Origin of the sequence: Stenotrophomonas maltophilia, assembly GCF_013464915.1 — a bacterium.
Lineage (GTDB): Bacteria > Pseudomonadota > Gammaproteobacteria > Xanthomonadales > Xanthomonadaceae > Stenotrophomonas > Stenotrophomonas maltophilia_AT.
Genome location: NZ_RAVT01000021.1, coordinates 57,672 through 110,778 on the forward strand (window position 1 = coordinate 57,672; position 53,107 = coordinate 110,778).

Annotated in this window: 53 protein-coding genes (1 of these 53 running past the window's edge); 44 read left to right on the top strand and 9 right to left on the bottom strand. The window is 67.3% G+C overall.

Features of this window, described 5'->3' with window-relative positions; all coding sequences use genetic code 11:
* The 9 genes from D7T59_RS07175 to D7T59_RS07215 form a co-directional block, all read left to right on the top strand.
* Positions 1-563: the 3' portion of a LysR family transcriptional regulator gene (locus D7T59_RS07175; protein ID WP_180851664.1), read on the top strand. The gene continues 331 nt to the left of window position 1, outside the view; the window shows 563 of its 894 coding nt (coding positions 332-894); its start codon lies off the left edge, out of view; it ends in the stop codon at positions 561-563.
* 55 nt (positions 564-618) lie between these two features.
* Positions 619-1,128, top strand: a complete 510-nt coding sequence (gene dnaQ / locus D7T59_RS07180; RefSeq protein WP_180851662.1) for a DNA polymerase III subunit epsilon — start codon at positions 619-621, stop codon at positions 1,126-1,128.
* Between the two features lie 325 nt (positions 1,129-1,453).
* Positions 1,454-1,690, top strand: coding sequence for a 50S ribosomal protein L28 (gene rpmB, locus D7T59_RS07185; protein WP_005411638.1), 237 nt, complete (start codon positions 1,454-1,456; stop codon positions 1,688-1,690).
* 10 nt (positions 1,691-1,700) lie between these two features.
* Positions 1,701-1,868, top strand: coding sequence for a 50S ribosomal protein L33 (gene rpmG, locus D7T59_RS07190; protein ID WP_169411268.1), 168 nt, complete (start codon positions 1,701-1,703; stop codon positions 1,866-1,868).
* Positions 1,869-2,098: 230 nt separating this feature from the next.
* Positions 2,099-3,517 carry a cardiolipin synthase gene (cls, locus tag D7T59_RS07195; RefSeq protein ID WP_164136928.1) on the top strand — a complete coding sequence of 473 codons (1,419 nt, stop codon included), beginning with the start codon at positions 2,099-2,101 and terminating at the stop codon, positions 3,515-3,517.
* A gap of 281 nt (positions 3,518-3,798) precedes the next feature.
* Positions 3,799-5,220: an FAD/NAD(P)-binding protein gene (locus D7T59_RS07200; RefSeq protein ID WP_180851660.1), complete on the top strand. Its 1,422-nt coding sequence runs from the start codon at positions 3,799-3,801 to the stop codon at positions 5,218-5,220.
* Between the two features lie 9 nt (positions 5,221-5,229).
* Complete coding sequence (gene uvrD / locus D7T59_RS07205; protein ID WP_180851658.1) at positions 5,230-7,422, top strand: DNA helicase II; 2,193 nt, start codon at positions 5,230-5,232, stop codon at positions 7,420-7,422.
* Positions 7,423-7,545: 123 nt separating this feature from the next.
* On the top strand, positions 7,546-7,872 hold the full coding sequence (locus D7T59_RS07210) for a low molecular weight protein tyrosine phosphatase family protein (RefSeq protein ID WP_049398648.1): 327 nt from the start codon (positions 7,546-7,548) through the stop codon (positions 7,870-7,872).
* Between the two features lie 219 nt (positions 7,873-8,091).
* The gene (locus D7T59_RS07215) at positions 8,092-8,646 is read left to right on the top strand and encodes a hypothetical protein (RefSeq protein ID WP_180851656.1); all 555 of its coding nucleotides are present in this window, start codon (positions 8,092-8,094) and stop codon (positions 8,644-8,646) included.
* A 79-nt stretch (positions 8,647-8,725) separates the two neighbouring features.
* On the opposite strand, the gene D7T59_RS07220 is transcribed toward D7T59_RS07215, so the two are convergent.
* The gene (locus D7T59_RS07220) at positions 8,726-8,872 is read right to left on the bottom strand and encodes a hypothetical protein (protein WP_180851654.1); all 147 of its coding nucleotides are present in this window, start codon (positions 8,870-8,872) and stop codon (positions 8,726-8,728) included.
* 183 nt (positions 8,873-9,055) lie between these two features.
* On the opposite strand from D7T59_RS07220, the gene D7T59_RS07225 reads away from it, so the two are divergent.
* Positions 9,056-9,502, top strand: a complete 447-nt coding sequence (locus D7T59_RS07225) for a universal stress protein (protein ID WP_005411629.1) — start codon at positions 9,056-9,058, stop codon at positions 9,500-9,502.
* Positions 9,503-9,636: 134 nt separating this feature from the next.
* On the opposite strand, the gene D7T59_RS07230 is transcribed toward D7T59_RS07225, so the two are convergent.
* Entirely contained in the window at positions 9,637-9,921 is a 285-nt protein-coding gene (locus D7T59_RS07230) for a DUF2782 domain-containing protein (RefSeq protein ID WP_005411628.1), read from the bottom strand.
* Positions 9,922-10,019: 98 nt separating this feature from the next.
* Here D7T59_RS07230 and polA point away from each other — a divergent pair, with 98 nt between their 5' ends.
* Together polA and D7T59_RS07240 are read left to right on the top strand one after the other, a co-directional pair.
* The gene (gene polA, locus D7T59_RS07235; RefSeq protein WP_180851653.1) at positions 10,020-12,794 is read left to right on the top strand and encodes a DNA polymerase I; all 2,775 of its coding nucleotides are present in this window, start codon (positions 10,020-10,022) and stop codon (positions 12,792-12,794) included.
* A 371-nt stretch (positions 12,795-13,165) separates the two neighbouring features.
* Positions 13,166-13,645: a DUF421 domain-containing protein gene (locus D7T59_RS07240; protein WP_164136915.1), complete on the top strand. Its 480-nt coding sequence runs from the start codon at positions 13,166-13,168 to the stop codon at positions 13,643-13,645.
* Between the two features lie 109 nt (positions 13,646-13,754).
* Here the strand turns inward: D7T59_RS07240 and D7T59_RS07245 are convergent, their stop codons facing one another.
* The 7 genes from D7T59_RS07245 to D7T59_RS07275 form a co-directional block, all read right to left on the bottom strand.
* Positions 13,755-15,275, bottom strand: coding sequence for a hypothetical protein (locus tag D7T59_RS07245; protein ID WP_180851651.1), 1,521 nt, complete (start codon positions 15,273-15,275; stop codon positions 13,755-13,757).
* Positions 15,276-15,371: 96 nt separating this feature from the next.
* Entirely contained in the window at positions 15,372-16,268 is an 897-nt protein-coding gene (gene hemF / locus D7T59_RS07250) for an oxygen-dependent coproporphyrinogen oxidase (protein ID WP_180851649.1), read from the bottom strand.
* A gap of 54 nt (positions 16,269-16,322) precedes the next feature.
* Entirely contained in the window at positions 16,323-17,939 is a 1,617-nt protein-coding gene (locus tag D7T59_RS07255; RefSeq protein ID WP_180851647.1) for a hypothetical protein, read from the bottom strand.
* A gap of 37 nt (positions 17,940-17,976) precedes the next feature.
* Positions 17,977-19,098: a hypothetical protein gene (locus D7T59_RS07260; protein WP_180851646.1), complete on the bottom strand. Its 1,122-nt coding sequence runs from the start codon at positions 19,096-19,098 to the stop codon at positions 17,977-17,979.
* 32 nt (positions 19,099-19,130) lie between these two features.
* Complete coding sequence (locus tag D7T59_RS07265) at positions 19,131-19,688, bottom strand: hypothetical protein (protein WP_180851644.1); 558 nt, start codon at positions 19,686-19,688, stop codon at positions 19,131-19,133.
* 30 nt (positions 19,689-19,718) lie between these two features.
* Positions 19,719-20,138, bottom strand: a complete 420-nt coding sequence (locus D7T59_RS07270; RefSeq protein WP_180851642.1) for an NUDIX domain-containing protein — start codon at positions 20,136-20,138, stop codon at positions 19,719-19,721.
* Positions 20,135-22,504 (bottom strand): S9 family peptidase, encoded by a 2,370-nt coding sequence (locus D7T59_RS07275; RefSeq protein ID WP_180851641.1) that lies wholly within the window; start codon positions 22,502-22,504, stop codon positions 20,135-20,137. Before D7T59_RS07275 ends, D7T59_RS07270 begins: the two co-directional genes overlap by 4 nt.
* Before the next feature lie 149 nt (positions 22,505-22,653).
* Here D7T59_RS07275 and D7T59_RS07280 point away from each other — a divergent pair, with 149 nt between their 5' ends.
* The 32 genes from D7T59_RS07280 (at position 22,654) to D7T59_RS07435 (ending at position 53,000) form a co-directional block, all read left to right on the top strand.
* Entirely contained in the window at positions 22,654-23,097 is a 444-nt protein-coding gene (locus D7T59_RS07280) for a hypothetical protein (RefSeq protein ID WP_180851639.1), read from the top strand.
* A gap of 79 nt (positions 23,098-23,176) precedes the next feature.
* Entirely contained in the window at positions 23,177-23,506 is a 330-nt protein-coding gene (locus tag D7T59_RS07285) for a hypothetical protein (RefSeq protein WP_180851637.1), read from the top strand.
* A 36-nt stretch (positions 23,507-23,542) separates the two neighbouring features.
* Positions 23,543-24,187, top strand: coding sequence for an RNA polymerase sigma factor (locus D7T59_RS07290; protein WP_180851635.1), 645 nt, complete (start codon positions 23,543-23,545; stop codon positions 24,185-24,187).
* Complete coding sequence (locus tag D7T59_RS07295) at positions 24,184-24,399, top strand: hypothetical protein (RefSeq protein ID WP_164136905.1); 216 nt, start codon at positions 24,184-24,186, stop codon at positions 24,397-24,399. Before D7T59_RS07290 ends, D7T59_RS07295 begins: the two co-directional genes overlap by 4 nt.
* Positions 24,400-24,677: 278 nt before the next feature.
* Positions 24,678-24,989 carry a hypothetical protein gene (locus D7T59_RS07300; RefSeq protein WP_180851633.1) on the top strand — a complete coding sequence of 104 codons (312 nt, stop codon included), beginning with the start codon at positions 24,678-24,680 and terminating at the stop codon, positions 24,987-24,989.
* A 51-nt stretch (positions 24,990-25,040) separates the two neighbouring features.
* Entirely contained in the window at positions 25,041-26,252 is a 1,212-nt protein-coding gene (locus D7T59_RS07305) for a hypothetical protein (protein ID WP_180851631.1), read from the top strand.
* Positions 26,249-27,067, top strand: coding sequence for a hypothetical protein (locus D7T59_RS07310; RefSeq protein ID WP_180851629.1), 819 nt, complete (start codon positions 26,249-26,251; stop codon positions 27,065-27,067). The genes D7T59_RS07305 and D7T59_RS07310 overlap by 4 nt, the downstream gene beginning before the upstream one ends.
* A 33-nt stretch (positions 27,068-27,100) precedes the next feature.
* Positions 27,101-28,399 (top strand): ABC transporter permease, encoded by a 1,299-nt coding sequence (locus tag D7T59_RS07315; protein ID WP_180851627.1) that lies wholly within the window; start codon positions 27,101-27,103, stop codon positions 28,397-28,399.
* Position 28,400: 1 nt separating this feature from the next.
* Positions 28,401-29,600, top strand: coding sequence for an ABC transporter permease (locus D7T59_RS07320; protein ID WP_180851625.1), 1,200 nt, complete (start codon positions 28,401-28,403; stop codon positions 29,598-29,600).
* Between the two features lie 129 nt (positions 29,601-29,729).
* Positions 29,730-31,127: a cytochrome ubiquinol oxidase subunit I gene (locus D7T59_RS07325; RefSeq protein WP_164136904.1), complete on the top strand. Its 1,398-nt coding sequence runs from the start codon at positions 29,730-29,732 to the stop codon at positions 31,125-31,127.
* Position 31,128: 1 nt separating this feature from the next.
* Positions 31,129-32,142: a cytochrome d ubiquinol oxidase subunit II gene (gene cydB, locus D7T59_RS07330; protein ID WP_005414876.1), complete on the top strand. Its 1,014-nt coding sequence runs from the start codon at positions 31,129-31,131 to the stop codon at positions 32,140-32,142.
* A gap of 216 nt (positions 32,143-32,358) precedes the next feature.
* The gene (locus tag D7T59_RS07335; protein WP_180851623.1) at positions 32,359-33,102 is read left to right on the top strand and encodes a beta-ketoacyl synthase chain length factor; all 744 of its coding nucleotides are present in this window, start codon (positions 32,359-32,361) and stop codon (positions 33,100-33,102) included.
* Positions 33,095-33,892: a 1-acyl-sn-glycerol-3-phosphate acyltransferase gene (locus tag D7T59_RS07340; RefSeq protein WP_180851621.1), complete on the top strand. Its 798-nt coding sequence runs from the start codon at positions 33,095-33,097 to the stop codon at positions 33,890-33,892. The genes D7T59_RS07335 and D7T59_RS07340 overlap by 8 nt, the downstream gene beginning before the upstream one ends.
* Entirely contained in the window at positions 33,879-34,136 is a 258-nt protein-coding gene (locus D7T59_RS07345; RefSeq protein ID WP_005411610.1) for a phosphopantetheine-binding protein, read from the top strand. Before D7T59_RS07340 ends, D7T59_RS07345 begins: the two co-directional genes overlap by 14 nt.
* A 17-nt stretch (positions 34,137-34,153) precedes the next feature.
* Positions 34,154-34,411: an acyl carrier protein gene (locus D7T59_RS07350; RefSeq protein ID WP_005411609.1), complete on the top strand. Its 258-nt coding sequence runs from the start codon at positions 34,154-34,156 to the stop codon at positions 34,409-34,411.
* A gap of 22 nt (positions 34,412-34,433) precedes the next feature.
* Entirely contained in the window at positions 34,434-34,985 is a 552-nt protein-coding gene (locus tag D7T59_RS07355) for a COG4648 family protein (RefSeq protein WP_049431675.1), read from the top strand.
* Positions 34,978-36,663 carry an ApeI family dehydratase gene (locus tag D7T59_RS07360; RefSeq protein WP_180851619.1) on the top strand — a complete coding sequence of 562 codons (1,686 nt, stop codon included), beginning with the start codon at positions 34,978-34,980 and terminating at the stop codon, positions 36,661-36,663. Before D7T59_RS07355 ends, D7T59_RS07360 begins: the two co-directional genes overlap by 8 nt.
* The gene (locus D7T59_RS07365; protein ID WP_180851617.1) at positions 36,653-37,423 is read left to right on the top strand and encodes a glycosyltransferase family 2 protein; all 771 of its coding nucleotides are present in this window, start codon (positions 36,653-36,655) and stop codon (positions 37,421-37,423) included. The genes D7T59_RS07360 and D7T59_RS07365 overlap by 11 nt, the downstream gene beginning before the upstream one ends.
* A gap of 1 nt (position 37,424) precedes the next feature.
* Positions 37,425-38,366: an LpxL/LpxP family acyltransferase gene (locus D7T59_RS07370; RefSeq protein ID WP_006402023.1), complete on the top strand. Its 942-nt coding sequence runs from the start codon at positions 37,425-37,427 to the stop codon at positions 38,364-38,366.
* Positions 38,356-39,906 carry an HAL/PAL/TAL family ammonia-lyase gene (locus tag D7T59_RS07375; protein ID WP_164136897.1) on the top strand — a complete coding sequence of 517 codons (1,551 nt, stop codon included), beginning with the start codon at positions 38,356-38,358 and terminating at the stop codon, positions 39,904-39,906. The genes D7T59_RS07370 and D7T59_RS07375 overlap by 11 nt, the downstream gene beginning before the upstream one ends.
* On the top strand, positions 39,893-40,324 hold the full coding sequence (locus tag D7T59_RS07380) for an acyl-CoA thioesterase (protein WP_005411603.1): 432 nt from the start codon (positions 39,893-39,895) through the stop codon (positions 40,322-40,324). The genes D7T59_RS07375 and D7T59_RS07380 overlap by 14 nt, the downstream gene beginning before the upstream one ends.
* 2 nt (positions 40,325-40,326) lie before the next feature.
* The gene (locus tag D7T59_RS07385; protein ID WP_180851710.1) at positions 40,327-40,950 is read left to right on the top strand and encodes an outer membrane lipoprotein carrier protein LolA; all 624 of its coding nucleotides are present in this window, start codon (positions 40,327-40,329) and stop codon (positions 40,948-40,950) included.
* Positions 40,943-43,297 (top strand): MMPL family transporter, encoded by a 2,355-nt coding sequence (locus tag D7T59_RS07390; RefSeq protein WP_180851616.1) that lies wholly within the window; start codon positions 40,943-40,945, stop codon positions 43,295-43,297. Before D7T59_RS07385 ends, D7T59_RS07390 begins: the two co-directional genes overlap by 8 nt.
* Positions 43,298-43,350: 53 nt before the next feature.
* Positions 43,351-44,601 carry an NAD(P)/FAD-dependent oxidoreductase gene (locus D7T59_RS07395; RefSeq protein WP_180851614.1) on the top strand — a complete coding sequence of 417 codons (1,251 nt, stop codon included), beginning with the start codon at positions 43,351-43,353 and terminating at the stop codon, positions 44,599-44,601.
* Positions 44,589-45,146: a DUF3261 domain-containing protein gene (locus D7T59_RS07400; protein WP_164136892.1), complete on the top strand. Its 558-nt coding sequence runs from the start codon at positions 44,589-44,591 to the stop codon at positions 45,144-45,146. The genes D7T59_RS07395 and D7T59_RS07400 overlap by 13 nt, the downstream gene beginning before the upstream one ends.
* On the top strand, positions 45,143-46,327 hold the full coding sequence (locus tag D7T59_RS07405; protein ID WP_180851612.1) for a beta-ketoacyl-[acyl-carrier-protein] synthase family protein: 1,185 nt from the start codon (positions 45,143-45,145) through the stop codon (positions 46,325-46,327). The genes D7T59_RS07400 and D7T59_RS07405 overlap by 4 nt, the downstream gene beginning before the upstream one ends.
* Positions 46,324-46,779, top strand: a complete 456-nt coding sequence (locus D7T59_RS07410) for a hotdog family protein (protein WP_164136890.1) — start codon at positions 46,324-46,326, stop codon at positions 46,777-46,779. The genes D7T59_RS07405 and D7T59_RS07410 overlap by 4 nt, the downstream gene beginning before the upstream one ends.
* Entirely contained in the window at positions 46,776-47,507 is a 732-nt protein-coding gene (locus D7T59_RS07415; RefSeq protein WP_180851611.1) for a 3-ketoacyl-ACP reductase FabG2, read from the top strand. Before D7T59_RS07410 ends, D7T59_RS07415 begins: the two co-directional genes overlap by 4 nt.
* Complete coding sequence (locus tag D7T59_RS07420) at positions 47,507-48,745, top strand: beta-ketoacyl-ACP synthase (protein ID WP_180851609.1); 1,239 nt, start codon at positions 47,507-47,509, stop codon at positions 48,743-48,745. The genes D7T59_RS07415 and D7T59_RS07420 overlap by 1 nt, the downstream gene beginning before the upstream one ends.
* Positions 48,746-48,807: 62 nt before the next feature.
* Positions 48,808-49,248: an excinuclease ATPase subunit gene (locus tag D7T59_RS07425; protein WP_164136887.1), complete on the top strand. Its 441-nt coding sequence runs from the start codon at positions 48,808-48,810 to the stop codon at positions 49,246-49,248.
* 160 nt (positions 49,249-49,408) lie between these two features.
* On the top strand, positions 49,409-49,669 hold the full coding sequence (locus D7T59_RS07430; RefSeq protein ID WP_049431711.1) for a YcgL domain-containing protein: 261 nt from the start codon (positions 49,409-49,411) through the stop codon (positions 49,667-49,669).
* Positions 49,662-53,000 (top strand): ankyrin repeat domain-containing protein, encoded by a 3,339-nt coding sequence (locus D7T59_RS07435; protein WP_180851607.1) that lies wholly within the window; start codon positions 49,662-49,664, stop codon positions 52,998-53,000. Before D7T59_RS07430 ends, D7T59_RS07435 begins: the two co-directional genes overlap by 8 nt.
* Positions 53,001-53,107: the final 107 nt, after the last annotated feature.

Here is a 53,107-nt window from a genome sequence, read left to right on the forward strand (position 1 = left end):
TGCCGGATTTCCAGGCGCGCTACCCGGAGATCCAGCTGGATATCGGCGTGAGTGACCGCGAGGTCGATGTCATCGCTGACAACGTGGATTGCGTGATCCGTGGCGGCACGCCGGCCGACCCGGCACTGGTGGCGCGGCCGTTGGCTGCGCTGTCGATCGGCTTCCACGCCAGCCCGGGCTATGTGCAGCGCTTTGGCCTGCCGGCCGACCCGCGCGCGCTGGACGGGCCCGACCACCACATGGTCGGTTTCCTCAGCCCGCGCAGCGGCCGTGCCCGAGTGTTCAGTGCGCAGCGAGGCGATGAGCGCGTCGAGGTACAGGGCCGCTACACGGTCGGCTTCGACGACGGCAACGCCTATCTGGCGGCTGCGTTGGCGGGGCTCGGCGTGGTGGCGCTGCCCAGCTACATGGCCGAACCGCACGTGGCGCGTGGTGAGCTGCTGCCGCTGCTGCAGGACTGGCAGCTGCCGCCAATGCCGATGCATGTGATGTTCCCGCCGAACCGGCACATGAGCCAGCGGCTGCGGGTGTTCATTGATTGGGTGGTGGAAGCGTTGGGGTGAGTGCATCGGTGGCGTGCGAAAATCCCGATGCACGTACCGGAGAACGCACACCCTGATGAGCCGCATCGTCGCACTGGATACCGAAACCACCGGCATCTCCCATCGCCTGGGGCACCGGGTGATCGAGATCGGTGCCGTCGAACTGATCGATGGCCAGCTCAGCGGCCGCCAGTTCCACACCTACCTGCAGCCGCAGCGCAGGGTCGACTGGGGCGCACAGCGCGTGCATGGCATCAGCGATGCGATGCTGGTGGGCAAGCCACTGTTCTCCAGCAAGGCCGCCGAACTGCTGGACTTCCTGCGTGGCAGCGAGATGGTCGCGCACAACGCCACCTTCGATGTGGGCTTTCTCGACAACGAGCTGCGCCTGGCCGGCATTCCCGCCACGCTGGCCCAGCATTGCCGCATCACCTGCAGCCTGAAGCTGGCGCGCGGGCGCTGGCCGGGCCAGGGCAACAAGCTGGACGATGTGCTGCAGCGCCTGCGCATTCCCGGTACGCGTGGCCTGCATGGCGCGTTGAAGGACGCCCATCTGCTGGCCCAGGTCATCCCGCACCTGCGTTGAGCCGGCCTGGCCGTTGTTGTAGAGCCGAGCCCACGCTCGGCTCAGGCGTTCCGGGACACAGCAGCCGAGCGAGGGCTCGGCTCTACAAGGGCTCCCCCCCATCGCGTTCAGCCCCAGCCTGTGGGTAACTTGCGCAAGTGCTTGAACCCGTGCATAATGCGCGGCTCGCTGTGTCCGGTTTTCTACCGGGCGGCGCCCCCGGGAGCACGTCCCCGGCCGCCCAACGCCAGCGTAACCCTTTGATTCTCTTGACGTGTGGTGGGCAACCATCGAGGCCGCCGTCTCCCGGGCTACGGGCTGACAACTACTACTATCGAGGTGCGCAATGTCCCGCGTATGCCAGGTTTCCGGCAAGCGAGTGCAGACGGGTAACAACGTCTCGCACGCCAACAACAAGACCCGTCGTCGTTTCCTGCCGAATCTGCACGAGCGCCGTTTCTGGGTGGCCAGCGAGAACCGCTGGGTCAAGCTTCGTGTTTCCGCGCATGCACTGCGCACCATCGACAAGAACGGCATCGATTCCGTTCTGGCTGAGCTGCGTGCGCGCGGCGAAAAGGTCTGAGGAGTAAAGCATCATGGCAGGCAAGCGCGATAAGGTCCGTATGATTTCCTCGGCCGGTACCGGCCACTTCTACACGACCGACAAGAACAAGAAGAACACCCCGGGGAAGATGGAATTCCTGAAGTACGATCCGGTCGTGCGCAAGCACGTCCTGTACAAGGAAGGCAAGATCAAGTAATCCGCAAGGATTGCTGGTCCCCGCGAAGAAACCCGCCCTTGTGGCGGGTTTTTTCATGCCCGGTATCCATGCCCGGCGTTCCCATGGTGGGTGACGACCGTTGGTCGGCACGCTGTCCGCCCGGTAGATGTCGACCATGGTCGACACGCTGGTTCAAGGCAGTCGAGCGCGGCTCGACTCTGCACACCCTGCTGGGCAGAATGGCCCATCACCTCCCGACGGGCGACGCGATGCTGTTCGAGTGGTTGCTGGGTTCCTACCTGCTGCTGATCGACTGGCTGATCCGGCTGGTCGCGCTGTGCTGGATCCCCACCCGCACCACGCCGGGGGCGGCGCGCAGCTGGCTGCTGCTGGTCGGCTTCGTGCCACTGCTGGGCCTGCCGCTGTACCTGCTGTTCGGCCACCCGTGGCTGTCGCGCGAGCGTATCCGCCGCCAGGCCGAGGCTTCGCAGGTGATCCGCGAAGAACAGGCGCTGCAGCATCGCCTGCGCTGGACCCCGCAGCCGGACACCGCCAGTGCCGAAATCGTGCCGCTGGTGCAGCGCCAGGGCGACTTCATGCCGGTGCACGGCAACGCGGTCGACCTGCTGACCGACTACGACGAATCACTGCATACGCTGATCGCCGACATCGACCAGGCCGAGGACCGCGTCCACCTGCTGTACTACCTGATGTTCGACGACGCGGTGGGCGAGGCCATCGTCGAAGCGCTGCAGCGTGCCGCCGCGCGTGGCGTGCAATGCCGCGTGCTGCTCGACGCGGTGGGCGCCAAGCGCGGCCTGCGCGCCTATCGCAAGCGCCTGGAAGCACGCGACATCGAAGTGCGCGCAATGCTGCCCGGTGGCCTGCGCTGGCGCCGCAGCGGGCGCATGGACCTGCGCAACCACCGCAAGATCGCGGTGATCGACAACGAAGTGGCCTATGTCGGTTCGCAGAACCTGGCGGGCCCGCAGTTCGTGCCCGGCCACCCGAACCGCGAGCTGGTGGCGCGCGTGCGTGGCCCGGCGGTGGCGCATCTGGAAGCGGTGTTCGCCAGCGACTGGTACATGGAAACCGGCCAGCGCCTGGACGTGATCGCCGACGTGCCCGAGTGCAGCGACGACATCGCCACCCAGCTGCTGCCCAGCGGCCCGGCCTACCCGTACAGCAACGCACGCGATGCGGTGGCGGCGCTGATCCACCTCGCACGGCGCCGGCTGGTGATGGTCACCCCGTACTTCGTGCCCGATGAAGCCACGCTCAGCGCGCTGCGCATTGCGGCGTTGTCCGGTGTGCAGGTGCAGCTGATCCTGTCGGCCAGCAACAACCAGCGGCTGACCTCGTGGGCGCAGGAGGCGTACTACGACGAGCTGCTGCGCTGTGGCGTGCGCATCGCCCTGTACGAGCCGCAGTTCCTGCACGCCAAGCACATGAGTGTGGACGAGGACATTGCCGTGCTCGGCTCGATCAACATGGATATCCGCTCGTTCGCGCTGAATGCCGAAATCGGCCTGATCTGCTACGACCGCGCACTGGTGCAGCAGCTGTGCGCGATCGAGGACGGCTACCTGCGTGAGTCGCGGCAGCTGGACCTGCAGCAGTGGCGCAGCCGTCCCACGTGGCGGCGCAGCCGCGAAGGTATTGCACGGCTGGCCGATGCGTTGATGTGAGCGGAGCGCGCAACCGGCGGGGTGGATGCAACCGGCAGGGGATCCAACCGATGGGGTGGATGCAACCGGCGGGGGGATCCAACCGATGGGGTGGATGCAACCGGCGGGGTAGAGTCGACTGTTAGTCGACTGCTCTTGCGACAAAAAATCCCGCGCTGCGCGCGATAGTCGACTAACAGTCGACTCTGCCCTGTCGTTTCCGTCGTTTCCGTCGTTTCCGTCGTTTCCGTCATTCCAGCGGTCGTTCCCGCCCGCTTCGGCAATCCGGCCTGTCATCGCCGATGGCCTACAATCGGCACATGACTGATTCACCGCGTAATGGCGAACTGGACCTGGCAATCATCGGTGGTGGTGCGGCCGGCGTGCTGGTGGCGATCCAGGTGTTGCGCCAGGCGAAGGCGCCGCTGGCGCTGGCCATTTTCGAACCGGCCTCGCAGCTGGCCCAGGGCATTGCCTATGCCACGCCGTGGCCGGAGCACCTGCTGAACGTGCCGGCGGCGAAGATGAGTGCGTTTGCCGACCAGCCGGGCGATTTCCTCGATTACCTGATGGCCGCCAACGCCTACCCGGGCGAGGCGCGCGAGGTGCTGGGCGAGCGTTACGTGTGCCGCCACTTCTTTGCTGCCTACCTGCAGCAGCGCCTGCAGGACGCCGCCGCGGCCAGCCCGGCGCAGCTGCAGGTGATCGCGCAGCCGGTGCTGGGCCTGCAGCCGGATGACCACGGCTACCAGCTGCAGCTGGGCAATGGCCACACGCTGCACGCCGCACAGGCGGTGCTGGCTACCGGCAACAGCATGCGCCCGCTGCCGGTGGCCGGTGCTGATGCGCTGCCTGCCGATGACGTGATCGAGGCCTGGGACTACGACGGCGTGCGCACCCTGGCCGGTGAGCAGGCCGTGGCCATTGTCGGTTCCGGCCTGAGCATGGCCGACACTGTGCTGGCGCTGGTCGCCGCCGGCCACAGCGGGCCGCTGCACGTGGTCTCGCGCCATGGCCTGCTGCCGTTGCCGCATGCGCACGGGGGTGTACCCACGTTTGATCCGGCCATGTTGCTGCCGATGAACCTGCGCCAGCGCCTGCGCGCGTTGCGCGGGTTCGCACGCCAGGCCCAGGCCGACGGCCTGCCGTGGCAGGGCGTGATGGACCGGATCCGCCCGCACGGGCAGGCGCTGTGGTGCAGCCTCGATGAGGCCGACCAGCGCCGCTTCCTGCGCCATGTGGTGCGCTACTGGGACGTGCATCGCCACCGCATTGCCGAAGAGGTGGACGCGCAGCTGCAGTCCCTGCAGGACAGCGGCCAGCTGCGCATCCACCGGTCCCGCCTGCAGCGCGTCTGGCGCGAGGCCGATGCGCTGCAGCTGTCCGGCCGCGACGCCTCGGGCAATGAACAGCGGTGGACGATCAGCGCGGTGATCAACGCCACCGGCGTGGAGACCCGTGCCAACGCGCTGCGCAATCCGTTGCTGCAGCAGCTGCAGGCCGATGGGCTGGCCCGCCCCGGCCCGCACGGGCTGGGCCTGGACAGCACGGTGCCGGGCGATCGCCTGTGTGCCGCCGGTGGCCAGCCGCAGGCACGGCTGGGCGTGCTCGGCAGTCTGCGCATCGGCAGCCTGTGGGAAAGCCTGGCGGTGCCTGAACTGCGTCAGCAGGCGCACGCACTGGCCACCCAGGTGGTCGCAGGAGCCGCGACGGCGATGCCGTAAAATGGGGGCATGGATGTCTCCCACCTGCTTGATGGCCTGAACCCGGCCCAGCGCGAAGCCGTCTCCGCTCCCCCCGGCCACCACCTGGTGCTGGCCGGTGCCGGTTCCGGCAAGACCCGCGTACTCACCCACCGCATCGCCTGGCTGCATGAAGTCGATGGCGTGCCGACCCACGGCATTTTCGCGGTGACCTTCACCAACAAGGCGGCCGGCGAAATGCGCCACCGCATCGACGCGCAGCTGCCCAACGGCAGCCGCGGCATGTGGATCGGCACCTTCCACGGCCTGGCCAACCGCCTGCTGCGCCTGCACTGGCAGGACGCGAAGCTGCCCGAAGGCTTCCAGGTGATGGATTCGGACGACCAGCTGCGGCTGGTCAAGCGCGTGGTGCAGGCGCTGGAACTGGACGACGGCAAGTACCCGGCTAAGCAGATCGCGTGGTGGATCAACGCGCAGAAGGACGAGGGCCGTCGCCCGCAGCACATCCAGCCCGAGCCGCACGACGCCTGGCTGGAAACCATGCGCCAGGCCTACATCGAGTACCAGGCACGCTGCGACCGCGCCGGTCTGGTCGACTTCGCCGAGCTGCTGCTGCGCGCGCACGAACTGCTGCGCGACAATCCGGCGCTGCTGGCGCACTACCGCGCCCGCTTCCGCGAAATCCTGGTGGACGAGTTCCAGGACACCAATGCCATCCAGTACGCCTTCGTGCGCGTGCTGGCTGGCGATTCCGGCCACGTGTTCGTGGTCGGCGACGATGACCAGGCCATCTACGGCTGGCGCGGTGCCAAGGTCGAGAACGTGCAGGGCTTCCTGCGCGATTTCCCCGGTGCGCAGACCATCCGCCTGGAACAGAACTACCGCTCCACCGCCAACATCCTCGGCGCCGCCAATGCAGTGATCGCGCACAACCCGGACCGCATCGGCAAGCAGCTGTGGACCGACAGCGGCGACGGTGAGCCGATCGACCTGTACGCCGCGTACAACGAGATGGACGAGGCGCGCTACATCGTCGAGCGCGCGCGCCAGTGGGTGCGTGATGGTGGCAGCTACACCGAAGTGGCCGTGCTCTACCGCAGCAATGCGCAGTCGCGCGCGCTGGAAGAAGCCCTGCTGAGCGAGCAGGTGCCGTACCGCGTGTACGGCGGCATGCGCTTCTTCGAGCGTGCCGAAATCAAGGACGCGCTGGCCTACCTGCGCCTGCTGTCCAACCGTAACGATGACGCGGCGTTCGAGCGCGCGGTCAACACGCCCACCCGTGGCATCGGCGACCGCACGCTGGACGAAGTGCGCCGTGAGGCGCGCGCGCAGGGTATTTCGTTGTGGGAAGCGACCATGCTGGTCACCCAGGGCAGCGCGCTGGCCGCACGCGCGCGCAACGCGCTGGCCGGCTTCCTGGTGCTGGTCAACGAGCTGCAGGCGCAGACCCTGCACATGACCCTGGCCGAGCGCGTGGACCACGTGCTGGCCCGCTCGCAGCTGCGCGAGCACTGGAGCAAGGAAAGCCGCAACGCGCTGGACTCCGAATCGCGCACCGACAACCTCGACGAACTGGTCTCGGTGGCCTCGCGCTTCGTGCGTCGTGCCGACGACGTCGAGGAAGTGGGCGAGGACATGGACGAGCTGGTCGCGTTCCTGGCCTATGCCGCGCTGGAGGCCGGTGAGGGCCAGGCGCAGGCGGGCGAAGACGGCGTGCAGCTGATGACCCTGCACTCGGCCAAGGGCCTGGAGTTCCCGCTGGTGTTCCTGGCCGGCCTGGAAGAAGGCCTGTTCCCCAGCGCACGCTCGCTGGAGGAAAGCGGGCGGCTGGAAGAAGAGCGCCGCCTGGCCTACGTGGGCATCACCCGCGCGCGCCAGAAGCTGGTGCTGAGCTACGCCGAATCGCGCCGCATCCACGGCCAGGACAATTACAGCCTGCCGTCGCGCTTCCTGCGCGAGATCCCGCGCGAACTGCTGCATGAAGTGCGCCCGAAGGTGCAGGTCTCTCGGCCGGCCTCGATGGGCGCCAGCCGGGTGATGGGCCATGCCTCGATCGAGGCGCCGCCGATCAAGCTCGGCGCGCTGGTGAACCACCCCAAGTTCGGCGAAGGCATGGTGACCGACTACGAAGGCAGCGGTGCCCATGCCCGCGTGCAGGTCGAATTCGCCGACGCCGGCAGCAAGTGGCTGGTGATGGCGTATGCCAACCTGACGGTGATCTGATCACCGTCGAGGGGTCGGATCCCTCCCGCAGGGAGGGCTCTGACCCCATCGCGGAATGCACGTGGTTGGGGTCAGAGCCCTTTCCCGTTGGAAAAGGGATCCGACCCCGATTAGGCTGCGGCCATGACCCGCAACGTGCTCTTCCTCTGCAGCCAGAACCGCCTGCGCAGCCCGACGGCCGAGCAGGTATTCGCCGACTGGCCGGGCATCGAAACCGCCTCGGCCGGGCTGCTGGCCGACGCCGAAGAAGTGCTCAGCCCCGAGCTGCTGCAGTGGGCGGACCTGGTGTTCGTGATGGAGCGCGCCCACCGCAATCGGCTGTCCAGCCGCTACAAAGCATGGCTGAAGGGCAAGCGGGTGATCTGCCTGGATATCCCGGACGATTACGACTACATGGACCCGGTGCTGGTGGAGCTGCTCAAGCGCAAGGTGACGCCGTTCCTGCGTTGACGGGCTGTTGTAGAGCCGAGCCCACGCTCGGCTGCTTCTGGCTGGAAGAACAGCCGAGCATGGGCTCGGCTCTACAGGGGGGCGCAAAGGTCCGCCGAGCATGGCTATGCCGGTCGTCCTGACCGGCACCCTTCGGGCCGTCGCAAGCGACGTTGGCAGCGGCTCCTGCCGCTACCTTCGACTCTACAATGGGGCCTGACATCTTCCAGGAACGCCCCCATGACCGAACCCACGCTGCACGTCACCGTGAAGTTGAACGCCCGGCTGCAGCCGGAGCACCGCCATGAACTGTTCGAGGATCCGCTCGACGCCTTGCTGCAGGCGGCGCAGGTGGGCGAGCTGACTGGCGGTGGCACCGCGATGTCCGACCTCGGCGAGGTCGAATACGGCGATATCGAAGTGGCGCTGGTCGATGCAGCCGGCGTGCCGAAGCTGATCGACCTGCTGGAGCAGCTGGGTGCACCAAAGGGTTCGCAGCTGCAGGGTGCGGGTGAAGCCGACCGCAGCTTCGGCGTGACCGAAGGCCTGGGCATCTACCTGGATGGCCTGAACCTGCCCGACGAGGTCTACGAACAGTGCGATTCCAACCACGTGTTCGAGCAGCTGTCGGAGAACATCGACGGCCTGGGCGAGATCTGCAGCTGGTGGCAGGGGCCGACCGAGACCGCGCTGTACATGTACGGCGAATCGTTCGAGGCGATGCGTGATGCGATCGCCGGATTCGTGGCCCGCTACCCGCTGTGCCAGAACGCGCGCGTGGTGCAGATCGCCTGAGCGACGTTGTTGTAGAGCCGAGCCCATGCTCGGCTCATGCACCCGAAGCAGAGCATGGGCTCGGCTCTACAGAAGAGCATTATCGGCCGGCTGACTGCCTGGCGTTGTCGCGCTGGGCAAGATCCTTGCCCAGGTAATAGCCGCCGCAGAACAGCACGAAGGCGGCGATGAGGCTCCAAAGGATGATCCTGAGAGGGCTTCGTGGTGTCGGCTTGCTGTCCTGCATGGGCGTTCTCCCAAGGCGGCGCGGTGCCGCTGGTCCAGCATGCGCTGCGGTCAGGGGGTACGCAAGCGGACGGTGCGCACACGCCGCTGCACGGCGCCGGATTGATCCTGCTCAAGGCGCGCCCTGCACATCCGGTGTGCAATGGTGTTGTTCCCATCTGGCAGACCGCCACGGAGCCCCACCATGTACAAGCGCATCCTGATTGCCACCGACGGATCCGAGCTGGCCGACAAGGGCCTGGCCAAGGGTCTGGAGCTGGCCAAGGACCTCAACGCCGAGGTCGATATCGTGACCGTTTCCGAGCCGTGGGCCGTCGGCATGTACGACGCCATGGGCTGGAGCGTGGGCTACATGAACAGCCCTGAATACAAGGCCGACCGCGAGGAAGGCGCGCAGAAGGTGCTGCAGCCGGCGCTGGCCAAGGCGGCCGAACAGGGCATCACGGCCAACCCCGTGCACGTGCTGGACCGCTACGCGGCCGACGGCATCATCGAGACCGCCGGCGAGCGCAACAGCGACCTGATCGTGATGACCTCGCACGGCCGCCGTGGCGTGACCCGCGTGCTGCTGGGCAGCCAGACCGCGGAAGTACTGGCGCGCAGCACGCTGCCGGTGCTGGTCATCCGCTGATACAAGCGTTCCCGGGGAGGGGACCCGACGCCGGCCGCAGGATGCGCGCCGGCGTCATCTTTTGTAGGGGCCGGCAGGGGCCCATCCACGCATGGCGTGGATCTACTGAATCGCAGGGATCCGACCCTGCCACATCACCAGCTGTACAGCTTCCAGTACACCGGCGACACGCCGTCCTTGTCGTTGTCGAAACGGCCATCGCCGTTCTTGTCGTACATGTAGAACGGGGCACCGCGCGACGGGGTCACCTTGACCATGCGCAGCTGGCCGGACACGCGGTATTCCTCGATGACATCGCCGTTGTCCATGGTGCGCTTGGACACATCCGCGCCCTTGACGTCCACCGGGGGAGCGCCCGCGCCACCCATGCTGGCGCAGCCAGCGAGCAGGAGCAGGGAAGCCAGCATCAGGGTCTTCATCGGCGGGGGCCTTTGCCTGGAAAGAGCCTTGATTATGCCCCATCGCCGGGTGCGTGCCGTGTCGTCGCGGTGCAGGCACGGGCGCGTAGAATCGACCCATGAGCAGATTAGTCCTGATCGACGGGTCCAGTTACCTGTACCGCGCGTTCCACGCGCTGCCGCCCCTGTCCAATGCACAGGGCGAACCCACCGGCGCGCTGTTCGGCGTGGTCAACATGCTGCGCTCGACGCTGAAGGAGCGCCCGGCCTACGTGGCGTTCGTGGTCGATGCGCCGGGCAAGACCTTCCGCGATGACCTGTATGACCAGTACAAGGCCAACCGCCCCCCGATGCCCGACGAGCTGCGCAGCCAGGTCGAGCCGATGTGCCGCATCGTCGAAGCGCTGGGCATCAGCATCCTGCGCATTCCCGGCGTGGAAGCCGACGATGTGATCGGCACGCTGGCCCTGCAGGGCGTGGCGCAGGACCTGAAGGTGACCATCTCTACCGGCGACAAGGACTTTGCCCAGCTGGTGCGCCCGGGCATCGAGCTGGTCAACACCATGACCGGCAGCCGCATGGATTCGGATGCAGCGGTGATGGAGAAGTTCGGCGTGCGCGCCGACCAGATCATCGACCTGCTGGCGCTGATGGGCGACACCGTCGACAACGTGCCGGGCGTGGAGAAGTGCGGGCCGAAGACCGCCGCCAAGTGGCTGGCCGAGTACCAGCACCTGGACGGGGTGATGGCGGCCGCGCCGACCATGAAGGGCAAGATCGGCGAGAACCTGCGCGCCGCGCTGGAGCGCCTGCCGTTGAACCGCGAGCTGGTGACCATCCGCACCGACGTGGAGCTGGACGCCAGCCCGACCACGCTGGCCCTGCGCGAGCAGGACGTGCCGGAGCTGACCGAGTTGTATGCGCGCTACGGCTTCACCCAGGCGCTGAAGGAGCTGGGTGCACCGCTGCCGGCGCCGGCAGCCGCCAGCGAAGCAACGCCGAGCCTGCGTGGCACCGCCGCCGGGTTCGCCCGTGGCAGCGCCGAGGCACCAGCCGCCGGCACGCTGGATCCGGCGCTGTCCGCGCCGGGTGAATACGAGACGGTGTCGACCCCCGAGCAGCTGCAGGCCTGGGTCGAGCGCCTTCAGCAGGCCGATCTGATCAGCTTCGATACCGAAACCGATGCGCTGGACGCGATGCGTGCGCGCCTGGTCGGCATCAGCCTGGCGGTCGAGCCGGGCAAGGCCGCCTATATTCCGGTCGGCCACGATTACCCGGGCGCGCCGGCGCAGCTGCCGATGCAGCAGGTGCTGGATGCACTGCGCCCGGTGCTGCAGGACCCGGCGAAGAAGAAGCTGGGGCAGCACGGCAAGTACGATCTGCACGTGCTGCGTCGCCACGGCGTCGACGTGCAGGGCTACCACGACGACACCATGCTCGAGAGCTTCGTGCTCAATTCCACCGCCACCCGCCACGACATGGATTCACTGGCCCTGCGTTACCTGGGCTACAGCACCATCAAGTTCGAGGATGTGGCCGGCAAGGGCGCCAAGCAGATTCCGTTCTCGCAGGTAGGCATCGACGAAGCCAGCCGCTATGCGGCCGAAGACGCCGACATCACCCTGCGCCTGCACCACGCGCTGCAGCCGCAGCTGCTGGCCGAGCCGGCGCTGGACAGCGTGTACCGCGACATCGAGATGCCGCTGGTGCCGGTGCTGACCACGATTGAAGCCAATGGCGTGCGCATCGACACCGATGAACTGCGCCGGCAGAGCCAGGACCTGTCCTCGCGCATGCTGGCCGCGCAGCAGAAGGCCACCGAGCTGGCCGGCCGCAGCTTCAACCTGGATTCGCCCAAGCAGCTGCAGGCGGTGCTGTTCGACGAACTGAAGCTGCCGGCGGTGGTGAAGACCCCCAAGGGCCAGCCCAGCACCAATGAAGAGGCGCTGGAGGCGATTGCCGACCAGCACGAGCTGCCGCGGGTGATCCTCGAATACCGCGGGCTGGCCAAGCTGCGCAGCACCTACACCGACAAGCTGCCGGAGATGGTCAACCCGGATACCGGCCGGGTGCACACCAGCTACCACCAGTCCGGTGCCGCCACCGGCCGCCTGTCCTCGTCGGACCCGAACCTGCAGAACATCCCGATCCGCACCGAGGATGGCCGCCGCATCCGCCGCGCGTTCATCGCCCCGGAGGGCTTCCAGCTGCTGGCCGCCGACTATTCGCAGATCGAGCTGCGGATCATGGCCCACCTGTCCGAGGACCCGGGCCTGGTGCGTGCCTTCGAGCAGGGCGCCGACGTGCACCGTGCCACCGCCGCCGAGGTGTTCGGGCGCACGCTGGAAGAAGTGACGCCGAACGAGCGCCGTGCCGCCAAGGCGATCAACTTCGGCCTGATGTACGGCATGAGCGCCTTCGGCCTGGCCCGCAACCTGGGCATCGACCGTGGCCAGGCGCAGGACTACGTGGCGCTGTACTTCAGCCGCTACCCGGGCGTGCGTGACTTCATGGAGCGGATGCGCCAGCAGGCCCGCGACCAGGGCTATGTAGAGACCCTGTTCGGCCGCCGCCTGTACCTGAACGACATTCATGCACGTAACCAGGGCCTGCGCGCCGGTGCCGAGCGTGCCGCGATCAACGCGCCGATGCAGGGCACCGCCGCCGACATCATCAAGCGCGCGATGGTGGACGTGGACCAGTGGCTGCGTGACAGCGGCGCACCGGCGCGGATGATCCTGCAGGTGCACGATGAACTGGTGTTCGAAACCGAAAGCAGTTTCGTCGAGGAGTTGCGTTTGCAGGTGGTCGAACGCATGTCGCAAGCGGCCAAACTGCGCGTGCCACTGGTGGTCGATACCGGCGTCGGCAACAACTGGGACGAAGCACACTGAGGGGTGTTTCAGGCCGAAAACGACGTGAATTCGTTCATTCGTCAGAGGTTTCTGACTCGATCATGAATGTTGCCCTGATCGAGGTTCATTAAATTGGGCCCCTTCACGAACCGTTAGTGTTCGGAGTGCTTCTATAACTCCCGACAGGCGCAACGCCTGTTGTGGATCTCTCCCATCCCCTGGAGCAGATCTCGGAACGGGGACTCCTCCCCAAGTGCCCGTTCCCCGGCCCCGTTGACCTCCCCCTGGTCAGCGGGGCTTTTTATTTGTGCCGCCACAACCTCAGATGGGGTCAGATCCCTTTGCCCGATGGGCAAAGGGATCTGACCCCGGGTGCTAGGCTGGGCCACCGATCCGCAGGGGAATCCGCAATGCCCGACCTGTTCGCACTGGCCATGCCGTGGTGGGAGTTCATCCTGCGCGCGGTGGTGGTCTATGTCGTGGTGCTGGGCATGGTCCGGCTCAGCGGCAAACGCCCGCTGGGGCAGATCACCCCGTTCGACGTGCTGCTGGTGGTGCTGCTGGGCAATGCGGTGCAGAACGCGCTGCTGGGCACTGACACTTCGCTGGGCGGCGGCCTGTTGCTGGCGGCCACCCTGATCCTGCTCAACTACGGGGTGGGCTGGGTAAGTACCCGCAGCCGGCGGGTCGAACGCCTGGTGGAAGGAGAACCGGTGGTGATCGCGCGTGATGGGCGCCTGTTTGATGCCGTTCTGCGCCGCGAGCAGGTCACCCGCTCGGATTTCGAGGCCGCCATGCGCCAGCAGGGCTGCCTGGGCGTGGAGGATGTCGAGCTGGCCCTGCTGGAGATCAACGGGCACATCACCATCATCCCCAGGAAGAGCAGCTGACCTTGTAGAGCCGAGCCCATGCCCGGCTGCACTGTTCATCAGCCGAGCGTGGGCTCGGCTCTACAGGAGCTTCAGCCGAGCGTGGGCTCGGCGCTACAGGTGGCGGGCGTCAGAGCGCGGCTTCGGCCTTCAGCGCCGGCCAGTTGCGGGTGGCGTCCACATCGCAGGCCACATGCGTGCCCTTGCCATCCTTCGCGCAGATCGCCGCCATGGCCTGCGGGATTTTCGGGTCGGCGGTGTGCGAATACACCGCTGCCAATGCCAGGCACCCTTCGCGGACACCGGCGCCGCACAGCGTCTCGAAGTAGGGCAGCGACGCGGCCCATTTCTCGGCCTCGAACAGCGCTTCGCCGGCAACCTTGCAGCCCAGCAGCTTGCCCTCGGTGCAGCAGGCCTTGGCGCCGTCCTTGCGTGCCAGGGTGGGGCAATCCAGCGGCAGCGGGATCTCCACGAACGCCACCGGCGGCTTGCAGCTGGCATTGCCTGCGGCGGGCTTGCGCTCGTAATAGGCAAAGCGGTTGCCGCCGTCGACGCTGGCCAGGTTTCCGTTCTTCAGCGGTTGCAGCACGAAGTCGCTGCCGACATCGGGGCGGATGAGGATGCGGCCGTCCTGCAGGTGCGCGCGCAGGCGCTGGTCGCGGCCCTCGGCCTCAACCAGGCCGCCATCGAGGAAGCGCAGCCGCGAGAGCACGCCGTAACCGGCTTCAAAGCTGCCACAGGGCAGTGCGGTGGCCGGCACCGGGGCCAGTGCAGCGGCCGGTGCAGCGGCCAGGCTGGCAAGTGCCTGGGCGCGGCCGCAGGCCACGCCATCGGCGCGCTGCGCGCACGACAGCTGCAGCGCTTCGTGGGCCTGCAACAGGCGCCCGCCACTCCACAGCACCTCGGCAACGTCGGCGCAGAAGGTCTCGCCGTGCTGCTGCCGGCACAGTGCGGCCAGCTCATCGAGCTGCGCGGACGGCAACACGGGATCGACCGGATGCTGCAGCCCGAGCAGGGACTTGCCGATCATCTCCAGGCCGATCACCTCGGCGATCGCCCTGCAACCCTCGGCGTTGAAGGACACGGAATCCTCCTTGCAGATCTCCGGCTTCGGCGGCTCGGTCCGTGCAGGCGCCGGGGCGGCGTCCTTGGCCTGCTGCTGGTAGGTCTCCAGCAGCCGCGTGCAGGCTGCGCCGACACCCTCGGCACACCAGGCGTGCAGCTTCACCGGTGCGGCCTCCGGCAGCGCCTCCAGGCACTCGGAGGTGTTCATCACGCAACCATCTTCGATGGGCTCGGGCATCGCCTTGCAGGCGGCAGCGCGCTCGCGGGTGAACTCGCGATAGGGGGTGCTGATCGTGCGGTCATTGTCCGAGAAGTACCAGTTTTCCAGCTGGCCCGTGGACAGGTTGCCGGTGCCGAGCACGTCTTCCTGGCGGGCGATGCGCAGCTCCTCGGTGGCCTGGTAGGGGCCGGACAGGAAGGCGTGGCCTTCACTCTCGATGGTCAGCGTGGTGTTGCCGCCGCTGTCCTTGTAGGTGCCGCAGGCCATCGACTGCGCGGCGGCCGGCAGGCTGGCCGAGGCCAGTGCGAGCAACAACAGGGAGCGCCAGCCCGCAGCGCGGGGGCGGAGGGAAACAGCAGCAGGCATGGGGTCATCCTTGAAGGAAGTGGGGCAGGGCCTGTCCGGTGCGGGGCGCACCACAGGCAGGAGAGGGCGCCACGCCKCWGGCGKGGCGCCGGAAGATCAGAGCCAGTCGCGCGGCACCAGGTAATCGGCCAGGCGCGCCTCGGCGCTGCCCGCTTCCGGACTGAAGCCGTACTCCCAACGCACCCGCGGCGGCAGGCTCATCAGGATGCTTTCGCTGCGGCCACCGCTCTGCAGGCCGAACAGCGTGCCTCGGTCGTAGACCAGGTTGAATTCCACGTAGCGGCCGCGGCGGTACAGCTGGAACTCGCGCTCGCGCTCGCCGTAGGGGGCGTCCTTGCGCTGCTGCACGATCGGCAGGTAGGCATCCAGGAAGCCATCGCCCACCGCACGCAGGTAGTCGAAGTCGCGCTCGAAGTCACCGTGCAGGTCGTCGAAGAACAGCCCGCCGACGCCGCGCGTTTCGTTGCGGTGGCGCAGGAAGAAGTACTCATCGCACCAGCGCTTGTGCGCGGCATAGCGTTCGTCGCCGAACGGTTCGCACAGGTCGCGCGCAACCCGGTGCCAGTGCTGCACGTCCTCGTCGAACGGATAGAACGGGGTCAGGTCGAAGCCACCGCCGAACCAGCTGGCCACCACTTCGCCGTCGCGCTGCGCCTGGAAGAAGCGCACGTTGGCATGGGTGGTCGGCACGTAGGGGTTGAGCGGGTGGAACACCAGCGACACGCCGGTGGCGCGCCACGAGGCGCCAGCCAGTTCCGGGCGGTTGGCCGAGGCCGACGGCGGCAGGCGGCTGCCGGACACGTCGGAAAAGCCGATACCGGCCTGCTCGAACACCACGCCATCGCGCAGTACGCGGGTGCGCCCACCGCCGCCCTCGGCACGCTGCCACAGGTCTTCCTGGAAGCGGGCCTGGCCATCGGCGGCCTCGATTGCCGCACAGATGCGGTCCTGCAGGTCGGTGAGGTAGGCGCGCACGCGCTCGAATTCGTTCATGGCGCGTACTTTACCGCAGGGCCTGCCCAAAGCTGCGGGCAGGCCCTGGCGGGCTCAGCGCTTGCGGTTGGAGTTGCGCGGCGCCGGAGCGTCGTTCTCGGCTGCCTCGTCAACCGCCTTCTGCAGAGCACCACCCAGCGTGATCAGCTCCCAGTTCTGGGTGTCGAGCACGTCGCAGGCCACATGCAGGCCGCTGCGGTCGGCCTTGCACAGCTGCTCCAGGGTTGCCCGCGCGTCCAGTTCCGCGCCGTTGCCCTGCGCGGTCACCAGGTTCTCGCACCCTTCGCGCACGCCGGCGCGGCAGACCGTGGTGTAGTGCCCGGCGGCCTGCAGCCAGTTCCCGGACAGCGCAAGGCGGTTGCCGAGAATGTTGCAGCCCTGCAGCTTGCCCTGCGCGCAGCAGGCTTCGGCACCGCCCTCGTTGGCCAGCGCCAGCGGGCAATCCTGCGGCAGTGGCAGCACCTTGAACTGCTTCGGTGCACTGCAGCGGGTCGGGCCCTCGCCGGTGGGGACGAACACCTGGAAGCGGGTCCAGTGATCCAGGCCCAGCAACTGGCCGCCGGGCAGCGGGCGCAGCACGAAGTCGCCGTCCCGGTCGTGGCGGATGCGGATGTCACCCGCTTCGACACGCGCACGAAGATGGCTGCTCCAGCCAACGCCGACCAGGCCGTTGTCACCGAAGTCCAGCGTGTCCATCAGGCCGCCGTCGGACCGGTAATTGCCGCAGGGCAATGCAGTCGCGGGCTGCGGTCGCAGCGATGCACCCACTGCCTGCAATGCAGGCAGGCGTTCGCAGGTGGGGGTGTCATTGCCAGCTGTACAGGCCGCAGCCAGGGCCTGCACCGCCTGCTGGGGATCTCCCGCGTCCCAGGACAGCTCAGCCACGCGGGTGCAGAAGCCGCCGTGCGGTACCTCGCGGCACAACCGCAACAACTGTTGCCGCCGCTCAGCCGGAATGATCACCGGCACGGTCGGCGCCGTCATCGTCACCATGGCTTCGGTCATGGCGGCCGTCATCGCGGCCTTGACCAGCTGCTCCTGCACTGCCGGGTCGGCCTCGAGTGCGGCGGCACACGCCGGGGTTCCCTGTTCGAAGCCGCCGTTGTCACAGGCAGCGGGGAGCTTGATGCCGGACAAGGCGGCGTCGAGCGCTGCCTTTGCCAGGGCGGGATCGGCCTCGACCGTGGGTTTGGCCTCCTCGTGCCAACGATCAGCCAGTTGCAGGCACATGCCGGGCACGCCCTCGCGACACCCCGCTTCCAGGGCGGCCGGGGTCGCTTCGCGACGGTTGTCCAGGCACGCGGCCGCATCGGCCAGGCAGCTGCCATCAGCCGGCGTGGCGGCTGCGGCGCACTGTGCGGGGGCCTGCAGGAGGTAGACCGTGCCATCCACCTCGACCGTGCGGCCACGATCGCGCACCTGCAGCGCGCTTGGCAGGCCGTATTCCAGATTCACCAGCTGCAGCTTTCCGTCGATCTGCTGGAAGGCGACCGGCGTCGGTGCACTGCCGAAGTGCTTCTGCTCGCCGCGGTTCGGCGAGCTGATGCGCAGCGTGCCGCTGCCTTCATCGGCCTTGAACAGGCCGCATTGCGGTGATTGTGCGGCGGCCATCGGCGCGGCCAGCAGCAACGACCAGGCCAGCCAGCGGCGGCGCGGTGCGGGTGAATGCATGTCGTCTCCTTGACGATCAAACGGGAAACTCCAGGCGCTACGGCGAACCATGGCCCTCGCGCGGGGGCGTGCAGTGTGCCGTGCCTGGCACGGGCTGGTAACGCTGATAGGCCGTCTGGATGTCCATGCCGAGCAGGTCGCCATTGCCCAGCTGGCGCAGCACGAACGTTTCGCCGTTCTGCTGCAGCTGGACGGCGCCTTCGTGCAGGCGGGCCTGCGTGCCATCGCCGAAGTCGAAACTGTCGAACTGGCCACCGTCGGCCTGGTAGCGGCCACACGGCACCCGCTGCAGCGGCACCAGGCGCAGATCGGCGCCGAGTTCACGCAGCGGCGCGGTACGTTCGCAGGCACTGATGCGGCCGCCATCGCAGGTGACCTGCAGGGCCTGCACCGCCAATGCGGGCTCCAGCGCGATCAGCTGCTGCGCGGCCACTTCGACGCAGAAGCGACCACCCCGGTGCTGCAGGCACAACTGCTGCAGGCGATCGCGTGCAGCGGCCGGAAGCGGCGAATCCAGCGTGTCTTCGTCCTCCTGTGCCAGCCGTTGGCCCACCCGCCGCATGGCGGTGGCCAGTGCATCGTCGGTCATGGCTTCGCAGGCCTGCCGATCGTGCCCGGCGGTGTGTTCGCGGCACGGCGGCGGGCGCTCGAAGACCGTCCGGCCGGCGTCACCGGCTGCATCTGTTGCGCTGCCATCACGCATCAACCGCAGCAGCGTTGAGCAGCCGGAGCCTATGCCCTCGTCGCATGCGCGCCGGGCCTGGCCGGGCGAGGCCGTTGGCAGCTGCACCATGCAGTAGCTGCCGGCCGCGCGGCAGCTGCCAGCCACCGCGGTGGGCTCGGTGGCGCAGGCGCGGGACCGGCGCAGGGTGTAGATCACCGTCACGCCGTCCTCGATGCGTTGCCCATCGGCGCTGATCCGGATCGGCTCGGCCACGCCATCGTCGAGCATGACCAGGCGCGTCTGCGCCGCACTGCGATCGACCCACAGCGGCTCCGGCTCACCGATGCCGTTGTCGCGGTAGCCACTGCTGGGGGTGGTGAACACCAGTGCCATGCCGTCATCGAGGCTGCGATACTCGCCGCATTGCAGCGCATCGGCGGCAACTGGCAGTGCGGCGAACAGCAGTAGTGCGGGGAGAAGGCTCAGCAGGCGCATGCGACGGTCCTTGTCGTGCGGGAAAGGGGGGCTCAGTGGAAACGTGAGCGGATATCCGGCCGCAGCAGGCGCCAGGCCAGCCAGCCCTGCAGGCCGAGGAACAGAACCGACGTGCCGAGCAGGGTGAAGGTCATCATCCAGCGCCGCGGCTGCAGCGATTGCTGCATGCCCGGATCGTCGGCGAGCAGCACGATCACGTCGCGCATGAACACGTCCAGCCACCAGGTGATCGCGAAATTGGCCAGCGCGCTCAACAGCAGCATCACCACGAAGCTCCACAGACCCCAGCGGCGCTCGCGCAGCAGCCCCCAGCTGGCCACGGCCGAGACCAGGCAGAGCAGTGCGGCGATCATCGAGGCACCCACCGGGTGCGCCAGCAGCCAGGTCAGGCTGTGCATCTGCCGATGCTGTGCTTCACCCGCAAGCAGCTGCCAGAGCGGAACGTCGTGCAGCGGCCACACCAGCAGCCCCTGCAGCACGAAATAGCCGGCCAGCAGCGCGGACAGCCAGAAGGAGGCCTGGACCAGTGGCCGGATCCACGCGAGGTAGGGCGAAGGCTGCAACGAGGGCGGCGGGAGCGGCACTGACATCCGGTGTCCTAGCAATCGGTGCCCACGCGATCAGCGGGCCGTCACCCGGGTGGCGACGGCCGGCAGGATATGGTGTTCGCTCAACGGTGCCAAGGGCGGGCCATGCGGCGGCTGCAGCGGTACCCAGGCCAGCTCGGCGATCTCGGCCCTTGCCCGTGGCGTGCCGTCCACCTGTACCCACCACGCCTGTGCCTGTACGCGGTGGCCGGGTTCATTCACCGCCCAGTCCTCGAACGTGCCCAGCGCAGCCGCTGAAGCCGTACGCAACTGCACGCCCAGCTCCTCGTCCAGTTCGCGGGCCAGTGCCTGCAGCGGTGCCTCGCCGGCTTCGGGCTTGCCACCGGGCTGGATGAAGCGGCTGGCGCCATGCTTGCGCACCACCAGCGCCCGGCCGCGGTCATCCAGGATGACCGCAGCCACGATCCGGATCGTGGCTGCGGCGTTGCTCACTTCAGGTTCTGCTCGAACAGCTTGAGGATGCGCTTGTACTGGTCCAGCCAGGAATCGGCGCGAACGTAGCCGTGGCGCTCCAGCGGGTAGGGTGCGATCGACCAGTTGTCCTTGTGCAGCTCGATCAGGCGCTGGGTCAGGTTCACCGAGTCCTGGAAGAACACGTTGTCATCCATCATGCCGTGGGCGATCAGCAGGTTGTCCTGCAGGTTCTGCGCGTACTCGATCGGCGAGGACACGCGGTACGCCTCCGGATCGATGTCCGGGGTGTTGAGGATGTTGCTGGTGTAGCCGTGGTTGTACTGGTGCCAGTCGACCACCGGGCGCAGCGCGGCGCCGGCCTTGAACGTGCCCGGCGAGCGGAACAGCGCCATGAAGGTCATGAAGCCGCCGTAGGAACCACCGTAGATGCCGGCGTGGTCGCGGTCACCCTGCTGGGTGTCGACCAGCCAGTCCAGGCCGTCCTTGTAGTCTTCCAGTTCCGGGTGGCCCATGTTGCGGTAGATCGCCGTACGCCAGTCGCGGCCGTAGCCCTCGCTGCCGCGGTAATCCATGTCCAGCACGATGTAGCCCTTCTGCACCAGCAGGTTGTGGAACATCTGCTCGCGGAAGTAAGCCGGGTAGCGCTGGTGCACGTTCTGCAGGTAGCCGGCGCCGTGCACGAACATCACGATCGGGTACTTCTTGCCGGGTTCCTTGTTTTCCGGTTCGTAGTACTTGGCCCAGACCACGCCAGCACCGTGCTTGGACGGCACCGCCACCAGCTTCGGCTGGATCCACTGGCGGTCCTTGTAGTCGGCAGTGCGGGTATCGGTCAGCACGCGCGCCTGGCCACCGGCACTGGGCAGCACGGCCAGCTGCGGCGGCAGGTAGGCGCCGGAGTAACGCACCAGCAGCTGCTGGCCATCCGGCGACAGCGAGAAGTCTTCCACGCCGTTGAGGCTGGTCAGCTCGCGCACCTGGCGGCTGCCGGTATCGACCGCGCAGACTTCGTAGTCATGCGGTGCCTGCTGGTTGCACAGGAAGTAGAAGCCCTTGCCATCGGCCGACGGCACCGGCGCCGAGGTTTCCCACTTGCCGCTGGTCAGCGCCTGCGGCTTGGCGGTGCCGGCCTGGGTGTAGAGGTGGGAGAAGCCCGATTCCTCGGACAGCAGCCACAGCGTGCGGCCATCGGCCATCCAGCCGAAATCATTGAAGCCCCAGTTGATCCAGGCGTTGTCGGTCAGGCGGTGGCGGTTCTGCACGCGGCCATCGGCGGCGTTGACGCTGATGATCCAGCGGTCCTTGTTGTCGTTTGCACGCAGCATTACCGCAGCCTGCTGGCCATCGGCGCTCCAGCGGATGCCACCGCCCATGAAGTCGCTCATCACCTGCAGGCTGCGCTCGCCCTTCAGTGCGTCCTTGCCGGCCTTGCGGCGCAGTTCGGCCAGCGGGTCGGTGCTGATGCCCGGCAGGCCGGCCAGCGAGAGCTTCTCGGCCTTGCCGGTGCGCACGTCCACGTACCACAGCGTGTGCGGCTCGAAGCCGTTGCGGCCGACGCGGGTGCGGGTGTCCTCGGTTTCCTCGTAACCCGACTCGGTCACGTACAGCGGCATCTTGCCGCCGCGGCCGTCATCGAAGTCCTTCGGCTTGGTCACCACGATCAGGTGGGTCAGGTCGGGCGACAGCACGCTGTCACCGATCTCCACGTCGGCACCCAGGTACACCGGGCCCGGTGCGCGGGTCGGGTCGGCCTGGCGCCAGCGCTGGTCCTGGTCCTTCAGGGCTTCGCGCTGGTCGCGGTCGCGGCGCAGGGTTTCCAGCGTGCGAAGCTGCTGGTCGCGCAGCACGTCGGCCTTCGGCGGCGTGCGCGGGTCCTTCTCGGCCTTCAGGCTGGCCACCTGCTGCACGCCGCCGGCGGCAGTCCAGTGGAACCAGTTCTGGCCGACCCGCCAGATCACGCCGTTGTCGGCGGCGAAGTTCACGTTGCCGGCGCGCTCGTTGCTGCGGGTCAGCTGGGTCAGCGCGCCGCTGCGCAGGTCGCGCACGAACACATCGCCATTGCGCACGAAGGCGCTGCGGCTGCGGCTGCGGTCGTAGACCGGCTCGGCCACGTCCAGGGTGCCGCGCTGGTCATCGGCCACCTGTGCGGCCACGCCACCGGCCACCGGCTGGCGGAAGGTATCGCGCACCGGGCTGCCGCTGCGCTTGAGCTGGTATTCCACCTGCTGGCTGTTCCACGACCACCAGGCCTTCTCGACCGGCGGACCGATCCAGTCCGGGTCGGCCATGGCCTGTTCGATGGTGATCGGCGTGGGCGCAGCATGCGCGGCCGGTGCGGCCAGCACGGCCGACAGCAGGAGGGACAGGGGCAGCACTCGGGACATGGGCGGACGGCACCGGAAGAGGAATCCGGGCAAGGGTAGCAGCCGTCCGGGCCGGGGGCAGGGGCCACAGGTCATGCTGACCGCTTGGGCAAAGGCCCGGCGGGGCCTTGCGTGGCGCATGATGGGCGCCTGATTCGGAAGGAACCGACGTGTACAGCTACGACTATGTGATCTCGTTGGGGGTACAACACCCGACGGCTGCCAGCGCCGGAATCGCCGCCCGGCTGGGGATGGAACGGACGAACTTCCGTGATGTCGGCGCCGAGCTACTCCGTCCTGATGGAAGTGTCATCCGGGTCCACGCCCACACCTGGGTGTGCTTTGACTTGCCTGGCGGCAAGGATGGCTGGCTGATGGACGCCTGGCCGCAGGTGGTCGAGATCCTGCAGGCACGGGTGGAGGTGATCCAAGCATTGAACCAGGAAGGCGCCGAGGTCGGCCTGCGTATCGGCGTCTTCGGCAAGAAGGCGTGGGCCGGTTTCGAACTGGACCCTGCACTGGTACGGCTGATGGCCGATCTCCGGCTGGGCTTCCATCTGGAAACCTATTTTCCGGATGTGCCGGTCGAGACCGAAGCCGACGACGCGTCCTGACACATTCGCTGCAACCGGTGGCGGGCTTCGCGCATCCATTCTCCTGAACCCGCATCATCCACCGAACAGGAGCCCGACCATGCAGGAACTGATCCCGATCACCCTCTTCATCTGCATCGCCTACGCGATCCATGCCATTGCCGATGCCCGCGCGCGCAGCAAGCTGGTGGCGCCGCACGTGCCGGAGGAAGTGATCCGCTCGTTGGCCGTACTGGAAGAGGAGCGTCGCCGCCAGGGCGCGCTGCGCTGGGGCATCAGCCTGGTCAGCCTGGCCGTGGCAATGGGCCTGCTGGAGGCGATCGGTGCACGCGAACTGACCTTCGGCGCCGCCGCCGCGATGGTCGGCAGTGCCGGCCTCGGCCAGCTGCTGGCCTGGTACTTCACCCGTCCTGCCGCGCGCAAGGGTTGAGGCAGGCATGCCACGGGCACAGGGGGCGCCCCGCGCATGAGCCTGCTGGGTGGAGCATTGGCTGCGTTGCGGGGACGTCGCCGCGACGTCCCCGCCGAGCCCATACCCGGCGCGGATGACGACCGCGCCCTGGTTCGCGCCATCATCGATGGTTCGCAGCCGGCGTTCGCGCAGCTGGTGCAGGCGCATCAGCGCACCTGCGCGCATGTGATCGGTCGCATGGTCGGCGACCGCGATCAGGTGGCCGACCTGCTGCAGGAGACCTTCCTGGCGGTGTTCCGCCAGCTGCACCGGTTCCGCTTTGAATCTTCGTTGCGTACCTGGGTTTCGCGGGTGGCCTACACCACCGCGCTGCAGCACCTGCGACGGCGACGCCTGGAGGCGCAATGGATGGTAGCGGTGGAGGTGCCGGAAGAACTTGGCATCGGCGATGAAGGCCCCGGGCCCGCCGAGTTGAGTGAGGCCCTGCAGGCCGGGCGCCAGCTCGGCGCGGCACTGGAACGGCTGAGTGCGCCGCAGCGGCTGATCGTCGGATTGCACTACCTGGAGGATTTCGATCTGGCCGAGATCGAGCAGGTGACCGGGCTGGCGCGCGGTACCATCAAGAGCCACCTGCACCGCGCGCGCCAGGTCCTGAAGCAGGAACTGACGCGGCACGCCTCCGCTGGAGAACTGCTGTGAACCTACCGACCGAACCCCGCGATGGGGAAGAGCACGCGCTGGCAGAGGCATTGCGTGAGCAGGCGCAGCAGGAAGAAGCGCCGGATGTGAGCGAGGCGCTGCAGAAGCGCATTGCCGCTGAATCGCGCGACAGTGGTGTGTGGTACGTGGTGGTGCAGGTGTTGCTGGTTGGGGCGTTGGTGGCGGCAGGCGTTTGGTATTTTTGGCACTAAGCGATTGATAGACCGACGTCAGTCGCATACGGCGTGAATCTTCCTACACCATTCCCGAGGTCGCTGACTCGGACAATCCCCCACACCCGACGGATTGCGTCAGCTCCAGACGCTACGTGACGGTCCTCGCAATGAGGATAGTTGCAAAGAAATCTGCTGCTCTTGATGTCGATGACCCTGCTGGAAAAATCTAAATCGTCAGCAACCGCTGACGTTGGCCAGGAGCCGCGCAAGCTCACGGTCATATCCGGCAGTATCAACTTCAAAGGAGCTGAACAATGTCGAAGATCTGCAAATCCGTGCTTCTCCCTCCGGCACTCATTGCAATGCTTGGTCTATCCGGAATCGCATCTGCTGCGCAGGAAAGTGCGACCAATGATCTCACGCAGATCCAGAACGTCTCTGTGCTGGACATCAACCTCGTCAGCGGGACGGAGCTGCAAGAAGGAATCAGCGATAGCGAGATCGCAGGTGTGCAATGCACCAACTACTCAAGCGGTGGAACCCACTGCGGTCACTACTCATCGGGTGACGCAGAAGAGCTCAAGTTCGCGCATGTCGTTCCTGAAGCACAGAAGTTCAACGTCTAAGAACGCGGACGGCCGCCCWTGGGGCGGCCGTCCGCCACCAGGGAGAGGTTGATGAGAACTTCCATAGAGGAAATCAGGAGAGCGATTGAAGATCCGCGTAGAACGGTTGAAGTTTGCTCGGTACTTCTGGATGCATGGTTTGAAGTTGCTCCGCGTCGTTTGGGCGAAGCTCTTTCGAAATTCAGAGCGAAGAAGCTCGAGAACCACGAATGTGTGGAGAAATTTGAAAGAACGTTCAAGAACCTGGATCCCGCGGCAAGAAGAAGATTGCTTGGCTCCCCGTGGGTTTCTGGATTCATGGATGATCCAGATGGATTCTCTCATGAAGATCCAGATGGAAGGCCCGTCTCGACCATCGAAGCACTTCATCTCGCCGCAAGGGCGGAGTGTCCAATTTCTCCAAACCATGAAGAAGCGGGAGGGTTGTACCGTAGGAAGGAAGTCGAAAGCCCACTAGGGGAGTGGGTGGTAAAGCAGCGTAATTTCGGATTTGAAAAGGTTGAGCGCCCAAAAGTGGGGGGCGTGATTGCTCTGGACGTGGATAGTGGACTGGCACGCCGGAACGAACCTGAGAGCGGAACGTTTTGTAATCCATTCATGAGTATTTCACCAGAAGAGCTTGTGGTAATCCAGGAGAAGCTGGAAGCCGCCATAGAGCTCGTGGACAAAGCCACTCCACATCTGGGTCTGCTGATTCGAATATTCACAAGGCGTGTTTTTGTGAGGAAGTCGATCCAGCTGGGTGATCAGGTTTCACCACTCAATCTTGGATCCGAGTATCGGCCGATTCATGTTGGTTGCATCCGAATTCTCAATGTTCACAGGCCAGAAATGACCGTGGATCTTTGCGCAGAGGCAATTCTGCATGAGTCCGTACACTCGTATCTCTCCGCCTATGAAGAGGTGCACGGGAAGTTCATGTCAGGTGCAATCAGGGTGCGCCCGGTTTCACCATGGTCAGGAAATTTCATTCCCAACCATTCGCTGGCACACGCGGTTTTTGTTTACTACGCCATCCATCAGCTTCTCGGGAGATTGGTTGGTGTCGGCGGCGAGATTGGAGAAGAAGCCGTGAGGAGAATGAAGCGACGACTGATGCACGTAGCGGGCGGATTCTTCATCGAACGGAAGATCTCGACGCTATTCGTACTGGAGTCACCCGCCTCATTGCAGCTAATGGCGGTCGTGGATGAAATTCAGGAGGAGATCAGGGCTCAGTACGGCCGAAAAGTGCAAAGGGAGATGCTGGAGAGCGTGGCATGAAGATTCCAACCATTGTCATCCACTCCGATCCGGAGGACGTTGTCGCAACCGTGCTGAGAGATGTCGAGGGTGTGAGTGTGATCCATCTGGACGAGCTGACTCAAAGTTGGTGCGTTCAGGAGGCTGAGATCATTGAACCCGCAATGGAAACGTCGATTCCTAACATGTGGTCCGCCTACATCATCAACAGAGTCTTCGATCTCTCTTGCACCGAGATTGGCAAGCGTCTTCGTGCATTCGGATTGCATGAGAACTGGGCACACACAGCTTTGGGTTCGGTTCTATCGCGAGCGCACGCACTGGCGTATGGAATTGGTCCTCGGGGAGTGAGTAGATCGCTTCTCCCCTTGAATGTGCAATGGAAGCTTCTTTCCGAGCGTATTCCAGGCATTAGAACGCCACGTTTTGCTTTTGGGTTCGGTCATCGAATGCCTGATATGTCGCACCTGGACAAATTCGTACAGAAGTCAGTCTGGTCCTACTTCCGGTGGGATGGTGATTCTGATGTCGCAGAAGGGGAGCAGCAGTGGCACCCATTCTTCGTCGAACAGCCGCAAGGCATCCCAATCATATGTAGCTACCACGGAGAGGCGTTTGCACTGAGTTTCCCCAGGGGGCGACCCAAGGCGGATCTTGGGGCCTTTCCCGCTCTCATATGCGCATGCCGGGAACTTTTCGACAGCAGGATGGGCGAGATTCTGGTGTACCAAGAGAACGGAATCCTGACCTTCTGCGCCTGCAGCCCATACATGGCTGGAATAGGTGAGCTGGAAGAAAGGGAGCAACTTCTTCTACAGGGAGTTCCTTCGAGTTGAAGTTGAGGGCTCTGCAAAGGCCAAGGAGGGTACGTGCACGGTTACTACATCAAGATGTCGTTGATTCGATTCAAGCAGAGAGTCGGCACTCATCTGGCAATCGCTCTCATGCTGGGTGCAGGGGTAGGGATCACTACCGTGATGCTTTCCATTGTTCTCCAAGCATCGTCGGATCCCGCGCCAGGCCGGAGCTCGGCATTGTTCCGCCCCTACCTTGACGCGCGTCCAGATGCACTGCGCAGTGGCTCTCCGGATCCTGGTCAGTCACTGACCTGGCCAGACGCGAAGGTGCTTCTGAATCAAGGCCGGACGTGGAAGCAGGCAGCAATGGCAGGGGGCGCGGTGACGCTCTCCCGGCCGGGAGAGTCCAGCGCAAGATTGCGCGCCAGGTTCGCCACGTCCGAAGTCTTCAGTGTCCTTGGCATTGCCGTTGTTCAAGGGCGCGCATGGACCGCCGAGGAGGGGCATGCTTCGAGTCGAATAGTGGTTCTGTCGCGTGCGCTCGCAGCGCGCGAGTGTGCACAGGACTGTGTTGGTCATCGGTTGGAATTGGGCAGACGCACCTATACCGTAGTGGGTGTCGCGGAGGATTGGCATCCGGTGCCTATGTTTCAGGGAGATCTCACACGCAGACCGTTTGTGGAGCCTGACGAGATCTACCTGCCGGTTGAAACTGCAATCGCAGACAAACTGACGGTTCTGGACGGGACGGCGATCTGGGGTGGTGACCAGGACACGGATCCTGCAGGGGCCAACGTTTCCTGGCTTCAATTGTGGGTGTGGCTGCCCACCGCAGATGATGTCGCCGCTTACCGCGCGGTTCTAAACGCCTATGCGAAAGAAAAGAGGCTTCGGGTCGAGCCAGGCTCACAGCAGGTCGCACTCTGGCCCTTGATGGATTGGCTGGACAGGCTGGGATTGGTTCCGGAGCAGGCCAGGATGCAGCTTCGGTTGTCGCTGATCCTTCTCGGCGTGTGCATCGTCAACGCGGCGGCGCTGCTGAGCTTCAGCCTGGGGCGCCGTCGGCGGGAGCTCGCGATACGACGTGCACTGGGTGCGCGACGCCGGGACGTGTTCATCCAGCTCATGTGGGAATCCATCGCGGCAGGAGCCGCAAGCAGTGCGCTCGCTGTCGTCACCTATACGCTGGGAATCCGGTTGGTTGCTGCGGGAGACGTTCTGCCCAGCGCGATAACGGCGATGCATGCTGGGGCAATGCTGATGGCCGCTGGCCTGGGAGTCGTCACGACGTTGCTCTGTTCATTGGTCCCATCGTTTGAAATCTGCAGGGTCAGCTCCCTGTCGAGTGCCTTCGCGAAGGGGGCTGCCTGAAATGTTCGACTCGATGAGGGAGACCCGACGACACTTGGGAAGTGCCGCACTGCTTGCAGTCCAGGCAGCGCTTGCAGGCCTGGCATGTGCGTTCGCACTGCAATCCGCGCTGGACAGCTTCGCCAGATTGAACACCGGAAGCATCCAGGAGGCAGGGTCGATTGGTGTGGTCAGGGTCTCGGATGTCGAAGACGGCGCGGATGCGGCAGTGCTGCGGGCAGACCTGTCTGCGATCCGGCTGCCCGGTGTTCAGGACACGGTTGTGAGCGACGCTGTTCCGTTCGGGGGAAGAGCCCATCGATACGGCGTATGCACCAGTGAGTCAGCCATGGCGTACTCGATGAACTCGGGCACGACAGACGTAGCTGGATGTGATCGCATTCCCGTGGCAACTGCAAGCTCTGGCTTGCTGGCGATGTTGGGCGCGGGAATCGTCCTGGGACGGGATGCCACAGAGGACGACATGGCTGAAGGGGTTCCGGTAGTACTGATCAGTGAAGCGCTGGCTGCTCGTCTGTTCGGAACGGAGGGTGCTGTTGGCCGCCACCTGTATTTCGGCCCCGGCAGCAGCCGGGTCATCGTGGGCGTATTTGCGTCTGTTGCTGGACCGGCACCAGGAGGCAATGAGCGGGACTCGCAGTGGGCGCTGCTTCCAGGCCTTCCCATCGGCGCCAGTCGCTATTATCTGGCGAAGTGGAGGTCGGAGGTTGATCGTTCTTCGCTTGATCGCATTGGCGATGCGCTGCAGCGCCCTTATCGGATCGTGAATCCAGCCGGTGTCGAGACGCTGGCGGGATATCGCGACGCCTACGTCAAAGCTGATCGCTTCGCTACGACCGTGCTCGCGTTCATGACGGCCGTTGTTCTCGGTGTGCTGATGGCCGGAGTTTCCGGAGTTGTAGGTGCATGGCTTGATCAGCGCCGGCACTCCATTGGGATTCGACGGACATTGGGTGCTCGCGGATCCGTGATCTTTGCCGAAATCATGTTCGAGGTTTCACTGTTCACCACGCTGGGTACCCTGCTCGGCGCGTTGTCGTTGCAGTGGATAGGGCCGCCACAGGATGGCATCAAAGGTTCACTGTGGTTCTCGATATCGAGCGCTGTCGTGCTGGTGATGGCGGCCTGCTTGGCCGCACTGGTACCCCGGGCTCTGCGAATCGCCAAGGAGCCGCCCTTGACCTTGCTGAAGCCCCTATAGCCCATTCATCCTGTCACCCAGCTTCGCCTGCGACAAAGTGAAGCAGCGCGTCACCCGGTCGCATCCCGCCTTAACCAAATCCTCCTAAAGTGGTCCGGTATCCCACCCGTACCCGGCAGGAGGCGTCCCTTGGACGCGTTGTTGTTGTCCCGGATCCAGTTCGGATTCGTCATCAGTTTCCACGTGCTGTTCCCCGCTTTCACCATCGGCACGGCCAGCTGGCTGGCCTTCATCGAATGGCGCTGGCTGCGCACGAAGTTGCCCGTGTGGCGCGAACTGTATTTCTTCTGGCAGAAGATCTTCGCGGTGTCGTTCGGCATGGGCGTGGTCAGCGGCATCGTCATGGCCTTCCAGTTCGGTACCAATTGGCCTCGCCTCAGCGAGGTCGCAGGTACGGTCATCGGCCCGCTGCTGACCTACGAAGTGCTGACCGCGTTCTTCCTGGAGGCCAGCTTCCTTGGCGTGATGATGTTCGGCTGGGGCCGGGTCTCGCCGCGCCTGCATTTCCTGTCCACCTGCATGGTGGCGCTGGGCACGCTGTTCTCCACGTTCTGGATCCTGTCGTCCAACAGCTGGCTGCACACGCCGGCCGGCTACGAGATGGTCAACGGCATCGTGCATCCGGTGGACTGGTGGCAGGTGGTGTTCAACCCCTCGTTCCCGTACCGGCTGGCGCACATGGCGCTGGGCTCGTTCATCACCACCTGTTTCGTGATCGGTGGCGTGGGTGCGTGGTACCTGCGCAAGGGAACACACGTGGAAGCGGGCCGACGCATGCTGATCGCAGCGGTCGCGTTCGCGGCATTGACCGTGCCGGTGCAGATCTTCGTCGGCGACATGCATGGCCTGAACACGCTCAAGCACCAGCCGATGAAGATCGCGGCGATGGAAGCGCACTGGCATGAAACGAAGGAGGGCGAGGGCGTGCCGCTGGTGGTGTTCGCACTGCCCAACGAAAAGGAAGAGCGCAACGATTTCGAAGTGGCCATCCCGAAGCTGGGCAGCGTGATCCTCACCCATTCGCTGGACGGCACCTTCGATCCGCTTACCTCGGTTCCGGCCAGCGAGCGGCCGCCGGTGACGCCAGTGTTCTTCGCCTTCCGCATCATGGTCGGGCTGGGCACGCTGATGCTGCTGCTGGCCTGGGTGTCGGCTTTCCAGCTGTGGCGGAAGAGGCTGCTGGATTCGCCGTGGCTGCTTCGCGGCTGGAACTGGATGCTGCCCAGCGGCTTCATCGCGCTGTTGTCCGGTTGGTTCGTCACCGAGATGGGGCGCCAGCCGTGGGTGGTGTACGGCGTGCTGCGCACCGCTGATGCGGTGGGCCCGCAGAGCGCTTGGATGACCGCGCTGTCGCTGGGCGTTTACGTGGTCGGCTACGCCTTCGTGTTCGGCTGGGGCATCTGGTACCTGGTGAAGATCCTGCGCCACGGACCGCAGCCGTATGCCGAAGGGCCATCGCTGGACCACGGCAGCCACACCCCGGCACGCCCGCTGTCGGCGGCCGACGAACCGCTGGAGGAGCGCTGACATGGACCTGATGACCTGGCTGCCGGTGGCATGGTTCGCGGTGATCGGCTTCGGCGTGCTGATGTACGTGGTGCTGGACGGCTTCGTGCTCGGCATCGGCATCCTTGCCCCGTTCGCCGAGGACGAGGAACAGCTGGACCTGATGATGAACACCGCCGCGCCGATCTGGGACGGCAACGAGACCTGGCTGGTGCTGGGGGGCGCCGGCCTGCTGGCGGCGTTCCCGAAGGCCTATGCGGTGCTGCTGTCGGCGCTGTACCTGCCGGTGCTGCTGCTGGTGGTGGCACTGGTGTTCCGCGGCGTGGCGTTCGAGTTCCGGTTCAAGGCGCATCGTTCGCGCCGGCTGTGGAGCGTGGCGTTCGGCCTTGGTTCGCTGCTGGCGACCTTCGCCCAGGGCGTGATCCTCGGCACTCTGGTGCAGGGCATCCCGCTGGTGGACGGCGTCTATCAGGGTGGACCGTTCGCCTGGTTCAGCCCGTTCGCGATGCTGACCGGCGCCGCGCTGGTCGCCGGCTATGCGTTGCTGGGCAGCACCTGGCTGATCCTGAAGACCGAAGGGCGCGTGCAGGCGCTGGCACGGCAGATGACCCGCCCGCTGGTGGTGGCGGTGATCGCGGCGATGGGCCTGGTCAGCAGCTGGCTGCCGTTCCTCGATTCGCGGTTGATGGCGCGCTGGTTCAGCGACGGCAACTTCTGGTGGCTGTCGCCGGTGCCGCTGCTGACCCTGGCGGTGGCCGCCGCGCTGTGGCGCAGCGCGACCCATCCACGCCGCGACCTGCCGCCGTTCCTGCTCAGCCTGGCGCTGTTCGTGCTCGGCTTCCTCGGCCTGGTGCTGGGCATGTGGCCGTACCTGCTGCCGCCGTCGATGACCCTGTGGCAGGCGGCGGCGCCGGCGTCTTCGCTGGGCTTCACGCTGGTTGGGCTGGTCATTCTGTTGCCGGTCATCCTCGGCTATACGGCCTGGTCCTACCGGGTGTTCCGCGGCAAGGTGCACGCCGACACCGGTTACCACTGATCGATTGAAGGCGGGGCCGGCCGTTGCCTGGCCCCGCGTTGGGGAATGTGAAACCTGCACACCCTGCGCGGGACGTGCTAGCGTGCGCTCCTTTCCGGCGGCCAGGGGGGCAGCCGGCGACGTCCTGGACGGACGCACGGCTGCAGGAATGGGGGCCGCCGCGCGTCGCCGTAATGGCTCGTGCCTATCGTTCTCCCGTTGAAGCACCAACGCTAAATGATTGAATTCTCCATCGTCGACTGGGCTGCGTGGGCGCCCGGCCTGAGCGAGCGTAGCCAGTGGCTGGGCTGGGCCGATGCGCCGTACCTGCCGCATGGCGGGGATACGCCGGCACTGGCGGAGGTTCCGGCAATGCAACGCCGTCGCATCGAGCGGTTGGGCCGCATGGCGATCCAGGCCGCGTGCTGGTGCGAGGACGGGCAGGGGGCTGACAGCGACGTGCCGCTGGTGTTCGCCAGCCGCCATGGCGACGTCGCGCGTTCGATGGACCTGCTGGGTGCGCTGGTCGGCGACCAGCCGTTGTCGCCAACCGGATTCGGCCTGTCGGTGCACAACGCGATCGCCGCGCTGTACTCCATCGCCCGCGGCCATCGCGGCAACTACCTGGCATTGGCTGCCGGCCAGGCCACGGTCGAGGCCGCGTGCCTGGAGGCCGTCGGCCTGCTGGCCGATGGCGCCCGCGAGGTGCGGGTGGTGGTCTACGAATCCCCGCTTCCTGAAATTTACGCGACGTTCGCCGACGAACCCGACCCGTTCTTTGCGTGGTGCTGGCGGCTGACGGCGCCGGCCGCGGGGCGGCCGACGTTCGCACTGCAATGGCAGCCGGCCGAAGAACAGGCCGCTTCTGCGCCGGGCCTGCTGCCGCATGCGCTGGACCTGCACCGCTTCCTGTTGTCCGGCGCGCCGGCGCTGGAGCACGTGGCCCATGGCCAGCGCTGGCGCTGGAGCCGCCGTGAGTGAGCTGCTGCGCCGCCTCGACTACGCCTGGCGGGTGTTCGGCACCGGCCTGAGCTTTGCTGCGTTTGGCCTTGGCGGGCTGCTGCTCGGCGTCCTGATGATGCCGGTGCTGCTGCTGATGCGGGACCCGGTGGCCCGTCGCCGGCGCGCCCGGCGCGTGGTCCAGGCCGCGTTTGCCAGCCATGTCCGGCTGATGTGCCGGCTGGGGGTGATGACCCTGCAGATCGAAGGCCGGGAACGCCTGCAGCGCGACGGTTTGCTGGTTCTGGCCAATCACCCGACCCTGATCGACGTGGTCTGCCTGATTTCGTTGCTGCCCAACGCCGATTGCGTGGTCAAGCGGGCCGTGGCCTGCAACCCGTTCATGCGTGGTCCGGTGCGGGCGGCCGGCTACATCTCCAACGATGATGGCGCTGGCCTGGTGGACGACTGCGTAGCCGCGGTGCAGGCCGGCGGCACCCTGGTCATCTTCCCGGAAGGCACCCGCAGCGTGCCCGGACAGCCGCCGCGCCTGCAGCGGGGCGCGGCCAACATCGCCGTGCGCGGACGCCTGGACATCACCCCGGTGCGGATCACCTGCACCCCGCCAACCCTGACCAAGGGGCAGAAGTGGTATCGTGTCCCCTCACGTCGCTTTCACGTTCGGCTGCAGATCGGCGAAGATATCCCGATCGCGCCATTCTTGGCCGAAGACGACTCGCCAAGGGGGGATGCCTTGGCGGCACGCCGCGTTACCGAGCACCTTTCTCGTTATTTCGACCTGTCTGGAGAGCCGCCCCGTGCAAGCACTTGAGCACGAGATCAAGGAATTGATCATTTCCTCCCTTTCGCTGGAGGACATCACGCCGGAGGACATCGATCCGACCGCGCCGCTGTTCGTCGAGGGCCTCGGCCTGGATTCGATCGACGCGCTGGAGCTGGGCCTGGCGCTGCAGAAGAAGTACGGTGTCAGCCTCTCGGCCGATTCGGAAGAAACCCGTCGCCATTTCTCCAGCGTGCGCGCGCTCGGCGAGTTCGTCGCCGCCCGCCAGTCGTAACGGCGCCAGGAATTGCCATGACCAAGAATGAACTGTTCGAACGCATCGTCAGCATCCTGACCGACAGCTTCGAGATCGAGACCGCCCGGATCACCCCCGAGGCACGCCTGTACGACGACCTGGACATCGACAGCATCGATGCGGTCGACCTGATCGTGCAGCTCAAGCCGCTGCTTGGCCGCAACCTGCAGCCGGAAGCCTTCAAGGCCGTGCGCACCGTGCAGGACATCGTCGATGTCGTGCACGGGCTGCTGCCGGACCAGGCAGCAGCCTGACCGCAGCGCCGGCGGCTCCGCCATGGCACGCGCACGCACGTTCGTGGTGGCTGCGATTTCGCTGGCCTACCCGGTGCTGGTGTACCTGGCGATGGGCCGTTTCGAGCCACGCTGGCTGTCGCTGCTGCTGTTCACCCTGGCCCTGCTGCGCGCGCTGAGTACGCGCCAGCCGCTGTGGTGGGCGGCGGCGGCGGGTACCGGCCTGCTGGCCGTGCTGGCCACCGTGCTCAACCAGGCCCTGCCGCTGAAGCTGTACCCGGCGTTGGTCAACGTGGTGATGCTGGCGGTGTTCGGCACCAGCCTGCGCTTCGGCCCGCCGCTGGTGGAGCGCTTGGCGCGGCTGCAGGAGCCGGACCTGCCAGCGTTCGCGGTGGCCTATACCCGGCGCGTCACCCAGGTGTGGTGTGGCTTCTTCGTTCTCAACGGCAGCCTGGCCCTGCTGACCGCGCTTTACGCGTCGGACCGGGTCTGGATGCTCTACAACGGATTGTTGGCGTACGTGATGATGGGCGTGTTGTTTGCAGGTGAGTGGCTGGTGCGGCGTCGGGTCAAGGCAGCGCACGCGCATGGCTGAGTGGATTGCCCTGGACGGGCTGCTGGTGGACCCGCAGCCGAACCGCAGCATCGGCCTCTGCGAGGGCGAGGTGATCGATCATGCCCGCTTCCGCCAGCAGGTGCTGGGCTGGCGTGCGGCCTTTGCTGCTGCCGATGGCCGCGACTGGGCCCTGTACTTCGATGACGCGGTGGCCTTCGCTGCGGCGCTGTTCGGCGCCTGGCATGCCGGCAAGCGGGTGTTCCTGGCCGCCGACAACCTGCCGGCCACGCTGCAGGCGCTGCAGCCGCAGGTGAGCGGCTTCGCCGGTGATGTTTCCGCCGACTACCGACCACTGGTTGCCTCCACCGCTGGCGTGCACGGCGAACTGCAGGTGCTGGACGAGCGCGCCTGCGAGCTGTGCGTGTTCACCTCCGGCAGCACCGGCCAGCCCAGTGCGATCAACAAGCGCATGGACCAGCTGGCGCGCGAGGTGGATGCGCTGCAGGCTGCGTTCGGCGCGCAGCTGGAAGGCGCGCAGGTGCATGGCACGGTGTCCCACCAGCACATCTACGGGCTGCTGTTCCGCGTGCTGTGGCCGCTGGCCGCCGGCCGCCTGATCCATCCGCGCCGGTTCTTCCACGAAGACCTGGTGGGCGCGCTGGCCGGTACCGACACCGTGCTGGTGGCGACGCCAGCCCACCTCAAGCGTCTGCCCGAGCAGCTCGACTGGGCCAGCCTGCACGGTCGCCTGCGCGCGGTGTTCTCCTCCGGTGGCCCACTGCCGGAAGAAGCCGCACGCCAGGTACGGCAGTGGCTGGGCGTGGCACCAACCGAGGTTTACGGCAGCAGCGAGACCGGTGGTATCGCCTGGCGCCGCTGGGACACCGACCTGCCGCCGTGGCAGCCGCTGCCGGGCGTGCAGTGGCGCATCGAGGATGGCTGCCTGGCTGTCGCCTCGGCGCATCTGGAAACCCTCGACTGGTGGCGCACCCAGGACCGCGTGGAAGCATTGGCCGATGGCCGCTTCCGCCTGCTGGGCCGCGCCGACCGCATCGTCAAGATCGAAGAGCGCCGCGTTTCGCTGGATGCGCTGGAACGCGCGCTGCGCGAAGACGCCGAAGTGGACGACGTGCGCGTGCTGGTCCTGCCAGGACAGCGTGAGCAGCTGGCAGCGGTGGTGGTACCGGCCGATCCGGCGCTGCTGGAGGACGGTGACGCCGCGCGCCGCGCGCTGGGCCAGCGCCTTGGCGCGCGCCTGGCGCAGGCACATGACGCGGTCACCCGGCCGCGCCGCTGGCGCCTGGTGCAGGCGCTGCCGATCAACGCACAGGGCAAGGTCACCCAGGCGGCACTGGCGGCGCTGTTCCAGCCGCTGATGCCGGTACCGGCATGGGAGCACCGCGACGCTGCAAGCGCCACCCTGCGCATGACCCTCGACCCGGCGCTGCGGCCGTTCCAGGGCCATTTCCCGCAGGCGGCGATCCTGCCCGGCGTGGCGCAGCTGGACTGGGCCGTGCGTTTCGGCCGCCAGGCGTTTGCGATACCGGCTGCGTTTCTGCGCATGGATGCGGTGAAGTTCCAGCACGTGGCCCGCCCGGGCGATGAGCTGACCCTGCAGCTGGACTGGGATGCCGCCCGCAATGTGCTGGCCTTCCGCTACACCTCCAGCCACGGTGTGCATGCCAGCGGCAAGGTGGTTTTCGCCGATGCGGACTGACCCGGCCGTTGCCGGTGCCGCGTTCGCGCCACTGGTGGTGATTCCCGTCTACGACCACGAGCACGCCATCGCGGCGGTGGTCGACGGCGTGCAGGCCGCCGGCCTGCCGTGCCTGCTGGTCGACGATGGCTCGCATGAGGCGTGCGCGATGGTGCTGCGCTCGCTGGCGCAGCGCCACGGCGTCGACCTGCTGCGCCTGGACATCAACCAGGGCAAGGGTGGGGCGATGCTGGCCGGTTTTGCCGAAGCCGCTGCGCGTGGCTACAGCCACGTGCTGCAGATCGATGCCGACGGCCAGCACGACACCGCCGACCTGCCGCGCTTCATCGATGCGGCGCGTGCGCACCCGGGTGCGGTGATCTGCGGCATTCCGGCCTACGACGCCAGTGTTCCGAAAGCGCGCCTGTACGGCCGCTACGCCACCCACATCTGGGTCTGGATCAACACGCTGTCGCTGCACCTGCGCGACACCATGTGCGGCTTCCGCGTGTATCCGCTGCCGCCGGTGCTGCGCCTGATCGGTGAAGAGACCATCGGCCGGCGCATGGATTTCGATACTGAAGTGATGGTGCGCCTGTACTGGCGGCAGCTGCCGGTCGAGCACCTGGCCACGCGCGTGACCTATCCGGCCGACGGTGTGTCCCATTTCGATGTGTGGCGCGACAACGTGCGCATCAGCCGCATGCACACCCGCCTGTTCTTCGGCATGCTGCCGCGCGCACCGCGCCTGCTGTGGCGCCGCCTGCGGGGGCAGTGCTGAGATGGCGGCCGCGCAGGGCGCCCCACACTGGGCCGACATCGGCGAATCCACGTCGGTGGCCGGCGTGCTGTTCCTGTGCTGGGTGCACCGCTGGTTCGGACGCTGGCCGTTCCGCCTGTGCGTGTGGCCGGTGGTGGCCTGCCATTGGCTGGGCAACCGCGTTGGCCGCCAGGCCTCGATGCAGTACCTGCAGCGGTTGCAGGCACACAGCGGCGTGCTGGGCCGTGCGCCGACCCGGCGCGACAGCCTGCGCCACTTCTTCGCCTTCGCCGACACGATGCTGGACAAGATCCTCGGTCTGGGCGGGCGCTACCCGGCCGAACGCATCCACCTGCATCGCGACCTGGTGCTTGAAAAGATCGCGCGCCGCGAAGGCGGGCTGATCCTGACCGCGCACATCGGCTGCCTGGAGCTGTGCCAGGTGCTGGCCGAGCAGGTGCCGGGTTTCCGCATCACCGTGCTGGTGCATACCGCACACGCGCAGCGCTTCAACCGCCTGCTGCAGCGGCTGGACCCGCTGGCCGCGGTGGAACTGGTGCAGGTAACCGAAATGGGCCCGGCCACGGCGATGATGCTGGCCGAGCGCGTGGCGGCCGGTGGCTTCGTCGCCATCGTCGGCGACCGCACGCCGGTGCAGGGCGGCCGCAGTGTCACCGCTGATTTCCTTGGCCACCGCGCCCCGTTCCCGATCGGTGCCTATGTGCTCGCCGCCGCGCTGGGCTGCCCGGTCTACACCATGGCCTGCCTGCACCAGGGCGAGGGCTATCGCGTGGCATTTGAACAGTTCGCCGAACGCATCGTGCTGCCGCGTGGCTCGCGCGACGCCGCGCTGGCCGAACAGGCACAGCGCTTCGCGCGCTGGCTGGAACTCCAGGTCATCCAGTCCCCGTTGGACTGGTTCAATTTCTTTCCCTTCTGGGATCAGGCTCCGCATGACGACTGACGCCGTACCCGTGTGCCGCTTTGGCGATGCACCGTTGACCATTGAAGACGTGGTTGCCCTGGCCCAGCGCCAGTGCGAGGCCGCACTGAGCGACGCGCCGGCGTTCCGCGCGCACATCCAGCGCGGTGCCGACTTCCTCGACCGCCTGCTGCGCGAGGACGGCGTGATCTACGGTGTGACCACCGGCTACGGCGACTCGTGCACGGTGAACATCCCGCCGGCGCTGGTGGCGGAACTGCCACACCACCTGTACACCTACCACGGCTGCGGCCTGGGCCGTTACCTGGACCCGGTCGAGACCCGTGCGGTGCTGGCGGCGCGCCTGGCCTCGCTGGTGCGCGGCATGTCCGGCGTCAGCGTGCCGCTGCTGGAAGGCCTGGCCACGCTGCTGCAGCACGATGTGCTGCCGATGATTCCGGCCGAAGGTTCGGTCGGTGCCAGTGGCGACCTGACCCCGCTGTCGTACGTGGCGGCGGTGCTGTGCGGTGAGCGCGAGGTACTGTTCGAAGGCCAGGTGCAGCCGGCAGGCCCGGTGCTGGCGAAGATCGGCATGACCCCGCTGAAGCTGCGGCCGAAGGAAGGCCTGGCGATCATGAACGGCACCGCGGTGATGACCGGCCTGGCCTGCCTGGCCTGGCAGCGTGCCGATTACCTGGCCCGCATGGCCACGCGCCTGACCGCGTTCAACGTGCTGGCCAGCGACGGCAACGCGCACCACTTCGACGAAACCCTGTTCGCGGCCAAGCCGCACCCGGGCCAGGGCCGCATCGCCGCGCGGCTGCGCAGCGACCTGCACAGCGAGCGTCCCCCGCGCAATGAACAGCGCCTGCAGGACCGCTATTCGCTGCGCTGCGCACCGCATGTGATCGGCGTGCTGGAGGACAGCCTGCCGTTCCTGCGCCAGCTGATCGAAACCGAACTGAACAGCGCCAACGACAACCCGCTGATCGATGCCGACGGCGAGCGCATCCTGCATGGCGGCCACTTCTACGGTGGCCACATCGCGCTGGCGATGGACACCCTGAAGAACACCGTGGCCAATGTTGCCGACCTGCTCGACCGGCAGCTGGCGCTGGTGGTGGATGCCCGTTACAACCATGGCCTGCCGGCTAACCTGTCGGCGGCCACTGGCCCGCGCGCGGCCATCAACCATGGCCTGAAGGCGCTGCAGATCAGCGTGTCGGCCTGGACTGCCGAAGCACTGAAGCAGACCATGCCGGCCAGCGTGTTCTCGCGTTCCACCGAGTGCCACAACCAGGACAAGGTCAGCATGGGCACCATCGCCGCGCGCGACTGCCTGCGCGTGATCGAGCTGACTGAACAGGTGGTGGCCGCGATGCTGATCGCCGCCCGCCAGGGCCTGGCGCTGCGCGAGCGGGTTGGCCTGAACGCGCAGCTGCATGGCAGTCTGGCCGACATGTACGCCGACCTGGGGCAGCGCATCGCCCTGGTTGAAGAAGACCGCGCGCTGGATCGCGAACTGCGGGAACTGCTGGTGGAGATCCGCGCGCAACGTTGGGAGCTGTATGCCGGTGAATGAGGCCATCGAACGGGTCGGCGAGATTGCGCTGACTCCCGCCTTCCATGACTGCGACCCGATGAACGTGGTCTGGCATGGCAACTACTTCAAGTACTTCGAGATCGCGCGCTGCGCACTGCTCGGCCGCTACGACTACGACTACCCGCAGATGCTCGAATCGGGCTACCTGTGGCCGGTGGTCGACGCGCGCGTGAAGTACGTGCGCCCGCTGTTGTTCAACCAGGCCCTGCGCGTGGTCGCGCGCATCGTGGAATGGGAGAACCGGCTGAAGATCGAGTACGAAATCCTCGATGCGGAAAGCGGCCAGGTGCTGACCCGTGCCATGACCATCCAGGTCGCGGTGGACGCGGCCAGCAAGGAAATGCTGTACCAGTGCCCGCCGGTGCTGTGGGAACGCCTGGGAGTGCCTGCGCCGTGACGATGCTTGCCCGTCTTTCGAGCGTGCTGCTATGCGCGCTGCTGCTCACCGTTGCGCCGCTGGTGCACGCGGCCGATGCCGCCGTCGATGCGATCACCCAGGCGGTGGCGCGGCCCGACGTGCTGCGTGGCCAGTTCAGCCAGGAAAAGCAGGTCAGCGGCTTCAAGAACCCGCTGCGCTCGCAGGGCCGGTTCGTGGTCGCGCGCCAGCACGGCGTGATCTGGACCACGCTCAAGCCGTTCCCCTCTGAAGTGGTGGTCACCGCCGACCGCATCCTCAGCCGCCAGCGCGATGGCAGCACCCGCGTCGAGCTGGATGCGCGCCAGCAGCCGGCGATGCGCTCGGTCAACGCGATCATGTTCGCGCTGATGAGTGGCGACGTGCAGGCACTGTCCAGCCAGTTCAACGTGCGGGCCAGCCGCGAAGGGCAGGGCTGGCGCCTGCGCCTGACGCCGAAGTCGGCGATGCTGGCCAAGGCCTTCGAGTCGTTGACCCTGCAGGGCGACCGTTACGTGCGCCAGGTCGAGATCGTCGAGGCCAACAAGGACCGCACGCAGATCCAGTTCAGTGCGTTGAGCGAGGCCCCGGCCACGCTCAACGCCGACGAGGCGCGCCGCTTTGAGTGAGGTCGTGGCATCGAACGTACCGGACCGGCTGCGGCGCTGGTGGCACTGGCTGGGCATTGCCTGGCTTGCGCTGCTGCTGGCGCTGGGCGCACAGCAGTGGCAGCTGTGGAGCCAGCAATCCCGGATCGACACCGACATCCTCGCCCTGCTGCCGCAGGATGCGCATGATCGCCTGCTGAGTGATGTCACCCGGCGCATCGCCGATGGCAGCTCGCGGCAGGTGGTGGTGCTGCTCGGCAGCAAGGACAGCGCGGCCGCCAAGCGGGCGCAGGCCGCGTTCGCTGCGGCCATGGCTGCCGATGCCGACAGCGCATTGCTGGTGCCCAGCGGGTCCATCGAAGGCTGGTTCGATGAGGCGCGCGCGTTCTACGCGCCGTACCGCGACCGCCTGCTGACCCCGGCCCAGCGTGACCAGCTGCAGAGTACTGAAACCGGTGCGCTGGCCGAACAGGCGCTGGCCGCGCTGTACGGCCCGATGGGTGCGCCGCGCCTGACCGACTGGCGGCAGGACCCGTTGTCGCTGTGGCCGCAGTGGTGGCAGCAGCAGGCACAGGGTTCCGGGCTGCGCCTGGGCGATGATGGCCTGCTTGAAGCCGAGGGCAAGCATTGGGCGGCGCTGCAGTTCGATACACCGGGTTCGGCATTCCAGCTCGATGGCGAGCGCCATCTTGATGGCCTGCTGGAGCGGGCCGGAAAGGCGGCCAAGGCCGCAGCGCCGGCGCTGGAAATCCTGCATGCCGGCGTGCCGCTGCATGCTGAAGCGGCGGCGGTGCAGGCCAACCAGGAAATCAACACGATCGGCTGGGGCTCCCTGGCTGCGGTGCTGCTGCTGGTGTGGCTGGCATTCCGTTCGCTGCGGCCGATCCTGCTGGTCGCCGCCTCGCTGCTGATCGGCTGTGGCGTGGCGCTGGCGGTGACCGTGCTGGTGTTCGGCAAGGTGCACGTGCTGACCCTGGTGTTCGGTGCATCGCTGGTGGGTGTAGCGGAGGATTACGGCATCCACTGGTTCGCCTCGCGCCAGGCCGAGCCGGCCGATCGCCGCTGGAAACTGCTGCGGCACCTGCTGCCAGGCCTGTGGCTGGCGCTGTTGACCAGTGCGCTGGCCTACCTCGCGTTGGGCCTGGCCCCGTTCCCGGGCCTTCGCCAGATGGCGCTGTTCTCGGTGGTGGGCCTGGCCGCGGCGTTCCTCACGGTGATCTTCTGGTTCCCGTGGCTGGATGGTGGCGAGATCCGCCAGACCCGTTTCTCGCAGTGGCTGGGCAATACGCTGGAGCGCTTCCCGCGCCTGCACGGGCGCCGCCCGGTGGCGATCTTCGTGGTGGCCGCGCTGGCGCTGTCCGCGCTGGGCATCGCGCGCCTGCAGAGCAACGACGACCTGCGCAGCCTGCAGTCGTCGCCGCCGGCGCTGATGGCCCAGCAGATCCGCCTGAGCCAGCTGCTGGGCATGCCCAGCCCGGCGCAGTTCTACCTGGTGCAGGGCGCCGATGCGGCGCAGCTGCTGCAGCGCGAGGAAGCACTGACCGGGCGCCTGCGTGTATTGGCCAACGACAAGCGGATTGGTGGCTATCGCGCCATCAGTGACTGGTTGCCATCACCGGCACGCCAGCAGGCCGATGCTGCGCTGACCGCGAAGGTGGAACCCGGCGTGCTGTCGGCGGTGTCCGAGGCCGTCGGCGAGCCGCTGCAGCGACCGCAGTTCGCCGCAGCGCCGCTCACCGCCGAAGCCTTCCTGGCCTCGCCGGCCTCGCAGCCGTTCCGCCACCTGTGGGTGGGGAAGGTGGGCGCACAGATGATCAGCGTGGTGATGGTGGATGACCTGTCGCGTGCCGATGCGCTGGCTACGCTGGAAGGTGCCGCCGAAGGCCTGCCCGGCGTGCGCTGGGTAGACCGCACCTCCGATTTCTCCAAGCTGCTGGGCCACTATCGCAAGCTGATGGGCGGGTTGCTGCTGGTCGGCATTGCACTGGTGTTCGGTGCGCTGTGGCTGCGTTACCGCCGCCAGGCCTGGCGCGTGTTCGCCCCGACCCTGATCGCCGGCGCGCTCACGCTGGGCCTGCTGGGCCTGTTCGGCCAGCCGCTGCAGCTGTTCAACGTGCTGGCGCTGATGCTGCTGCTTGGCATGGGCATCGACTACGGCATCTTCCTGATCGAGCACCGTGGCGATGCCAGCGCATGGCTGGCGGTGTGCGTGGGTGCGGCCAGCACCTGGCTGTCGTTCGGCCTGCTGGGCCTGTCGCAGACCCCGGCGCTGCGCGCGTTCGGCCTGACCCTGCTGTTCGGCATCGGCCTGGTCTGGCTGATCTCGCCGCTGTTCCGGCCGCCGCCGCACGATCTGCCGCCAGCCTGAACCCGCCTTCCGCTTTTCTTCTTTCCCTCTGATCGAGCAACAAGGACGCCCCGATGAGTACTGCTGTGGATGCTGTCGAACGCACTGAAATCCTGATCATCGGCGCGGGCCCGGCCGGCTCCGTCGCCGCGGCGATGCTGCGCCAGCAGGGCCGCCAGGTGCTGATGCTGGAGCGCCAGCAGTTCCCGCGCTTCTCCATCGGCGAAAGCCTGCTGCCGCAGAGCATGGAATACATCGAAGCGGCCGGCCTGCTGCAGGATGTGGTCGAGGCCGGCTTCCAGTACAAGAACGGCGCGGCCTTCGTGCACGGCCAGGCGCGTACCGCCTTCGACTTCCGGAAGAAGTTCTCGCCGGGCTGGGGCACCACCTACCAGGTGCAGCGCGCCGACTTCGACAACGTGCTGGCACGCGGTGCCGAGCGCATGGGAACCACGCTGCGCTTCGGTGATGAAGTGCTGTCGGTCGAACCCGGTGAACAGCCCGCGGTGAACGTGCGCCGCCCGGATGGCAGCGAATACCGCATCGAAGCCGACTTCATCCTCGATGCCTCCGGCTTCGCACGCCTGCTGCCGCGCCTGCTGCAGCTGGAATCGCCATCCAATTTCCCGGTGCGCGGCGCGATCTTCTGCCACGTGCGCGACAACATTCCGGCCGAAGCGGAGTTCGACCGCAACAAGATCCTGATCACCACCCACCCCGAGCACATCGACGTCTGGTACTGGACGATTCCGTTCTCCAACGGCTGCTGCTCGCTGGGCGTGGTCGCCGAGCCGTCGTTCTTCGAGCGCTATGAAGGCGACGACCTGCAGAAGCTGCAGGCCATCGTCGGCGAGGACCCCAACCTGACCGGGCTGCTGGCCAATGCCGAATGGGCGGTGCTGCCGGTGCGCCGCATCACCGGCTACTCGGCCAATGTCAGCTCGCTGTGGGGCCCGGGCTATGCGCTGCTGGGCAACGCCGGCGAGTTCCTCGACCCGGTGTTCTCGTCCGGTGTGACCATTGCCTTCAAGTCCGCGCAGCTGGCCAGCGAGTGCCTCAAGCGCCGCTATGCCGGTGAAACCGTGGACTGGGAGGCAGAGTTCTCCAGGCCGCTGCGCGCGGGCGTGAAGACCTTCCGCCGCTTCGTGGAAAGCTGGTACCAGGGTGGCTTCCAGAAGATCATCTACCACCCGCAGCAGCAGCCCGAAGTGCGCGACATGATCAGCTCCATCCTGGCCGGCTACGCCTGGGACACCAACAACCCGTATGTGGCCGACGAAAGTGGCCGCCGCATGCGCGTGCTGGAGGAACTGTGCAGCGCCTGATCTTCCGTACTGCGGCCCTGCTGCTGTGCCTGCTGCTGGCTGCCTGTGCCGGGCGCATGCCCAAGCCCCAGGTGGAGCTGCCACCGCTGCGCCTGTCGCCGGCCAGCCTGCCGGCGCCACTGGCGCTGCAGCAGCAGCTGCATTTCCGCTTCGGCAGCCATGAGCGCGATCTCGATGCGCTGCTGGAAGCCGATGCGCAGCAGGTGCAGCTGGCCGTGCAGGCGATGGGCCAGACCGGCGTGCGCCTGCAGTGGGACGGCCAGCAGCTGACCCAGCAGCGCGCGCCGTGGCTGCCGCCGCAGGTGCGCGCCGAGCGTGTGCTGGACGACCTGCAGTTCGCGCTGTGGCCAACCGCCGCCATCGCCGCGGCGCTGCCCGCCGGCTGGCAGGTCAGCGATGACGGCAAGCAGCGCAGCCTGTCGCGCGATGGCACGGTGTGGCTGCAGCTGCAGCGCCTGGACGATGGCAGCGTGCAGCTGGACAACCGCGCCGAGGGCTATGCGCTGCGCATCGAATCGATCGACATGGCCGGGCCGGACCGATGAGTGCACCGATCTACCTGAACGACCTGGGCGTGGTCTGCGCGCTCGGCGATGGCCGCGCCGCGGTCGCGTCGGCGATGTTCGCCGATGTGCCGGGCGGGCTCAGCGACAACGACCGCCTGTTGCCGGGGCGCACCCTGGCGCTGGGAGAGGTGCGCACGCCGCTGCCGGCGCTGGAGGAGCTGCCGGTCGCGCTGCGTGGGCGCAACAACGCGCTGCTGGAGGTGGCGCTGGCACAGATCGCCCCAGCGGTCAGTGCTGCCATCGCCCGCCACGGTGCCGAGCGCGTGGCGGTGGTGCTGGGCACCAGCACCTCGGGCATCGGTGAATCCGAGCAGGCCCTGCGCACCCACGCCGAACAGGGCCGGTGGCCGCAGGGCTTCGATTACGCCCAGCAGGAAATGGGCACCGCCGCGCAGTTCGTGCGCCAGCGCAGCGGCGCGCAGGGCCCGGCGTGGACCCTGTCCACCGCCTGCTCGTCCAGTGCCAAGGCATTGATGTCGGCCGCGCGCATGCTGCGCGCCGGCATCGTCGACGCGGTGATCGCAGGCGGCGCCGATTCGCTGTGCCGCTTCACCGTGGCCGGCTTCAGTGCGCTGGAATCGGTGTCGGCCCTGCGCTGCAACCCGTTCTCGCAGCACCGCGCCGGCATCAACATCGGTGAAGGCGCCGCGCTGTTCCTGCTCACCCGCGAGCCGGGCCCGGTGTGCCTGGCCGGGTGGGGCGAATCGGCCGATGCCCACCACATGTCCGCGCCGGACCCGCAGGGCCTGGGCGCCATCGATGCCCTGCAGCAGGCGCTGCAGCGCGCCGGCTGGGCCGCCGATGAAGTGGACTACGTGAACCTGCATGGCACCGCCACCGGGCACAACGATGCGATGGAAAGCCTGGCGGTTTCGCAGGTGCTGGGCAATGACGTCCCGGCCAGCTCGACCAAGCCGCTGACCGGCCATACGCTGGGCGCGTCAGGCGCGATCGAAGCCGCACTGTGCTGGATCCTGCTGGCCGAGAACCCGCAGCAGCAGCTGCCGCCGCACTGGTGGGATGGCGTGGCTGACCCCGCGCTGCCGATGCTGCCACTGGTCGCACCCGCCACCCGCCTGGCAGAGCCACCGCGGCGGGTGCTGAGCAACTCGTTCGCCTTCGGCGGCAGCAATGCCGTGCTGGCGCTGGAGCGCCGATGAACATGCTGTATGCAATTGAAGAGGTGGTGCCGCACCGCCAGGACATGTGCCTGCTGGAGCGCATCACGCACTGGGACCAGGACGCCATCGAGGCCGAACTGGTGGTGCCCGAGGCCGGCCTGTTCGTGGAAAACCACGAAGTGCCGGCCTGGGTGGGCATCGAATACATGGCACAGGCCATCGCGGCCTGGGCCGGCTGCCGCGCGCGCGCGGCCGGCAAACCGCCGCAGCTCGGTTTCCTGCTCGGCAGCCGCCGCTACAACAGCGCGCGCAGCAGCTTCCCCAGCGGTTCGCGGCTGCGCGTGCAGGCGCGCTGCGAGCTGTTGGGTGACAATGGATTGGGCATGTTCGCCTGCCGCATCCTGGCGGGCGAGGACGAATGGGCGACAGCCAACGTGTCGGTGTTCGAACCGGCCGATGCGATGGCCTATCTGGAGAGTGGACAGGCATGACAGGGAATCGAAGTGTGCTGGTGACCGGCGCCAGCCGGGGCATCGGCCGGGCCATTGCGCTGCGCATCGCGCGCGATGGCTTCGACGTGGTGGTGCATTGCCGCAGCCGCGTGGAAGAAGCGCAGGCCGTGGTGGCCGAGATCCAGGCACTGGGCCAGCAGGCCCGCGTGCTGGCGTTTGACGTGGCCGACCGCGAGGCGGCACGCGCCGCGCTGGAGGCCGATGTCGAGGCACATGGCGCGTACTACGGTGTGGTCTGCAATGCCGGCATTGCCCGTGATGGCGCCTTCCCGGCGCTGTCAGCAGACGATTGGGACCAGGTGATCCACACCAATCTGGATGGCTTCTACAACGTACTGCATCCGTTGATCATGCCGATGGTGCGGCGGCGCAAGCCCGGCCGCATCGTCACCCTGTCGTCGGTGTCCGGCCTGGCCGGCAATCGCGGGCAGGTCAACTACAGCGCCGCCAAGGCCGGCATCATCGGCGCCACCAAGGCGCTGGCGCTGGAACTGGCCAGCCGCCAGATCACCGTCAACTGCGTGGCCCCGGGCCTGATCGAGACCGACATGCTCAACGAAGAAGTGGTCGAACATGCGCTCAAGCTGATTCCCGCCGGCCGCATCGGCCGTCCCGACGAAGTGGCGGCTACGGTGGCGTTCCTGCTGTCCGAACCGGCCGGCTACATCACCCGCCAGGTGATCTCGGTGAACGGAGGCATGCTCTGATGGCCGCCGATCGTCGCGTAGTGGTGACCGGCGCGTCCGCGATCAGTCCGCTCGGCCATGACTGGCGGACCATCGAGGCGCACCTGCGCAGCTGCCGCAATGCCGTGCGCACGATGCCCGAATGGGATGTCTACGCCGGACTGAACACCAAGCTGGCCGCACCGGCGCAGGACTTCGAGCTGCCGCCGAACTACAACCGCAAGACCACCCGCTCGATGGGCAAGGTCGCGATCATGTCGGTGCGCGCCACCGAAGTGGCGCTGCGCGAAGCGGGCCTGTTCGAGCACCCGGTGCTGCGCAGCGGCCGGACCGGCGTGGCCTACGGCTCGTCCTCGGGCAGCCATGAAGCCACCGGCGAATTCGGCCGCATGCTGCACGAATTCACCACCGACGGTATCAGCGCCACCACCTACCTGAAGATGATGAGCCACACCGCGCCGGTCAACATCGGCGTGTTCTTCGGCCTGTCCGGGCGCGTCTACACCACCTCCAGCGCCTGCACCTCGGGCAGCCAGGGCGTGGGCGCGGCCTATGAAGCGATCCGCAGCGGCAAGCAGACGGTGATGGTGGCCGGTGGTGCCGAGCAGCTCGACGCCACCGCTGCGGCGGTGTTCGACACCCTGTTCGCCACCAGCACGCGCAACGACGCGCCGCAGACCACGCCGCGCCCGTTCGATGCCGGCCGCGATGGCCTGGTTCTGGGCGAGGGTGCCTGCACGCTGATCCTGGAAGACCTGGAGCACGCGCAGGCACGCGGCGCCACCATCCTTGCCGAGGTGGTCGGCTACGGCACCAACAGCGATGGCCAGCACGTCACCCAGCCCAGCGCCGACACCATGGCCACCGCCATGCGCCTGGCGCTGGAAGATGCAGGCTTGGAGCCTGCGCAGATCGACTACGTCAATGCCCACGGCACAGCCACCGATCACGGCGACATCGCCGAGACCCAGGCCACCGCGCAGGTGTTTGGCAGCCGTGTGCCGATCAGCTCGCTGAAGAGCTACGTCGGCCACATGCTCGGTGCCTGTGGTGCGTTCGAGGCCTGGCTGAGCATCGAGATGATGCGTGCCGGCTGGTTCGCGCCGACCCTGAACCTGGCCGAGGTCGACCCGCGCTGCGGCCAGCTCGACTTCATCACCGGGCAGGGCCGCGAACTGCAGGCCGAGTACGTGATGAGCAACAACTTCGCCTTCGGCGGCATCAACACCTCGCTGGTGTTCCGCCGCTGGAGCGAATGATCCGCCTTCCCATCCCGCGTTTTTCCGCAACCCACCCGCACCCTCGACAAGGAGATGTTCCGATGCGCCGCACCCTGATGATCGCCACGGCCACCGCACTGCTGGCCCTGACTTCCACCGCCTCCGCCCGCGATACCCGCGTTGAGCAGTCCCTGCAGGAGCTGGTCACCTCGCAGGCCGCCCGGGACGCCGGCATCGACGGCAGCGTGCGCTTCTACCTGGCCGGCCAGCCGGTCAGCGTGCAGCAGCGCCTGGGCGAGGACGTGACCAACAGGAAGACCAACGCCGCCAACAAGAGCGATGCCGAGGCCTGCCACTGGGTCGCGCTGTCGGCGCTGCGCGCGCTGCAGGACGGCGCCAAGTCGCGCGGTGCCAACGCGGTGGTCGACATCGTCAGCTACTACAAGAAGAACGAGTTCAAGAGCAGCACCAACTACGAGTGCTGGGCCGGCACCTTCGTCGCCGGCGTGGCGCTGAAGGGCACCTACGCCAAGGTCAAGTAAGCGACCGCAGGGCGGTGGCGTTGCCTGAACGCCGCCGCCACATTGCTGAACCCCGTCGGGGAAACGCCGTTGATCACGCCGCCATCGTCGGCTGACGGCTTTCCCCGGTGTCGGCTTTCCGACACAATCATGGCTCTTCCCGGGTTATCGTCCCGCGGACATGCACGCCTACGTCTATAAAAGCCAACTCAAGCCTGACACCTACGTCTACGTTCCCCGACGCGATGATTTCAGCGCGCTGCCCGCGCCGCTGCTCACCTCGCTGGGTGCGCTCACCTTCGTCCTGGACGTGGCCCTGGATGCCCAGCGCCGCCTGGCCCAGGCCGACCCGGACAAGGTTCGCAGTGAAATGAGCGAGCGCGGGTTCTACCTGCAGGTGCCGCCGTCGGTGGCCAGCCTGATGCCGCGCCACTATGACTGACGCCTCCCGTCCGCGCGCCCTGTCGATCGCCTTCGCCGCCGGCGCCCTGCTGGCGCTGGGCGCTGCCGTGGGCGGCGTTGCCGGTGCCGTTCTTGCCGCCCTGGCGCAACCGGCGTTCGCGTTGGGCGTGTCGTGGTGGCGGCGCAGCCGCGCGCTGCTGCCGCTGAAGGTGGTTGCGCGCCAGGATCTGCCGGCGTTGCTGGCATTGTGGTCGGCGGCGCCGTTGTTGCTGGCGCTGCTGCTGGCCTGGCCGCTGGCCGCACTGCGTGACAGCGGCAGCCTTGCGGCGGTGCTGGGCCTGAGCGTGCTGGTCAGTGCCGGTCTGCTCGCTGCCTGGCGCACCTGGCCGTTGTGGAACGATGTCGAACGGCTTGATGGCAGCCTGGCCCATCATTGGCAGGCGCTGGCCGGGCGCGACCTGACCGCCTGGCGCGGTCTCGCCGTGGCCGCGCTGGTGATCGCGCTGGCCGCGCTGGTGGTGCTGCCGGCCTGGCCGGGCCTGCTGCCGGAAAGTGCACGCTGGCCCGCCGCGCTGGCGGTGGTGCTGTTGTCACCGCTGCTGCATCTGCTGCTGCAGCGGGTCAAGCCGGCGCCGCTGGTGGCGGTGCGCGCCAGCCCATTGGCGACGGCCAGCCACGAACACGAACCGATGTTCGCCGCCGCGGCCGAGACCGCGCCGCTGGAGGCGATGGCACCGCAGGAGCTGACCCCGGCACTGTATGAAGCCGCGCGCCATGGTCGCATCGACCGCGGCCTGCAGCTGCTGCAGGCCGGCGCCGATCCGTATGCGCTGCCCGACCCGAACTGGCGCGACCAGCGCAGCCTGGCGGTGCTGGCCGCGGTGCTGCCGGACCTGCGCCTGCTGCGCGAACTGATCGCCCGCGGCGTTGACGTGAACGCGCCGCACCGCGGCATGACGCCGTTGCTGGCCGCCACGCGTGACAGCTGGCATGGCCGCCCCGAAGCGGTGATGACCCTGCTCGCCAACGGTGCCGACTCGCGTGCTACCGACAGCGATGGCAATACGCCGCTGCATCATGCCGCGCGCAGTTCCGACCCGGGTGTGGCCGCGCTGCTGCGCGATGCCGCCGCCGAAGTCGACGCACTGAACCGCGATGGCTGGTCGCCGCTGGCGGTGGCCTGCCAGGTCGGCAACTGGCGCCTGGCCCGCTTCCTGCTCGAACGCGGTGCGCGCAGCGAACCGGCAGAGGGCACCCCGGTGCTGCTGGCCGCTGCTGCCACCGAAGACGACGATCCGGCTGGCGTGCAGCTGCTGCTCAAGCACAAGGCGCGCGCCGACGCGCGTGATCGCCAGCGCCGCAGCGCGCTGCACGAGGCGGCGCTGGCCGGCCACGTGGAAATCATCGGCGTGCTGCTGGCCGCCGGTGCCAACCTGGAAGCACGCGATGCACTGGGGCGCACGCCCTGGCTGGAAGCCGCCCGTGCCGGGCGCGCCGCGGTGGTCGAACACCTGCTGCCGCACAAGCCGGACCTGGTTGCCGTGGATGGCGAAGGCCGCAACGCGGTGCAGTTGGCGGTGATGGCGGAGGATGTCTCGCCGTTGCTGGTCAAGCGTCTGGTGGAGCTGGGCATCGTCGCCGACGCGACCGATCCGGTCGGTCGTCGCGCGGTGGATTACGCTGCCGAAGCCGGCCGCTGGGCGATCGTTGCGCTGCTGGATCCGTCCTACCCGTTGCCGGCTGCGGTCAGTGACGGCCTGGCCGAGCGTGGCGAAGCCGCCAGTGCCAGCGGCCTGCTGCCGGATCGCCCGCCGCTGACCCTGCTGCGCGAAGCGCTGGGCTTCGGCAACACCGAAGGGATGGCCGCGCTGGCCAAGCTGTGCCAGCCGGAAGAACTGGGCGGCCTGCTGCTCGACCCGGAGCTGGCGCTGGAGCCGCGCGCGGTTGACTGGCTGCTGGGCCATGGCGCCGATCCCTACGTGCGCGACGCCTGTTCCGACACGCCGATGTTCGCCCTGCTGTCGCGTGGCATCGATGCGGTGCCGGCGCTGCAGGTGATGCTGCAGCGCGGCCTGTCGCCGGCCGGCCGTGGCGGCCTGGCGCGCTTCCTTGCCGCCTGCGCGCAGCACGACCAGGCGGCGCGCGGCCTGGAACAGCTGGCGCTGGAACTGCTGGAGCGTGGCGCCGATCCGTTCGCGGCCTCGCCGGCCGGTGACCCACCGCTTTCCCTGGCAGTGCGCCTGGGCTGGCTGCGCCTGCAGCAGGCGCTGCTGAAGGCGGGCGTCGATCGCGAAGCCCGCGACAGCCATGGCATGACTGCATTGCATCTGGCCACTGCGCTGGCCCGCGAAGGTGCGCTGAAGCTGCTGGTGCAGCACGGTGCCTCGCCGGAAGCACGCGCCGCCGATGGCCAGACGCCGCTGGGCGTGGCGCTGTCGATTGGTCGCCGCGATCTGGCCGACTGGCTGGACTGGCGTGTGTGGCCGTTGCCGCGCCGCACCCTGCGCGAGGCCGATCTGCCGGCTGCGGCAATGGCCGGTGACGTCGATGCGGTGCGCCGCCTGATCGATCTGGGCTTCGCCGTTGATGCGGTCGATGCGCAGGGCTGCACCGCGCTGCTGCGCGCCGCCGGTGGTGGCCATCTGGCGGTGACCGACCTGCTGCTGGCGCGCGGCGCTGATCCGCAGCACGCGGCGGCCAGTGGTGCCACGCCGCTGTCGGCGGCGGTCAGCATGCGCCAGGTGGATATCGTCTCGGCCCTGCTCGATGCCGGTGCCAAGCTGGAACACCGCCTGCCGGGCGGCGTGACCGTGCTGATGCTGGCGTCCGCGCTGGGCCTGCCGGACATTGTTGCGCGCCTGCTCACCGCTGGTGCCGACGTGCACGCCGGTGACGCGCAGCAGCTGGGCCCGCTGCACTGTGCCGCGCTGTATGGCTTCAGTGCCCGCGACCGCTCGCGCCTGCTGGCCCTGCTCGACACCCTGCTGCTGGCCGGTGCCGAACCGGACCAGGCTGCCGCCGGTTCGGTCACGCCGCTGCTGCTGCTGCTGGGCGCACGCGCCGAGCCGGGCACCGCCTGCGACGAACAGGTGGTGATGGCCGCGGTGGAACGCCTGCTGGACGAGGACGTGAGCCTTGAGGTGCGCGATCCGCGCGGCTTCGGACCGCTGCACCTCGCGGCCCTGCATGGCCTGCCGCTGCTGGTGCAGCGCCTGCTGCGCGCCGGCGCCGATCCGGAAGTGCGCGACAGCCTCAACCGCAGCCCGCGCGAGATCGCGGTGATGCGCGGCTTCATCGACGTGGCCGGCGAGTTCGAACCGCGCGTGCCGGGCGTTTCGTCGATGGCGCGGTTCCTGCGCGACAACGGCTGATCAGGCCGGGGTCGGATCCCTTTCCAACGGAAAGGGCTCTGACCCCAACACCGCGCCATCCACGCATGGCGTGGATCTACTGCCGGAATCCGCAGTGGGTAGTGSCG

Bases quoted from the DNA above. Each gene is read 5' to 3' on its own strand.
- uvrD (WP_180851658.1), top strand. From the start codon at position 5,230: ATGGATGTCTCCCACCTGCTTGATGGCCTGAACCCGGCCCAGCGCGAA.
- dnaQ (WP_180851662.1), top strand. From the start codon at position 619: ATGAGCCGCATCGTCGCACTGGATACCGAAACCACCGGCATCTCCCAT.
- D7T59_RS07410 (WP_164136890.1), top strand. From the start codon at position 46,324: ATGAACATGCTGTATGCAATTGAAGAGGTGGTGCCGCACCGCCAGGAC.
- cydB (WP_005414876.1), top strand. From the start codon at position 31,129: ATGGACCTGATGACCTGGCTGCCGGTGGCATGGTTCGCGGTGATCGGC.
- D7T59_RS07360 (WP_180851619.1), top strand. From the start codon at position 34,978: ATGGCTGAGTGGATTGCCCTGGACGGGCTGCTGGTGGACCCGCAGCCG.
- D7T59_RS07290 (WP_180851635.1), top strand. From the start codon at position 23,543: ATGAGCCTGCTGGGTGGAGCATTGGCTGCGTTGCGGGGACGTCGCCGC.
- D7T59_RS07385 (WP_180851710.1), top strand. From the start codon at position 40,327: ATGCTTGCCCGTCTTTCGAGCGTGCTGCTATGCGCGCTGCTGCTCACC.
- D7T59_RS07245 (WP_180851651.1), bottom strand. From the start codon at position 15,275: ATGCCTGCTGCTGTTTCCCTCCGCCCCCGCGCTGCGGGCTGGCGCTCC.
- D7T59_RS07305 (WP_180851631.1), top strand. From the start codon at position 25,041: ATGAGAACTTCCATAGAGGAAATCAGGAGAGCGATTGAAGATCCGCGT.
- D7T59_RS07260 (WP_180851646.1), bottom strand. From the start codon at position 19,098: ATGCGCCTGCTGAGCCTTCTCCCCGCACTACTGCTGTTCGCCGCACTG.
- D7T59_RS07265 (WP_180851644.1), bottom strand. From the start codon at position 19,688: ATGTCAGTGCCGCTCCCGCCGCCCTCGTTGCAGCCTTCGCCCTACCTC.
- D7T59_RS07370 (WP_006402023.1), top strand. From the start codon at position 37,425: ATGGCGGCCGCGCAGGGCGCCCCACACTGGGCCGACATCGGCGAATCC.
- D7T59_RS07255 (WP_180851647.1), bottom strand. From the start codon at position 17,939: ATGCATTCACCCGCACCGCGCCGCCGCTGGCTGGCCTGGTCGTTGCTG.
- D7T59_RS07350 (WP_005411609.1), top strand. From the start codon at position 34,154: ATGACCAAGAATGAACTGTTCGAACGCATCGTCAGCATCCTGACCGAC.
- D7T59_RS07210 (WP_049398648.1), top strand. From the start codon at position 7,546: ATGACCCGCAACGTGCTCTTCCTCTGCAGCCAGAACCGCCTGCGCAGC.
- D7T59_RS07380 (WP_005411603.1), top strand. From the start codon at position 39,893: ATGCCGGTGAATGAGGCCATCGAACGGGTCGGCGAGATTGCGCTGACT.
- D7T59_RS07225 (WP_005411629.1), top strand. From the start codon at position 9,056: ATGTACAAGCGCATCCTGATTGCCACCGACGGATCCGAGCTGGCCGAC.
- D7T59_RS07355 (WP_049431675.1), top strand. From the start codon at position 34,434: ATGGCACGCGCACGCACGTTCGTGGTGGCTGCGATTTCGCTGGCCTAC.
- polA (WP_180851653.1), top strand. From the start codon at position 10,020: ATGAGCAGATTAGTCCTGATCGACGGGTCCAGTTACCTGTACCGCGCG.
- D7T59_RS07335 (WP_180851623.1), top strand. From the start codon at position 32,359: ATGATTGAATTCTCCATCGTCGACTGGGCTGCGTGGGCGCCCGGCCTG.
- D7T59_RS07215 (WP_180851656.1), top strand. From the start codon at position 8,092: ATGACCGAACCCACGCTGCACGTCACCGTGAAGTTGAACGCCCGGCTG.
- D7T59_RS07395 (WP_180851614.1), top strand. From the start codon at position 43,351: ATGAGTACTGCTGTGGATGCTGTCGAACGCACTGAAATCCTGATCATC.
- hemF (WP_180851649.1), bottom strand. From the start codon at position 16,268: ATGAACGAATTCGAGCGCGTGCGCGCCTACCTCACCGACCTGCAGGAC.
- D7T59_RS07220 (WP_180851654.1), bottom strand. From the start codon at position 8,872: ATGCAGGACAGCAAGCCGACACCACGAAGCCCTCTCAGGATCATCCTT.
- rpmB (WP_005411638.1), top strand. From the start codon at position 1,454: ATGTCCCGCGTATGCCAGGTTTCCGGCAAGCGAGTGCAGACGGGTAAC.
- D7T59_RS07300 (WP_180851633.1), top strand. From the start codon at position 24,678: ATGTCGAAGATCTGCAAATCCGTGCTTCTCCCTCCGGCACTCATTGCA.
- D7T59_RS07405 (WP_180851612.1), top strand. From the start codon at position 45,143: ATGAGTGCACCGATCTACCTGAACGACCTGGGCGTGGTCTGCGCGCTC.
- D7T59_RS07420 (WP_180851609.1), top strand. From the start codon at position 47,507: ATGGCCGCCGATCGTCGCGTAGTGGTGACCGGCGCGTCCGCGATCAGT.
- D7T59_RS07435 (WP_180851607.1), top strand. From the start codon at position 49,662: ATGACTGACGCCTCCCGTCCGCGCGCCCTGTCGATCGCCTTCGCCGCC.
- D7T59_RS07285 (WP_180851637.1), top strand. From the start codon at position 23,177: ATGCAGGAACTGATCCCGATCACCCTCTTCATCTGCATCGCCTACGCG.
- D7T59_RS07430 (WP_049431711.1), top strand. From the start codon at position 49,409: ATGCACGCCTACGTCTATAAAAGCCAACTCAAGCCTGACACCTACGTC.
- D7T59_RS07365 (WP_180851617.1), top strand. From the start codon at position 36,653: ATGCGGACTGACCCGGCCGTTGCCGGTGCCGCGTTCGCGCCACTGGTG.
- D7T59_RS07375 (WP_164136897.1), top strand. From the start codon at position 38,356: ATGACGACTGACGCCGTACCCGTGTGCCGCTTTGGCGATGCACCGTTG.
- D7T59_RS07320 (WP_180851625.1), top strand. From the start codon at position 28,401: ATGTTCGACTCGATGAGGGAGACCCGACGACACTTGGGAAGTGCCGCA.
- D7T59_RS07275 (WP_180851641.1), bottom strand. From the start codon at position 22,504: ATGTCCCGAGTGCTGCCCCTGTCCCTCCTGCTGTCGGCCGTGCTGGCC.
- D7T59_RS07240 (WP_164136915.1), top strand. From the start codon at position 13,166: ATGCCCGACCTGTTCGCACTGGCCATGCCGTGGTGGGAGTTCATCCTG.
- D7T59_RS07425 (WP_164136887.1), top strand. From the start codon at position 48,808: ATGCGCCGCACCCTGATGATCGCCACGGCCACCGCACTGCTGGCCCTG.
- D7T59_RS07415 (WP_180851611.1), top strand. From the start codon at position 46,776: ATGACAGGGAATCGAAGTGTGCTGGTGACCGGCGCCAGCCGGGGCATC.
- D7T59_RS07230 (WP_005411628.1), bottom strand. From the start codon at position 9,921: ATGAAGACCCTGATGCTGGCTTCCCTGCTCCTGCTCGCTGGCTGCGCC.
- D7T59_RS07200 (WP_180851660.1), top strand. From the start codon at position 3,799: ATGGCCTACAATCGGCACATGACTGATTCACCGCGTAATGGCGAACTG.
- D7T59_RS07310 (WP_180851629.1), top strand. From the start codon at position 26,249: ATGAAGATTCCAACCATTGTCATCCACTCCGATCCGGAGGACGTTGTC.
- cls (WP_164136928.1), top strand. From the start codon at position 2,099: ATGCTGTTCGAGTGGTTGCTGGGTTCCTACCTGCTGCTGATCGACTGG.